This is a genomic window from Glutamicibacter nicotianae, from assembly GCF_016907615.1.
Classification (GTDB): domain Bacteria; phylum Actinomycetota; class Actinomycetes; order Actinomycetales; family Micrococcaceae; genus Glutamicibacter; species Glutamicibacter nicotianae.
Window position 1 is genome coordinate 1,651,014 of record NZ_JAFBCH010000001.1, and the last position, 57,671, is coordinate 1,708,684.

51 protein-coding genes and 4 tRNA genes (2 of these 55 cut by a window edge) are annotated in these 57,671 nt (G+C 61.6%); 33 read left to right on the forward strand and 22 right to left on the reverse strand.

Translation table 11 applies throughout. The features are described from left to right. Together JOE62_RS07985 and JOE62_RS07990 are read right to left on the reverse strand one after the other, a co-directional pair. On the reverse strand, positions 1-661 hold the 5' portion of the coding sequence (locus JOE62_RS07985; protein WP_204721695.1) for an efflux RND transporter periplasmic adaptor subunit. The gene continues 419 nt to the left of window position 1, outside the view; only the first 661 of its 1,080 coding nucleotides appear in the window; its start codon is at positions 659-661; its stop codon lies beyond the left edge, outside the window. Positions 662-1,437: 776 nt separating this feature from the next. After that, positions 1,438-1,893, reverse strand: a complete 456-nt coding sequence (locus JOE62_RS07990; RefSeq protein WP_204721697.1) for a hypothetical protein — start codon at positions 1,891-1,893, stop codon at positions 1,438-1,440. Between JOE62_RS07990 and JOE62_RS07995 the strand changes: the two genes are divergently transcribed. Further along, a complete protein-coding gene (locus tag JOE62_RS07995; protein ID WP_204721699.1) occupies positions 1,883-9,421 on the forward strand; it encodes a prealbumin-like fold domain-containing protein in 7,539 nt (2,512 codons plus the stop codon). The genes JOE62_RS07990 and JOE62_RS07995 overlap by 11 nt on opposite strands. A 141-nt stretch (positions 9,422-9,562) precedes the next feature. On the opposite strand, the gene ilvD is transcribed toward JOE62_RS07995, so the two are convergent. After that, entirely contained in the window at positions 9,563-11,482 is a 1,920-nt protein-coding gene (gene ilvD, locus JOE62_RS08000; RefSeq protein WP_038991343.1) for a dihydroxy-acid dehydratase, read from the reverse strand. A gap of 85 nt (positions 11,483-11,567) precedes the next feature. On the opposite strand from ilvD, the gene JOE62_RS08005 reads away from it, so the two are divergent. Beyond that, the gene (locus JOE62_RS08005; RefSeq protein WP_204721700.1) at positions 11,568-12,347 is read left to right on the forward strand and encodes an MmyB family transcriptional regulator; all 780 of its coding nucleotides are present in this window, start codon (positions 11,568-11,570) and stop codon (positions 12,345-12,347) included. 101 nt (positions 12,348-12,448) lie between these two features. Here JOE62_RS08005 and JOE62_RS08010 read toward each other — a convergent pair whose 3' ends face one another. Then, positions 12,449-13,198, reverse strand: coding sequence for an alpha/beta fold hydrolase (locus JOE62_RS08010; protein ID WP_239543275.1), 750 nt, complete (start codon positions 13,196-13,198; stop codon positions 12,449-12,451). Between the two features lie 115 nt (positions 13,199-13,313). On the opposite strand from JOE62_RS08010, the gene JOE62_RS08015 reads away from it, so the two are divergent. The 5 genes from JOE62_RS08015 to JOE62_RS08035 are packed head-to-tail and all read left to right on the forward strand — an operon-like array spanning position 13,314 to position 19,017. Continuing rightward, positions 13,314-14,039, forward strand: coding sequence for an NUDIX hydrolase (locus JOE62_RS08015; protein ID WP_204721704.1), 726 nt, complete (start codon positions 13,314-13,316; stop codon positions 14,037-14,039). 52 nt (positions 14,040-14,091) lie between these two features. Continuing rightward, positions 14,092-15,375: a quinolinate synthase NadA gene (gene nadA, locus JOE62_RS08020; RefSeq protein ID WP_204721706.1), complete on the forward strand. Its 1,284-nt coding sequence runs from the start codon at positions 14,092-14,094 to the stop codon at positions 15,373-15,375. Next, a complete protein-coding gene (gene nadB, locus JOE62_RS08025; RefSeq protein WP_204721708.1) occupies positions 15,372-17,015 on the forward strand; it encodes an L-aspartate oxidase in 1,644 nt (547 codons plus the stop codon). Before nadA ends, nadB begins: the two co-directional genes overlap by 4 nt. Next, positions 17,012-17,878, forward strand: a complete 867-nt coding sequence (gene nadC, locus JOE62_RS08030) for a carboxylating nicotinate-nucleotide diphosphorylase (protein ID WP_204721710.1) — start codon at positions 17,012-17,014, stop codon at positions 17,876-17,878. Before nadB ends, nadC begins: the two co-directional genes overlap by 4 nt. Continuing rightward, complete coding sequence (locus tag JOE62_RS08035; protein ID WP_204721712.1) at positions 17,875-19,017, forward strand: cysteine desulfurase family protein; 1,143 nt, start codon at positions 17,875-17,877, stop codon at positions 19,015-19,017. The genes nadC and JOE62_RS08035 overlap by 4 nt, the downstream gene beginning before the upstream one ends. Positions 19,018-19,188: 171 nt before the next feature. Here the strand turns inward: JOE62_RS08035 and JOE62_RS08040 are convergent, their stop codons facing one another. Then, entirely contained in the window at positions 19,189-20,364 is a 1,176-nt protein-coding gene (locus JOE62_RS08040; protein WP_204721714.1) for a hypothetical protein, read from the reverse strand. A gap of 300 nt (positions 20,365-20,664) precedes the next feature. After that, positions 20,665-22,092: a D-alanyl-D-alanine carboxypeptidase family protein gene (locus JOE62_RS08045; RefSeq protein WP_204721716.1), complete on the reverse strand. Its 1,428-nt coding sequence runs from the start codon at positions 22,090-22,092 to the stop codon at positions 20,665-20,667. Positions 22,093-22,543: 451 nt separating this feature from the next. Between JOE62_RS08045 and JOE62_RS08050 the strand changes: the two genes are divergently transcribed. Both JOE62_RS08050 and JOE62_RS08055 read left to right on the forward strand, forming a co-directional pair. After that, entirely contained in the window at positions 22,544-23,053 is a 510-nt protein-coding gene (locus JOE62_RS08050; RefSeq protein ID WP_204721718.1) for a GNAT family N-acetyltransferase, read from the forward strand. 69 nt (positions 23,054-23,122) lie between these two features. Beyond that, positions 23,123-23,599 (forward strand): SRPBCC domain-containing protein, encoded by a 477-nt coding sequence (locus JOE62_RS08055; protein ID WP_204721720.1) that lies wholly within the window; start codon positions 23,123-23,125, stop codon positions 23,597-23,599. 12 nt (positions 23,600-23,611) lie between these two features. Here the strand turns inward: JOE62_RS08055 and JOE62_RS08060 are convergent, their stop codons facing one another. The 4 genes from JOE62_RS08060 to JOE62_RS08075 form a co-directional block, all read right to left on the reverse strand. Then, a complete protein-coding gene (locus JOE62_RS08060; RefSeq protein WP_204721722.1) occupies positions 23,612-24,205 on the reverse strand; it encodes a dihydrofolate reductase family protein in 594 nt (197 codons plus the stop codon). A gap of 109 nt (positions 24,206-24,314) precedes the next feature. After that, on the reverse strand, positions 24,315-24,998 hold the full coding sequence (locus JOE62_RS08065) for a hypothetical protein (RefSeq protein WP_204721724.1): 684 nt from the start codon (positions 24,996-24,998) through the stop codon (positions 24,315-24,317). 124 nt (positions 24,999-25,122) lie between these two features. Continuing rightward, positions 25,123-25,581: a MarR family transcriptional regulator gene (locus JOE62_RS08070; protein ID WP_204721726.1), complete on the reverse strand. Its 459-nt coding sequence runs from the start codon at positions 25,579-25,581 to the stop codon at positions 25,123-25,125. Further along, entirely contained in the window at positions 25,565-26,698 is a 1,134-nt protein-coding gene (locus JOE62_RS08075) for an LLM class flavin-dependent oxidoreductase (protein ID WP_204721728.1), read from the reverse strand. The genes JOE62_RS08070 and JOE62_RS08075 overlap by 17 nt, the downstream gene beginning before the upstream one ends. A 545-nt stretch (positions 26,699-27,243) precedes the next feature. Here JOE62_RS08075 and JOE62_RS08080 point away from each other — a divergent pair. Both JOE62_RS08080 and JOE62_RS08085 read left to right on the forward strand, forming a co-directional pair. Continuing rightward, positions 27,244-27,450 carry a MerR family transcriptional regulator gene (locus tag JOE62_RS08080; protein ID WP_204721730.1) on the forward strand — a complete coding sequence of 69 codons (207 nt, stop codon included), beginning with the start codon at positions 27,244-27,246 and terminating at the stop codon, positions 27,448-27,450. A gap of 13 nt (positions 27,451-27,463) precedes the next feature. After that, a complete protein-coding gene (locus JOE62_RS08085) occupies positions 27,464-27,616 on the forward strand; it encodes a hypothetical protein (protein WP_204721732.1) in 153 nt (50 codons plus the stop codon). Positions 27,617-27,723: 107 nt separating this feature from the next. Here JOE62_RS08085 and JOE62_RS08090 read toward each other — a convergent pair whose 3' ends face one another. From JOE62_RS08090 to JOE62_RS08100, 3 genes are read right to left on the reverse strand one after another with little or no spacing between them, the layout of a single operon-like run. Continuing rightward, the gene (locus JOE62_RS08090; RefSeq protein WP_204721734.1) at positions 27,724-28,161 is read right to left on the reverse strand and encodes a DoxX family protein; all 438 of its coding nucleotides are present in this window, start codon (positions 28,159-28,161) and stop codon (positions 27,724-27,726) included. Further along, positions 28,154-28,576: an organic hydroperoxide resistance protein gene (locus tag JOE62_RS08095; RefSeq protein ID WP_204721736.1), complete on the reverse strand. Its 423-nt coding sequence runs from the start codon at positions 28,574-28,576 to the stop codon at positions 28,154-28,156. The genes JOE62_RS08090 and JOE62_RS08095 overlap by 8 nt, the downstream gene beginning before the upstream one ends. 34 nt (positions 28,577-28,610) lie before the next feature. Continuing rightward, positions 28,611-29,063, reverse strand: coding sequence for a MarR family winged helix-turn-helix transcriptional regulator (locus JOE62_RS08100; RefSeq protein WP_239543277.1), 453 nt, complete (start codon positions 29,061-29,063; stop codon positions 28,611-28,613). A 144-nt stretch (positions 29,064-29,207) separates the two neighbouring features. Between JOE62_RS08100 and JOE62_RS08105 the strand changes: the two genes are divergently transcribed. The 3 genes from JOE62_RS08105 (at position 29,208) to JOE62_RS08115 (ending at position 31,007) form a co-directional block, all read left to right on the forward strand. Beyond that, entirely contained in the window at positions 29,208-29,642 is a 435-nt protein-coding gene (locus tag JOE62_RS08105; RefSeq protein WP_204721738.1) for a hypothetical protein, read from the forward strand. 93 nt (positions 29,643-29,735) lie between these two features. Continuing rightward, positions 29,736-30,338, forward strand: a complete 603-nt coding sequence (locus JOE62_RS08110) for a DUF305 domain-containing protein (protein WP_204721740.1) — start codon at positions 29,736-29,738, stop codon at positions 30,336-30,338. Between the two features lie 33 nt (positions 30,339-30,371). Continuing rightward, positions 30,372-31,007 (forward strand): CueP family metal-binding protein, encoded by a 636-nt coding sequence (locus JOE62_RS08115; protein ID WP_204721742.1) that lies wholly within the window; start codon positions 30,372-30,374, stop codon positions 31,005-31,007. 87 nt (positions 31,008-31,094) lie between these two features. Here the strand turns inward: JOE62_RS08115 and JOE62_RS08120 are convergent, their stop codons facing one another. Next, entirely contained in the window at positions 31,095-34,481 is a 3,387-nt protein-coding gene (locus JOE62_RS08120; protein WP_204721744.1) for an efflux RND transporter permease subunit, read from the reverse strand. A gap of 407 nt (positions 34,482-34,888) precedes the next feature. Here JOE62_RS08120 and JOE62_RS08125 point away from each other — a divergent pair, with 407 nt between their 5' ends. Next, on the forward strand, positions 34,889-35,494 hold the full coding sequence (locus JOE62_RS08125; protein WP_204721746.1) for an OsmC family protein: 606 nt from the start codon (positions 34,889-34,891) through the stop codon (positions 35,492-35,494). Here the strand turns inward: JOE62_RS08125 and JOE62_RS08130 are convergent. From JOE62_RS08130 to JOE62_RS08140, 3 genes are all read right to left on the reverse strand, one after another. Beyond that, the gene (locus tag JOE62_RS08130) at positions 35,449-36,936 is read right to left on the reverse strand and encodes a malate:quinone oxidoreductase (RefSeq protein WP_204721748.1); all 1,488 of its coding nucleotides are present in this window, start codon (positions 36,934-36,936) and stop codon (positions 35,449-35,451) included. The two genes, JOE62_RS08125 and JOE62_RS08130, sit on opposite strands and share 46 nt — an antisense overlap. A 78-nt stretch (positions 36,937-37,014) precedes the next feature. Then, positions 37,015-38,859: an ABC transporter substrate-binding protein gene (locus JOE62_RS08135; protein WP_204721750.1), complete on the reverse strand. Its 1,845-nt coding sequence runs from the start codon at positions 38,857-38,859 to the stop codon at positions 37,015-37,017. A gap of 150 nt (positions 38,860-39,009) precedes the next feature. Beyond that, the gene (locus JOE62_RS08140; RefSeq protein WP_204721752.1) at positions 39,010-39,942 is read right to left on the reverse strand and encodes a 2-hydroxyacid dehydrogenase; all 933 of its coding nucleotides are present in this window, start codon (positions 39,940-39,942) and stop codon (positions 39,010-39,012) included. 173 nt (positions 39,943-40,115) lie between these two features. Here JOE62_RS08140 and JOE62_RS08145 point away from each other — a divergent pair. The 6 genes from JOE62_RS08145 (at position 40,116) to JOE62_RS08170 (ending at position 42,225) form a co-directional block, all read left to right on the forward strand. After that, a tRNA-Lys gene (locus JOE62_RS08145) sits at positions 40,116-40,188 on the forward strand. A gap of 49 nt (positions 40,189-40,237) precedes the next feature. Then, a tRNA-Lys gene (locus JOE62_RS08150) sits at positions 40,238-40,310 on the forward strand. A 434-nt stretch (positions 40,311-40,744) separates the two neighbouring features. Next, positions 40,745-40,817: transfer RNA gene (locus JOE62_RS08155), tRNA-Lys, on the forward strand. A 66-nt stretch (positions 40,818-40,883) separates the two neighbouring features. Further along, positions 40,884-41,375 (forward strand): thioredoxin-dependent thiol peroxidase, encoded by a 492-nt coding sequence (gene bcp, locus JOE62_RS08160; RefSeq protein ID WP_038991372.1) that lies wholly within the window; start codon positions 40,884-40,886, stop codon positions 41,373-41,375. Between the two features lie 92 nt (positions 41,376-41,467). Then, positions 41,468-41,552: transfer RNA gene (locus JOE62_RS08165), tRNA-Leu, on the forward strand. A 112-nt stretch (positions 41,553-41,664) separates the two neighbouring features. Continuing rightward, positions 41,665-42,225 (forward strand): MarR family winged helix-turn-helix transcriptional regulator, encoded by a 561-nt coding sequence (locus JOE62_RS08170; protein WP_204721754.1) that lies wholly within the window; start codon positions 41,665-41,667, stop codon positions 42,223-42,225. A 21-nt stretch (positions 42,226-42,246) separates the two neighbouring features. Here JOE62_RS08170 and JOE62_RS08175 read toward each other — a convergent pair whose 3' ends face one another. Beyond that, positions 42,247-43,710: an SDR family oxidoreductase gene (locus JOE62_RS08175; RefSeq protein ID WP_204721756.1), complete on the reverse strand. Its 1,464-nt coding sequence runs from the start codon at positions 43,708-43,710 to the stop codon at positions 42,247-42,249. Beyond that, a complete protein-coding gene (locus JOE62_RS08180) occupies positions 43,707-44,537 on the reverse strand; it encodes a TspO-related membrane protein (protein ID WP_204721758.1) in 831 nt (276 codons plus the stop codon). Before JOE62_RS08180 ends, JOE62_RS08175 begins: the two co-directional genes overlap by 4 nt. Positions 44,538-44,605: 68 nt before the next feature. On the opposite strand from JOE62_RS08180, the gene JOE62_RS08185 reads away from it, so the two are divergent. The 9 genes from JOE62_RS08185 (at position 44,606) to JOE62_RS08225 (ending at position 51,467) form a co-directional block, all read left to right on the forward strand. After that, entirely contained in the window at positions 44,606-45,151 is a 546-nt protein-coding gene (locus JOE62_RS08185; RefSeq protein WP_204721760.1) for a MarR family transcriptional regulator, read from the forward strand. Further along, positions 45,148-46,281, forward strand: a complete 1,134-nt coding sequence (locus JOE62_RS08190) for a polyprenyl synthetase family protein (protein WP_204721762.1) — start codon at positions 45,148-45,150, stop codon at positions 46,279-46,281. Before JOE62_RS08185 ends, JOE62_RS08190 begins: the two co-directional genes overlap by 4 nt. Positions 46,282-46,286: 5 nt before the next feature. Next, complete coding sequence (locus JOE62_RS08195; RefSeq protein WP_204721765.1) at positions 46,287-47,231, forward strand: phytoene/squalene synthase family protein; 945 nt, start codon at positions 46,287-46,289, stop codon at positions 47,229-47,231. Further along, positions 47,228-48,820: a phytoene desaturase family protein gene (gene crtI / locus JOE62_RS08200; protein ID WP_204721767.1), complete on the forward strand. Its 1,593-nt coding sequence runs from the start codon at positions 47,228-47,230 to the stop codon at positions 48,818-48,820. Before JOE62_RS08195 ends, crtI begins: the two co-directional genes overlap by 4 nt. Beyond that, positions 48,817-49,146, forward strand: a complete 330-nt coding sequence (locus tag JOE62_RS08205; RefSeq protein WP_121866643.1) for a lycopene cyclase domain-containing protein — start codon at positions 48,817-48,819, stop codon at positions 49,144-49,146. The genes crtI and JOE62_RS08205 overlap by 4 nt, the downstream gene beginning before the upstream one ends. Beyond that, the gene (locus JOE62_RS08210; protein ID WP_204721769.1) at positions 49,136-49,450 is read left to right on the forward strand and encodes a lycopene cyclase domain-containing protein; all 315 of its coding nucleotides are present in this window, start codon (positions 49,136-49,138) and stop codon (positions 49,448-49,450) included. The genes JOE62_RS08205 and JOE62_RS08210 overlap by 11 nt, the downstream gene beginning before the upstream one ends. Further along, positions 49,447-50,307: a prenyltransferase gene (locus tag JOE62_RS08215; RefSeq protein WP_204721771.1), complete on the forward strand. Its 861-nt coding sequence runs from the start codon at positions 49,447-49,449 to the stop codon at positions 50,305-50,307. The genes JOE62_RS08210 and JOE62_RS08215 overlap by 4 nt, the downstream gene beginning before the upstream one ends. A 30-nt stretch (positions 50,308-50,337) precedes the next feature. After that, positions 50,338-50,862, forward strand: coding sequence for an isopentenyl-diphosphate Delta-isomerase (idi, locus tag JOE62_RS08220; protein ID WP_204721773.1), 525 nt, complete (start codon positions 50,338-50,340; stop codon positions 50,860-50,862). Between the two features lie 80 nt (positions 50,863-50,942). Further along, on the forward strand, positions 50,943-51,467 hold the full coding sequence (locus tag JOE62_RS08225; protein ID WP_204721775.1) for a hypothetical protein: 525 nt from the start codon (positions 50,943-50,945) through the stop codon (positions 51,465-51,467). Between the two features lie 80 nt (positions 51,468-51,547). Here the strand turns inward: JOE62_RS08225 and JOE62_RS08230 are convergent, their stop codons facing one another. After that, positions 51,548-52,009 carry a hypothetical protein gene (locus tag JOE62_RS08230; protein WP_204721777.1) on the reverse strand — a complete coding sequence of 154 codons (462 nt, stop codon included), beginning with the start codon at positions 52,007-52,009 and terminating at the stop codon, positions 51,548-51,550. Positions 52,010-52,626: 617 nt separating this feature from the next. On the opposite strand from JOE62_RS08230, the gene JOE62_RS08235 reads away from it, so the two are divergent. The 3 genes from JOE62_RS08235 to ilvC all read left to right on the forward strand — a co-directional run bounded on the left by JOE62_RS08235 (position 52,627) and on the right by ilvC (position 56,184). Continuing rightward, complete coding sequence (locus JOE62_RS08235) at positions 52,627-54,510, forward strand: acetolactate synthase large subunit (protein WP_204721779.1); 1,884 nt, start codon at positions 52,627-52,629, stop codon at positions 54,508-54,510. A 3-nt stretch (positions 54,511-54,513) separates the two neighbouring features. After that, positions 54,514-55,032: an acetolactate synthase small subunit gene (gene ilvN, locus JOE62_RS08240; protein WP_038991387.1), complete on the forward strand. Its 519-nt coding sequence runs from the start codon at positions 54,514-54,516 to the stop codon at positions 55,030-55,032. A gap of 120 nt (positions 55,033-55,152) precedes the next feature. Continuing rightward, on the forward strand, positions 55,153-56,184 hold the full coding sequence (ilvC, locus tag JOE62_RS08245; RefSeq protein WP_038991389.1) for a ketol-acid reductoisomerase: 1,032 nt from the start codon (positions 55,153-55,155) through the stop codon (positions 56,182-56,184). 138 nt (positions 56,185-56,322) lie between these two features. Here the strand turns inward: ilvC and JOE62_RS08250 are convergent, their stop codons facing one another. Continuing rightward, positions 56,323-57,165: a class C sortase gene (locus JOE62_RS08250; RefSeq protein WP_338085763.1), complete on the reverse strand. Its 843-nt coding sequence runs from the start codon at positions 57,163-57,165 to the stop codon at positions 56,323-56,325. 193 nt (positions 57,166-57,358) lie between these two features. After that, positions 57,359-57,671, reverse strand: the final stretch of a protein-coding gene (locus JOE62_RS08255) for a SpaH/EbpB family LPXTG-anchored major pilin (protein WP_204721781.1). 1,079 nt of this gene lie beyond the right edge of the window; the window shows 313 of its 1,392 coding nt (coding positions 1,080-1,392); its start codon lies beyond the right edge, outside the window; the stop codon is at positions 57,359-57,361.

The window sequence follows — 57,671 nt, forward strand, 5'->3', positions numbered from 1 at the left end:
ACGCGCTGTCCCCGACAGACAGATCCTTGCACGTGAAGGGCTCCGGCCCGCCGTCAATAGTGATCATTGCTTCGAGGGTTTCGTCCATCAGGCGGTAGCGATCCAGCGGATCGATCGAACCGGCCGCCAGGAATTCCTGCGGCTGGATGGAGCCGAGGCCCGTGCCCTTGGTGACGTCATCGCCAATCTCGATCTGGAAAGCGCCTACCTTGCCGGTGGCCGATGCGTAGACATCGTGGTACTTCACGACGGGAGCAGCTTCCACCGTCAATTGTTCGCCTTCGGAACCTTCGGTGTCCGAGTCGCTGGCTTCAGCGACTTCAGGCTGGGACTCTGTGCGGACCTGGAAGATGCGATCGCCAAGGGAGACATTGTCACCGGGTTTGACGAAGGCCCAGTTGACGACGCCGTCCACGGGAGCGTTCAGCTCTTTGGATTCGGTGAGCTTGATGGTTCCGGGGATGGTCAGCTTGTTCTCGACCGTTGCTTTTTCGGCAAAAACGGTCTCGGCCGGGATTTCTCCGGTGGGGAACAGGTCGTCGTCGGCGGCGGAAGTACCGCCGGCAAACGCGAGCTTCACGAGGCTGACGGCGATCAAAGCGCCGATGACCAGCCAGGCAGCGGGAAGGAAAACGCGGCGGAACGCGCGGCGTTGGCTCATAGAGTTGCTCTTTTCACCATACAAAAATTACCCGAGCCAACTGCAACCTCCAAGCCTAATCAAGAGAAACGCGTAACCTTTATCAGATTGAGATGTATTTTTACTTTGCTAGTCAGACCCGCTAGTCAAGTTACTGATCGAAGGGTGCATTTGAGTTCGTTGCGCGCGAGGCGCCCTGTGCGGAGCGCCGTGGCGTCGATTGCCATGGGGCCTCCAAAGGCGATTGGCACGCTGAACTCCCAGCCTTCCTCCGGGTGCAGCAGGGTTCACGGAACAGGTGACGCTGGGAGCCCTGCGCGCAGCGGAACCGGACGTGGCCCCGCGGTATGGCGTGCACAGTTAAATGGGGTCGATCTGGATGTCCCGACCGCGCGATTCCGGTGTTCGGACAGTGCCAGGATCGAGAATAGCGGGGATGACAAGACGGTTTAATCCACAGAGGAAGAAGTGCATCATTTGCTTCATTCTGTGCCAAAATTATTTCCCTCTAACTGCTGGTAAAAATCTGGATCCCGGCGTAGGATGTCGGCATATCGTTGTCTTGAATTGGGGGATTTAAAGACGAATTGAAACACTCGCATTCATTTCGCATCTTTAGATGCATTGGGGAACTTATCCTGAGCAGTTGAGCCACATGGGGTGGCTGCATCTTAGGCCAGGCTTTTATTATCTGAGGTCAGAGCCTTACTACCGCTCGCTCTTTTTCGGGTGGATCGCACTTACACGCCGCGCGATCCACTCTGGACATTCTTGTATGGGGGAGAAATGTCTAGGCATCAAAGGCGTGGCACTTTTGTGCCAAATTCGCGTCGCAAAACTATTTTAAAAGGATCTTTAAAGCCATTTTTGGCGATAATTTCGTCAATTTCCTTGTGTTTTGTCATGACCATTCCGGGCATGGCAGTTGCCGCCGAAACTTCTGTTGGGGAAGAAACCGCGGCCACACAGCCGGCAACTGAATCGGAGGACTCCGCAGCCGCCGTGGACACGAAGTCCACAGAGGAAACAGCGGTCGAAGCTGAGGAATCTTCAGAGGCAACCACGGCGGAGGAATCGCCAGCTGCTGAAGCAGAAAATCGTACCAAGGCATCGGCTCCTGACAAAGATGCAGTAGCCGAACCCGAGCCGGACCCGGCACCTGCACCAGAATCTGAAAAGCCAGACCAGCCAAAATCAGCGGAAACCACGAAACCAGCACCTAAATCCGAACGTGTGGAATCGGTGGCACCCAAGCAGGAAAAGAAGCTGAAGGACACGGCTTCGCCGAAACTTGCGCAGCCGAAGGCCGAAGTTTCGGAATCGGAAGAGTCTGCCGAGTCTTCGGCAGCGGCCCGCGAGCCGCTTGCTGCCGCGGCCCTAGAGCCAGGTGAACCGGTAACCTGCGAGTACAACGCAGGCGAGGGTTCGGTCGACACCTTCATGCAGAAGTCAGACGAGATGCCGGACTATGCCAACGGCAACGTGCACGACGGCCTCTATGAAGGCGGCGTCGTGCACCAGCGCGTCGAGATGACGTTGCCAGCAGGCGAGAATGAGCTGGTCATCAAGTACCAGGTCAAGCAGGCCGGCAAGTGGGCCTACGACTATCTGCTCAACCAATCCGCTACGGGGGCCGAGATCACGGGCTGGACCGTTGTCGAGGGGAGCGGGGATGACCGCGTCGACACCGTCTATATCACGCTGTGGGTCGACGGAGCCGAAGGCGAAGAATCAGACGTCACTCTGCTCTTCGATGCGCATATCGCCTCCGAACTGGATCACGGGCCGGGCACCGGCGCTTCGTCGATCAACGGGTCACCGTATCACGTCGTGATTTCATCGCTGAATTGCAAGTCCGTTGGCCAACGGGACAACCAGATTCAGGCAGGTGCGGTCCAAGCGGGCTTCGTGACCATTATCAAGGACGCAGTACCTGCCGACGGCACGGACTTCGCGTTCACGCTCGCTGAGGACCGCTTCGGCGACTCGACGTCATTCAACCTCGATGACAGCGCGGATTCAGATACAGGTGCGGACCTGCCAAGCAGCGTCACCTACACCGTGGCTCCGTCCACGTTAACCGTTACAGAGAACAGCCTGCCAGCGGGATGGAATCTATCTGATATCACCTGCACCGGTGCCGCCGCAATTCGCAGCGGGACTTCCATCACCTTCGAGTTGGTCGACAATGATGAAGTCACTTGTACTTTCACCAATACGAAGACCACCTATGAGGAGCTCACTCTCCAAAAGGATGTCCAGGCATCCTATGACCGCGACTACGACTGGGATCTGGTCAAGTCCTTGGCCGAAGGCCAGGAAGCCACGGTAGAGGCGATGGCCACCGGAGTGGAGGTCGACTACAACGTGGTCGCCACCGCCAGCGAGGCCCAGGACAGCAACTTCGAGTTGTCCGGCACCATCACCGTGAACAACCCGAATGATACGGCGATGACAGGGGTTTCCCTGGTCGACCAGCTCGACGGCGCCAACTGCGTCATTTCCGCTGGCGGATCGCCGATCACCAACCCGCTGACTATACAGCCAGGCGAGACGTCCTTCACTTATGAATGCGACCTGCCCGAGGGAACCAGCGCCGGCAGCGCCGGCACCAACACGGTCACGGCAACCTGGGACGCGGAGGACTACTACGGCACCGATGGCCAGGCCAGCGCCTCGGCCGGCTACGACTTCGCGGACGTTTCGCCAACGGTGACGGATGACGAAGTAACTGTCACCGATAGCGAATTCGACCTGTCGGGCATCGAGGGCGGCAACACGGTCACGGTAGCTGACAGTCCGAAGACCTTCGCCTACACCATCGAATGGGATGGCGTGCTCGGCCAATGCACCGACTACAAGAACATCGCCAGCCTCGCCACGGATGACGGGGAAACACTGACCGATGATGCCACGGTGGAAATCTGCATCGGCCAGGACCTGAGCATCGAGAAGCTGGTCGTCTCCAGCTTCAACCGCAGCTACGACTGGAGCATCGTCAAGAATGCCCTGGGCGAGCAGCCGTTCACCGCGGATCCTGAAACCGGCGAATTCACCGCCGAGTACTCGGTCACCGTCACTCCCGAAAGCTACACGGACAGCGACTGGGCCATGAGCGGAACCATCACCGTAACCAACCCCAACGACTGGCAATCGGTTGACGTGACCGTCACCGACCAGGTCGATGTGGGCGGCGACGCCACCTGCCAGGTGGTCGGCATTGCCGGCGACCCGGACACGATGGATGCCGATCCGGCCGCTCCGGGCTTCCAAGCGACTCTGGATGCCTCCGAAACGCTGACCTTCACCTACAGCTGCACCTTTGAATCGCAGCCGAACTATGAAGGCAGCAATACCGCCGAGGTCACCTGGTCAGCCAGCGAAGCGTCCACCGCATCATCCAGCGCCACCAAGGTGGTTGACGTCGATGCGGACGACTGGACGCAGACACCGCTGAACGAGACCGTGACCGTCACCGATCCGCTGCATGAGTTCGATCCGGCCTGGACCATCAGCTACTCCGATGGCCCGCAGACCAGGACCTATTCATACACCTGGACCGTGGACGAAGCAGGCACGTGCCAGAGCTTCATGAACACCGCCACGATCACCGGCAGCAACCAGCTGGTCAAGAGCGATGACGCCGAGGTCGAGGCATGCCGCCAGGCAGGCCTGACCGTTACCAAGGACGCGACGGCCAGTTATGACCGCACCTACCTGTGGAGCATCGACAAGCAGCTGGCCGAAGGCCAGCGGCCAGATGTCGTGGTCGAGGAAGACGGAACAGCTACCGTCGATTACACGGTGCTGGTGGACAACACCGGGTATGAGGATTCAGGGCAGCAGCTTTCCGGATCCATTACCGTGAATAATCCCAACGACTTCGAAGATCTCGAAGTGACGATCAGCGACGAGAACACCCTCTCGGCCGCCTGCACCATCGTGGCCGAGGACTCGAATCCGGGCATGGCGGGCATGCAGCAAGTGGTGCCGCGCGGCGACTCGATCACCGTGGACTACAGCTGCGATGCATCGGCCGTTGCCGAGGCCGACTACACCGGCCACACCAATACGGCGATTGTCACCTGGGGCGATGGGCTGCAGGCTGAAAGCCAGCCGGTGCCCATCGAATTCATCCTCGATGAGACCACCGATGCAACCGTTGACGTCTGGGATGACCAGGCTGAGCCATCCGGCGACCCGGTACTGCTGGGCACGGTGAACTACGCCGACGCTCCAAAGAGCTTCAGCTACCAGATCACCTATGAAGTGCCACGCGATGAATGCCTGGTCTTCACGAACACCGCCTGGGTGGATCTGACCGGCGAGGACATCGAGGACTCGCAGGACGTGTCCATCTGCGACCAGAAGAACCTGGTCATCACGAAGGACGTGGACGCCAGCTACGAACGCGACTACGACTGGTCGCTGAACAAGCAGGTTGACCAGAGCGAGTTCACCGTCGCCGGCGACGGCACGGTCACCGCGCACTACACGGTCGTGGCCACCGCCGGCTCGGCGCAGGACAGCGCGAAGCAGGTGTCAGGAACCATCACCATCAGCAACCCGAATACGCAAGTCGGGGAACTGACGGCAACGGTCGCCGACGTGCTCTCCATCCCGTCAGCCACCTGCACCATCGGCGGGACCGACGCGGATGAGAATGCGGACGGTTTCCAGGTCGTGCTGGCGGACGGGGAGAGTATCACGCTCGACTACGACTGCCAGGTGCCCACGGACACCGACATCACCGCGCAGTACACGAATACCGCAACGGTGAGCTGGGGCCAGGAACGCCAGGCCGAAACGGAAGTCGGCTTCGGCTTCGAGCAATCGAAGCTGACCGACGGCGAAGTCACCATCACCGATGACCAGACCGTCGAGGGCCAGGAAGTGGTGCTCGGCACCGCCACCGCCGAGGAATCGCCGAAGGCCTTCGAATACGACCTGGAACTGCAGGGCGTTGCCGGAACCTGCACCGAGTACACCAACACCGCGGTGCTCGATGAGGCCACCGGCGAGGGCGAAGAGAACACGGCTTCGGCCAGCACCACGGTGTGCGCCGGCGCGGATCTTGATATCGCGAAGAACGTCGTGACCTCCTTCGACCGCTCCTACCTGTGGTCGCTAGACAAGGAACTGCTCTCCGGCCAACCGCTGGCAGCCAACCCGAATACCGGCGAGGTCACCGCGAACTACCGGATCACCGTGACCCCCGAGGGCCACGAGGACGGCAACTGGGCGATGAGCGGAGAAATCACGCTCAGCAACCCGAACGACTGGCAGGACGCGCCGGTTACGGTGCAGGACTTCGCCGATGTCGGCGTGGACGTGGCCTGCACGATCACCGGGGTGCGCGGTGAAGCGGTGGCGGACATGTCCGCCGAGCAAGCCGGCTTCCAGACGGTGATCCCGGCAGGGGCCGAATGGGTGATGACCTATTCGTGCACCTTCGAATCCCAGCCTGACTACGACGGCAGCAATACCGCCACCGTGGATTGGGATGCCCAGGCGCTGAGCACGGTCAACAGCCAGGACTCGGATACCGTGGAGATCTCGGAAGCCGACTGGACCCAGACGCCGCTGAATGACACGGTAACCATCACCGACAGCGCCCACGAGTTCGATCCGCCATGGATCGTGGACGTCTCCGATGGGCCGCAAAGCCGGGACTACTCGGTGACGTGGACCGTGGACGAGGCAGGCACCTGCCAGGTCTTCGAGAACGTCGCCACGCTCACCGGAGATGACGGCTTCACCGCGACGGACAATGCGCTCGCCGAGGCCTGCCGCGAGGCGGCCCTGGAAATCAGCAAGACCGTTGACGCCCAGTACGACCGCACCTACCAGTGGCAGATCGAGAAGTCGCTGGCCGAAGGCCAGGACGAGAAGATCACGACGGACGGTGCGGCCAGCGAGCCGGTGGACTACGTGGTCAAGGTGGAGAACACCGGGCACGAGGATTCGGGATGGGTGCTGGAAGGGAAGATCACCATCACCAACCCGAACCACTACACCGGCATCGATGCCACCATCCAGGACGTGGTCGATCTGGAGGGCATCACCTGCACCACCTCGGAATCGCTGGTGAGCATCCCGGCCAACGGTACGATTACCGTCGGCTACAGCTGCGATGTCTCGGCAGGAGTCGATCCCGGCTCCTACAGCGGCGGCACCAACACCGCGACGGCCAGCTGGGGCGATGACCGGGCATCGAGCACGCAGGTGCCGATCGAGTTCGCCCTTGACATGGAAATCGACCGCGAGGTCGAGATCTGGGATGACCAGACGAATCCCGAGGAGCCGGTGCTGCTTGGCACCGTGGACATCGACGATTCGCCGGTGCTCATCGAATACCAGCTGGAGCATGATGCTCCCGCCGGCGAATGCATGAGCTACACGAACACCGCCTGGGTTGATATCGATGCGGGTGAGGATCCGCGCGATGACGCGACCGTGCAGCTGTGCGGCCTGCTCGACCTGATGCTCACCAAGGACGCCGAAGCCAGCTTCGACCGGACCTACTTCTGGGATCTTGAGAAGAAGGCCGACCGCACCGAGGTCACCGTGGCCGAAGACGGCACCGCCGACTTCTCCTACACGGTATCGGCCATTCCGGATGGTTCGGAGGATTCCGGGCATGAAGTGCACGGCATGATCGTGCTGGTGAATCCGAACCGCTTCGCATCGGCCTCGACGGTGGCCACCATCACCGACGAGATCAGCATCGAAGGGGTGACGTGCACCATCGATGCCGAGGATGCCGATCCGCAAACCGAGGGCCTGCAAGTCGCGGTCCCGGTGGGCGGCGACGGAGTCGGCGCCACGGTGCAGCTGCCCTACAGCTGCTCGGGCACCCCGGATGAGCTCAGCGGCAGCAACACCGTCACGGCAACCTGGGGCGAGGACTCGATGGCCACGGCCACCGCGCCGGTGGACTACCTGCTGGATGCCGAAACCGACAAGCAGGTCACCGTCATCGATGACAAGACCAACCCCGAGTCGCCGGTAGTGCTGGGCGAAGCGATCTGGAATGCCGAAGGCACCCCGATCGACTTCGACTACACCCTGCGCCACCAGGCCGAAGCCGGCACCTGCACCCAGTTCACCAATACCGCGGTGATCAAGCAGACCGGGGCCGAGGACTCGACCACCGTGACCCTCTGCGGCCAGAAGGCCCTGGGCCTGCAGAAGACCGCACAGGGGCTGGTGGATCTGGATTACGAATGGGAGGTAGAGAAGCGGATCGACCAGAGCAAGCTCACGCAGAATGAGGATGGCACGTTCACCGCGCACTACTGGGTGGAAGCTCGCAACACCGCAGTCGCCGAGCAGAATTTGCGGCTGTCCGGTGAAGTGATGGTGCAGAACCCGAATGAGTTCGGTTCCATCACCGCCACCTTGGAAGACCGGATCGATACAGCTGGCACCAGCTGCCGGATCGATGCGGAGGATGCCGATGAAGCGGCAGCTGGATTGCAGGTCGTGCTCGATGCCGGGGAGAACTTGGGGGCCCGGTATGAATGCGAACTGGCCAGCTGGCTCACCACCGATGCCTTCGAGGGAGCGGTCAACACCGTGATTGCCACCTTCGATGACCGCGAGGTGCGTGCCGAAGCACCGATCGACTTCACGATCGATGCAGTCACGGACGAATCGGTGACGGTCACCGATGACATGATGGATCCTGAGGCCGAACCGAAGGTGCTCGGGGTAGTCCATGTCCCGCAAGCGCCAATGCAGTTCGAATACGAACAGGTATTGGAGCCCGAAGCGGGTACCTGCACGGTATACATCAATACCGCGGCAGTGCACGAGGAAACGGACGGCAACGGCAAGGACGAATCCTCGGTGGACCTGCAACTGTGCATCGAGCAGGGACTGATGATCGCCAAGAGCGCCGACGCCCAGTACGCCAGGGACTACGACTGGTCGATCCGCAAGGACGCGAAGGAGACGAAGTTCGAGGTTGAACCGGATGGGCAAGCCACGGCCGAGTACACGGTCGAGGCAAGCCTGGAGGGCTACGAAGACCAGGACTTCACCGTCACCGGTGAGATCACCGTGGCCAACCCGAATGACTTCAAGGACACGCAAGTGCTCCTCGAAGACAAGCTGTCCATCGAAGGGGCCACCTGCTCCATCGAAGGATTGGCGGATGGGAAGCTGATGCTCCTGGCCGGGGAGACCCGGACCGTGAAGTACAGCTGCTCCTTCGAATCCCCGGTTGCCGAGGCCGATTACACCGGCCACGATAACACGGTGAACGCCAGCTGGACCGACGTGGAAGGAACCACGCAGACGGTCAGTGCCAAGGCTCCGCTGGAGTTCGAAGCGGCATCGTCCACCGATGAGATGGTGACGGTCTTCGATGACTACACGAATCCCGAGAATCCACGGGAACTGGGCAAGGTCAAGGCCGAAGAGCAGAGCAAGAAGTTCACGTACGAACTGGTCTTGGACGGCATTGCCGGCAAGTGCCGGACGATGACGAATACCGCGATAATCCCGGAGGCATCCGGCGAGGACTCGAACAATTCGGATTCGGCGGACGTGGAAGTTTGCTCCGAGGCTCCGCAGGCAGCGCCACCGGCACCGCCAGCTCCTCCGGCACCGCCAGCGCCGGCAGCACCACCTGCCCCGCCAGCACCACCTGCCCCGCCAGCACCGCTCGCAGCAACCGGCCTTGACCAGGGCACGTTGTGGCTGGCAGGGGCTGCAGGGATGGTGATTATCGCCGGAGCATTGATCCTGCTTCGGTACCGTCGCCGGAACCCATAGTCCGTGCGCCAGCTGGATGCCGGTCCTGCCTTTCGGGGCAGGGCCGGCATTCGGCGTGCCGGGCAAATGCAGAATCAACAGAGCAGGCCCGGACCTCTTTCACAAGAGATCCGGGCCTGCTGCCGCGGTCAAGCCTACAGGCTAGATCTGAGATGCGCTCTGGGCTGCAGCTTCACGCTCGTGGGCTTCGCGCATGGCGCGCTCCACGCTGTCGACGTCGCGGACCGCACCCTTGTCTGCGGACAACGCCATGGCGGCGTAGGCGCGCAGCGCAGGGGAGACCACGCGCTCGCGGTTCTTCGGATGATAGCCGGTGGTGGCGATCAAGCGCTCGCGGCGCTGGGCCAGAACCTCGTCGGAGACATTCAAGGTCAGCTCGCGGGTCGGGATGTCGATGGAGATGGTATCGCCATCTTCAACCAGCGCGATCAAGCCGCCGGAGGCCGCCTCGGGGGAGACGTGGCCGATGGACAGGCCCGAGGTGCCGCCGGAGAAGCGGCCATCGGTGATCAGCGCGCAGGACTTGCCCAGGCCACGGCCCTTGAGGAACGAGGTCGGGTAGAGCATTTCCTGCATGCCGGGACCGCCCCTCGGTCCTTCGTAGCGAATGACCACTACGTCGCCTTCCTTCACCTGCTTGTTCAGGATTTTCTCCACTGCCTCGTCCTGGGATTCGCAGACCACCGCAGGGCCGGAGAAGGTCCAGATCGACGGGTCGACTCCAGCGGTCTTGACCACTGCGCCGTCCACGGCGATGTTGCCGCGCAGCACGGCCAGGCCGCCGTCCTTGGAGTAGGCGTTCTCTACCGAGTGGATGCAGCCTTCGGCGTCATCGGTGTCCAGGGCCGCCCACTTCTCGGACTGCGAGAATGCGGTGGAGGAGCGCTTGCCGCCCGGGGCCGCGTGCCACAGGTCGAAGGATTCCTGCGTCGCCTTGCCGCCGCGGATGTCCCAGTTATCGAGCCATTCGCCCAGGGTTGCCGAGTGGACGGTGTGCACGGTTTCATCCAGCAGGCCGCCACGGCGCAATTCGCCGAGGATGGCAGGGATGCCGCCGGCGCGGTGGACATCTTCCATGTAGTAGATGGTGCCGTTGCCGGCAGCGTTCGGTGCCACCTTGGCCAGGCATGGCACGCGGCGGGAGACTTCGTCAATCTCATCCAGGCCGAAGTCCACGCCGGCCTCGCGGGCGGCGGCCAGCAAGTGCAGGATGGTGTTGGTGGAACCGCCCATGGCGATATCAAGTGCCATGGCGTTGCCGAAGGCCTTCTTGGTGGCGATGCTGCGTGGCAGCACGGTCTCGTCGTCTTCGCCGTAGTAGCGGTTGGCGATATCGACCACCAGCTTGCCGGCGTTCTGGTACAGGTCCTTGCGCGCGGTGTGGGTGGCCAGGGTGGAGCCGTTGCCTGGCAGCGAGAGGCCCATGGCTTCGGTCAGGCAGTTCATGGAGTTGGCGGTGAACATGCCCGAGCAGGAACCACAGGTAGGGCAAGCGGACTCTTCGATGCGCAGCAGGTCGGCATCGGAGACGTTCTCGTTCACTGCCTCGGAGATGGCGTCCACCAGGTCCAGGGTGCGCACGGTGCCGTCAACCAGGGTGGCGCGGCCCGATTCCATGGGTCCGCCGGAGACGAAGACGGTCGGGATGTTCAGGCGCAGTGCGGCCATGAGCATGCCGGGGGTGATCTTGTCGCAGTTGGAGATGCAGATCAGCGCGTCAGCACAGTGCGCATTGACCATGTACTCCACCGAGTCCGCAATCAGATCGCGGGACGGCAGGGAGTAGAGCATGCCGCCGTGGCCCATGGCGATGCCGTCATCCACCGCGATGGTGTTGAATTCGCGGGGAATGCCGCCGGCTGCCTCGATGGCCTCGGACACGATGCGGCCAACCGGCTGCAGGTGGGTGTGTCCGGGAACGAACTCGGTGAAGCTGTTGGAGACCGCGATGATCGGCTTGCGTCCGAGGTCGGCGCCGTTCACGCCGGCTGCGCGGAACAGTGCGCGAGCGCCGGCCATATTGCGGCCATGGGTGACAGTGTGTGAACGAAGTGTGGTCATACCTAAAATATCACCATATATTTGCCGTCAAACCCAGACGGTGACGATACTAGTAGTACTACTACCATGCAGAGGGGTGGGCCCAGTGAATCCAAGCCAGAGACGCAGAGAAGAGCTCGCGGCCTTCCTCAAGGACCGCAGAGCCCGGGCTGACAGGGCATCGCACGGACTGCCGGAGATCGGGCGCAGCCGGGTGCGCGGTTTGCGCCGCGAGGAAGTCGCCACCTTGGCCGGTGTTTCTGTTACCTGGTACACCTGGCTGGAGCAGGCCCGCGACATCAATCCCTCCCGCCAGGTCTTGCAGTCCTTGGCGCGCTTGTACCGGTTGACCCCGGTGGAATCCTCGTACTTGTTTTCGCTGGCGGGGCATGGTGAGCTGGAGCCAATTGGCAATGGCGGCATGACCCCAGCCTTGCAGCGCTTGCTGGATGCGTTGCAGTTCCCGGCCTTCCTGCTTTCAGCCGACTGGACCATCCTGGGATGGAATCATGCCTATGCGGAGCTGTATCCACGGGTCGAGTCGCTGGAGAGCCAGGACCGGAACCTCTTGTGGCTGGTGTTCACCGACGCGCAGCTGCGCGAAATGCTGCCGGACTGGGAAGTGCAAAGCCGTGGCTTTGTGGGCAGCTTCCGTGCCGAAACGCGTGGATGGCTCAGCCCGTCGGGGGAGAGCGGCATTGTTGCCCGGGTCTCGGCGGCTTCTCCGGAATTCGCCGCCATCTGGAACGAACGGGACGTTGCAGGGTTCCGCACCGGCGAACGCGTGTTCCGGCACCCTGAATTGGGGCTGACCCGCTACGAGCAGCACAACCTGACTCCTACCGAAGCCACGGACTTGACCCTGTTGATGTACACGCCGCTGTAGTAATCGGACTACGGTGCTGGTCCGATCTGATACGGGTGTACTTAAAACTGAACTGCCCTACGGAAATTCCGAAGGGCAGTCAACCGGTTGTGGGATTGCGCCTAGGTTTTCAAGAACTCCAGAGCCTTTTCCTTGAACTCGCGGCTCGTTACTGCGTTGGCGTGATTGCGTCCTGCCAGCCACAGCACTTCATTGCGTGTTCCCGCGTCCTTCAGAAGGCGACGCAAATGCGGCATGGTCGTGGCGAGATCATCCTGGTCTCCAGCTACCAGCAGGGTTGGAACTGACGGCACCTTTGCGGCAGGGTCATACGGCTCGGACTTGATGGCTTCAATAAGCTCAAAGAGCGCCGAGAGATCATTGGACGGCTCAGCCTTGGCAATCTGCATGATGGTGGCAGTGTAGTCATCATGGATCTTTTCGCCCGTCTCGACATGGGCGCGGGCCTGATCCAATTCGAAGGCGGCCAGCGGATCGCCGGCCCCTGGACCGCCGATGACCAGGTGATTCACCAAATCAGGATTGAAAGCGGCGAACTCCCAGGCAAGGCGTGAACCCAACGAGTAGCCGATGACATCTACCGGACCTTCGTCCAGATCCATCACAATGGCCGCCAGCGCCTGGCGAATCTGGCTTGGTGCCCAGCTGCCGTCGTTGCGTCGAGGGTCTTCTCCATGGCCGGGCAAGTCAATCAGAAGGACATCGCGTCCCGCATCGGTGAAATATTTCAGCCAACGCGAGCGGTCCCAATTCGATTCGCCGGATGAGGCGAAGCCGTGGATGAAAAGCACGGATGGGCTTTTCACCTCAGTGTTTGCGCGAACCACTCGAAGATTCAGATCCAAAGTCATGCCATCGATCATAGGCTATCCACCGGCGAAATGAGATCCGGGCTAGCGTGCCACGAGTGTTAATGTCAGAATGACTCTAACGAAATCGAATGCTTTGAAAACGAGGCACGAATAAATGTCATCCGTACCTGGCTGGGCGAACGTCGAAGAACGCCGCAACCTGGCACCCGCTCTTGCGGTTTCCACGGTGATCCTGGGAATCCGTGAAGGCAAGGACGGTGGACCTGACAAACTCTGCTTGCCCGTGGTCCGTCGAGTTAGGCAACCCCACGCCGGAATGTGGGCGCTGCCGGGCGGTCCAGTTGATCCGCGCGAATCCCTCGGCCAAGCGGCCGGGCGCAACTTGGCCGAGACCACAGGTCTACGCCCCTCCTACCTGGAGCAGCTCTACACTTTCGGCGATATCGACCGCTCGCCGACCCACCGGCTGGTCACCATCGCCTACTTTGCGCTGCTGAACGCTGACCAAGTCGGAGCTACGGTCCAAGACGACAATGTGGCCTGGTTCGATATCGATGATCCGCAGATCGCCCAGATGGCTTTCGATCACCGGAAGATCCTGGACTACGCCATGTGGCGGCTGCGCAACAAGACCGAATACGGGCAGATAGCGCATCGATTGCTGGGGGAGCGCTTCACCTTGGCGGCTCTGCGCGGAGTCTACGAGGCCATCCTCGGACGGCGCCTGGATCCCGCGAACTTCCGCCGCACGCTCAAGAGCACGGCCTCCATCGAGGAAACCGATGAGTATCTGGCCGGCGGACAGCACCGGCCGCCGCGGCTCTACCGCTACGTGGGGCACGGGCCTGACCCTTTGGAAGTCGACCCGCTGCACGACTAGCAAGCAACATCCATACTTATTCACCGTCATCCTGTAAGAAACGGACGAACCTATGAGCACCCAATTCACTGACAACGCCAATGCCTCGGTAGCCCAGAACATCGCTCGGCTTAATCTGCTGGCGCCGGATTCCACCTGCTCCACCGACCTGGCTTCCAACCCGTGGGACACGCCTGCCGGATACGGGCCCGGCGCCTCGCAGGAAGATTCGGTTCCAGCTGGCTACCCGGTGCAGGGTTCCATCCCGGAAGAATACCTCAAGGCCAGCGATACCGAGCTTGATGCCCGCATCATTGCTGCCAAGGAAACCCTGGGGGACAAGGCAGTGATCCTCGGGCACTTCTACCAGCGCGACGAAGTGGTGAAGTACGCGGACTTCGTAGGCGACTCCTTCCAGCTGGCCAACGCTGCCTTGACCCGCGACAAGGCAGAAGCCATCGTGTTCTGCGGCGTGCACTTCATGGCCGAAACCGCGGATATCCTCAGCCGCGAGGACCAGTCGGTAATCCTGCCGAATCTTGCGGCAGGCTGCTCGATGGCAGATATGGCCGACGGCCCGAGCGTGCAACAGTGCTGGGAAGAGCTCACCGCGCTCTACGCGGATGAAGCCGATGACGGGCGGATGCCGGTCATTCCCGTGACCTACATGAACTGCTCCGCCGAGCTCAAGGCATTTGTCGGTCGCAACGGAGGACTGGTATGCACCTCCTCCAACGCGGCAACCGTTTTGGAGTGGGCTTTCGAGCGCGGACGCCGTGTCCTGTTCTTCCCGGACCAGCACCTCGGACGCAACACCGCCAAGGCCATGGGCATTCCATTGGAGCAAATGCCAATGTGGACTCCGCGCAAGGAACTGGGTGGCAACGAAGCTGCCACACTGCTCGATGCCAAGGTCATCTTGTGGCACGGCTTCTGCTCCGTGCACAAGCGCTTCAACCCTGCGCAGATCGCCGAGGCGCGCCAGGACTTCCCGGGCGTGCGCGTTATCGTGCACCCGGAATGCCCGATGGAAGTCGTCGACGCCGCAGATGAAGCCGGCTCCACCGACTACATCCAAAAGGCCATTGCAGCCGCAACCGAACCAACGGATTTCGCCATCGGAACCGAAATCAACATGGTCAACCGCTTGGCTGCCCAGTATCCGCAGCACAACATCTTCTGCCTTGATCCAGTGATCTGCCCATGCTCCACCATGTACCGGATCCACCCGGGCTACCTTGCCTGGGTACTCGAAGAGCTGGTTGCCGGACGCGTGGTCAACCAGATCTCGGTGCCGGAGGAACAGCAGGCAGACGCAAAGATCGCACTGGAGCGCATGCTGGCTGCCAAGCCATGAGCCAGGAGCAACGAACACCAGAGAAGCTGGTGATCATCGGCTCGGGCGTGGCAGGCCTATGCGCTGCCCTGCAAGCCGTGAAGCTGGGCATCCGGCCGGTACTGCTGACCAAAGGCAAACTCGGCGACTCGAACTCCGAGCACGCGCAGGGTGGCCTGTCGGCTGTCACCGAAGCATCCCTAGCCCACGGCGACTCGGTAGCCAAGCACGTTGCCGATACCCTGAAAGCCGGCGCGGGACACTGCGGTCTGGAACCAGTGGAACACCTGTGCTCCTCGGGCGAAGAGCTGGTGCAGGCCTTGGAAACCTACGCGGTGGAGTTTGACCGAAATTCAGACGGCTCCTACCAGCTCGGCCTTGAGGCCGCACACAGCGCACACCGAATTCTGCATATCAACGGCGATGCCACGGGCGCTTCGTTGGTGAAAACGCTGGTTCGCGCCGTGCGCCAACTGGAGACTGCAAACGAGCTCAGCATCATCGAGGATGCCCTTGCCAGCGACCTGCTGCTGCAGGATGGCAGAGTCTCCGGGGTGCACTATCTGCGCCACGACGCGGAGCAGCTGCTTGAAGCCGACTCGGTGCTGCTGGCTACCGGCGGTATAGGGCAGTTGTACTCGGCGACGACCAATCCCGAAGGTGCAACCGCGGACGGCCTTGGCTTGGCCGCCCGGGCCGGTGCTGTCATTGCTGACGCCGAATTCATTCAATTCCATCCAACACTTGTTGACCCTGCCAAATATCCGCAGGCCGGCATGGTGTCCGAAGCGGTGCGTGGCGAAGGGGCCATCCTGGTCAACGAGGCCGGGCATCGTTTCATGCCCGGACTCCACCCGGATGCAGAACTGGCGCCCCGTGATGTGGTGGCGCGAGGCATCCATGGGCAGATCCAGTCCGGGCACCAGGTTTTCCTTGATGCGCGGGCAGTGGAAGCAGCCCGTGGCGCAGGATTCCTCGCAACCCGTTTCCCTTCCATCACGGCCAAGCTTGCCTCGTGCACCGAGGACGGTTCCGGATTGGACATGGCTCATGATCTGATTCCGGTGGTGGCTGCCCAGCATTACTTCATGGGCGGGATCTACACTGACACCTCAGGACGAACCACTGTCCCCGGACTCTATGCGGCCGGTGAATGCGCCAATACGACAGTTCATGGTGCCAACCGTTTGGCCAGCAACTCCTTGCTGGAAGCCATGGTCTTCGCCCGGGATGCCATCGTGGCAGTGAGCACCGACCCGGCGGATGCCCGCTGCACCACCGAGGAGCTGGCCATCCGGCAGATCTCAGAGTCCATCCCGGAAGCGCCGCTGGATCTTGAGCACCTGCAAGCCGCTGCCAGCAACTCCCTTGGCGTCTACCGAACCGGTGGGCAGCTGGAGGAAATATCCCACATGCTCGCGACGAGTGCACCGGTAGCCGCCTCGGCGCGAGAACAAGCGGAACTGCGCAATCTGTGGATCGCCGCACGGATCATTGCCGCAGGTTCCATGGCACGCACAGAGAGCCTAGGTGCGCATCATCGCCTTGATTCAACCGAAAGCACCACCAACGGGCCAGGCCAGTGCGTGCGCTATGGCTGGACATTGCACCCAAGCGAGCTGAATAACAAGAACTTCTTGAGCAAGGAACTGAACGCGTGAACACTCTGATCCATCCGGTACCCACCGCAGCAATGGACCGCATCATTGAAATGGCGCTCGCCGAGGACAATCCGCGTGGCGACCTCACCGCACTGACCATTGTGCCCGAGGGGGCGAGAGCCACTGCTGTGGTGCAGGCCCGCCAGCCTGGGGTGCTCTCCGGTGGGGCAGTATTTACCCGGACGATGCAGCTGGTCGATGCGCAGCTGGAGGTCGAGCAGCTGGTTGCCGAGGGAAAGGCCTTTGCTGCCGGAGATAGTTTGCTCAGGGTCAGCGGGCCTGCGGCGAGCTTGCTGACCGCTGAACGCGTGGGACTCAACCTCTTGCAGCGCATGAGTGCCATCGCCACCGCAACCGCCGAACTGGTAGGACTGGTTGCGCACACCAAGGCCCGAATTGCCGATACCCGGAAGACAACGCCAGGACTTCGCGTCCTCGAACGTTATGCTGTCCGTTGCGGTGGGGGAGTCAATCACCGCGACAACCTGTCCGATGCTTTCATGGCCAAGGACAACCATCTGGCCTTGCTGGATAACGGGGAGCAGCTGACCGCAGCCCTGAAATCCGTGCGCTCCCGGCTGGGGCACACTACCTCGATGGAAGTTGAAGTGGATTCCATTGAGCAGATTCCGCCGGTGCTCGCCGCTGGAGTGGACATCATCATGCTGGATAACTTTGATCCGGTTGACATTCCTGCAGCAATTGAACTGATTAACGGGCAAGCAGTGGTCGAAGCCAGCGGGAACATCAACGCGGCCACCGTTGCGGCAGTCGCCGAGGCCGGTGTCGATGTCATTTCTTCGGGTGCCATCACCCACTCGGTGAAAGCAATCGACCTTGGTCTGGATATGGTTATTGCATGATCTACATGGATGCCGCATCCACTGCGCCACCTCGCCAAGACGTTCTCGACATGCTCAACCCATTGCTGACCAAGGATTTCGGCAATCCGGCATCCTTGCATGAAGCCGGCCAGCAAGCCAAGCGGGCCAATGACTGGGCAAGAACGCAGGTAGCCGGCCAGCTGGGTGTGGCGGCAGAAGAAGTGTATTTCACTTCCGGCGGCACCGAGGGAGCCAACGCTGCCGTCATCGGCGCGGCCTTGGCCAAACCCCGTGGACGTGTAGTGGTCTCCAGCGCCATTGAGCATCCAGCAGTGCTGGAAGCCTGCAAGTATCTGGTTGAATTCCACGGATTCGAACACCGCATCATCCCTGTCTCGGCCACGGGGCTCGTGGATCTGGAAGTGGCCGGCCAGCTGATCGATGCGGATGTTGCCGTGGTTTCGGTTATGGCGGTGAACAATGAAGTCGGCACCACTCAGCCGGTCGAGCAGTTGGCCCAACTGGCACACGCTGCCGGGGCGATCATGCATACGGATGCCGTGCAGGCCGCCGGCTGGATCGATCTCAAGCCATTGTGCGTTGCCGTGGACGCATTGAGCATCTCCGGGCATAAGATCGGCAGCCTCAAGGGCAGCGGAGCAATGTACCTGTCAGCCAAGCACCGCTTTGTGCCGCTGATGCACGGTGGCGGGCAGCAGGGCGGACTGCGTTCGGGCACCGAGAACCCGGCTGCCGCCGTTGGCATAGCCGTGGCGTTGCAAGCGGCGACTACGCAGCGCGAAGCCGGACTTGGCGAAAACTTCGGCCCGTACCTGATTGAGCGGATCCTCAAGGAGCTCAATGCCAAGCACCCGGGAAGTGTCCAGCTCACCGGGGATCCGGAGCATCGCGTTGGTGGCATCGCCTCTTTCGTCTTCCCCAAGACCGCTGGGGAAACGGTGTTGATTGAGTTGGCCCGCAGGGGAGTCCTCTGCTCTTCGGGTTCTGCCTGCGCTGCAGGCTCGACCGATCCTTCCGCGGTGCTTACCGCAATGGGCTATGAAGAAGAATTGGCCCATACGGCTGTCAGGCTGTCGTTCACACGTACGGTGAAAGAGAACGAGATCAGCCAGGTAGCGTCGGCTGTCGTTTCTTGCGTTTCCGGGCTTCTGAAATAGCCAAGGCTATAGCCTGGATTGTCCAATGTTGTGTTTTCAGTTCGGTGACAGTGGCTCCGACGGACTTCTTAACACATGGCAGCATCCTGCAATGTCCTAGTACGAATATTTCCCCAAAAGCTGTGATCGGCTGCTCCAGCTTTTGGGGAATCGTTCGAGATCGCTTGGCTATCAGTCGTCGGTTTCCTGTTGCTCATCGGTCGGAGCAGCGGGGAGTGCCTGTTGGCGTTCGGCTCGCTTCTTTCCGCCAAGTCGCCCGCTAGCTGCGCCGGCCAGCGATGACCCAAGATTTTTCGCCTTGGATACGCCAGCAGAAGCTCCAGACAGGCCACCTTTTACCAAGTTGCTGTCGCGCACGGAATCCGAAACCTTGTGTGCCTTGTCGCGGACAGAAGCTCCTGCTGAACTCAGCGTCGCCGACAGGCCATTCTCGGTTTCGGCCTTGTCCAGATCCTGAAGGGAAGCCAAATACTCCGCTGCGTCAACTAGAGGTGGCGGAAGCTCGCGCAAGTGCTGCTTCAGCCTATTGGACTGCACCTTGAGCGTAACGAAGGTCAGTCCTCCCGAGACCACACCGCCAACGACAGGAACAATCTTGCTGACGCTCTTCGCAAAGCTTTGCTTGGTGACATTGACGCCAATCAACTTCAGCGTTTGTTTCATCGGACCATACCAGGCGGTTTTTGTCAGAGCCTGCTTGGCTATATTTTTCTGAATAGCCGGTCCGGCTACCTGGGCAGCGAACCGGCCTACCGTGGTCGATGCCCCGCTGACTCCCATCATCACGCCGAGAAAACCAGCAAGCTTACCCAAGGTTTCATCATCGATATGATCCACGTCGTCGAGGAAAGATTGCCAACCGTAGGTGTAAGCAATTTTTTGCATGACCCTGAACGCATGGATATAGAACTGCGTGATATCCGCCGGAATGGTTCCGAACATGAACAAACCGCCAGGTAATCCACTGGCAAATGACAAAGCAGTGGATTTGCGGGTTTCAAAGTCAATGGATTCGGAAGCGATTTCATCCAACATCTTGGGCCCGATGCCTGCCGCGGCTGGGTTGGTAGAGACTGCCCTATCTATCTGATCGCGGCTGCATCCCTTTTTGTGCAGCTCTGCCGTGAGGAAATGATCACGATCGATTTTCACGCCTCTGAGCCGAATTACTTTCTTGAGGAAAGCAGTAGCGAATTGCTCGGCATCGACATTCTGATCCTTGAGCATATCGGAGAGGGTCTCGTCCGCTCCGTGATCCGGATTCGTGGCGTTCGGATCCACCGCACCTAGTTCTTCTTCCTCCTGCTGGCTGGCGAGATCAGACTTCTGGTTCGTGCTTTCCTGCAATGTATTTCCCCCAAAGTTTTGTGCTGGAAACCAGCTGCGCGAAGTGTAGGCAAGTTGCTCTTAGCCTATCCAATAAGTGCTAGGAAACGGGATCCGTTTGGAACCATGAAGCGGCCAATCCTGTGTCTGCCAGTTAGCGACTTGCGAACTTGCCGTTGAGCGTCGAAGTAAATAATTGACCATTGAAGTGGCAACTTCGCTGTACCTTGGGGAAGTGCAACAGCAAAAAGATAGGCGATTCATTTGAGAATGAATCGCCTATCTTCCACAATGCGGACACTGGTGCGCTAGTTCAAAGAATTAGCGCAGGTACTTGCCAGAGACCCAGCCGTTCTTGCCTGCATACTTCACTGGGTACCAGCCGGACTTCTTCGCACCGCGGACCGTCACCGTCTTGCCCTTGGGAATGGTGAGGATGACTCGCTTGCTCGTCCCAACACCGGTGCGCATGTTCAAATTCGCGATGGTCTTCTTTGACGAAGATTTCGAGGTCTTGGGCTTCGTCGTTTTCGGAGCTGCACCGGTCGAGGAGAAACTGCTCAGGTAGGTACCCGAGACCCAGCCGTTCTTGCCTGCGTACTTCACCGGGTACCAGCCGGACTTCTTGGCACCGCGAATGGCTACCTTCTTGCCCTGCGGGATGGTCAGCACGATGCGATTACTAGTGCCTGCCCCGGTACGCATGTTCAAGTTGGCCGTGGTCTTGGCCGACTTGGCGTTGCTGGTGTTCTTCTGCGGCGTGCTCTTCTTCGTATCCTTCTTCGGCGCAGACGGCATCGAGACGTTCTTCAGGTACTTGCCTGAAACCCAGCCGGTCTTCGAGCTGTAGCGAACCTGGTACCAGCCGGACTTCTTGGAACCGGTCAGCTGGACGGTCTTGCCCTTCGGGATGGTCAGCAGCACGCGATTGCCAGTGCCCGCCCCGGTGCGCATATTCAGATTAGCGGTGGTCTGTGCAGTGCCCTTGGATTTCTTCGGAGCGCTGTCAGACTTCTTGCCGGAAACCCCGTAGTAGGCTTCGAGGCTCTTGGCACCTGAATTCTTGACGCTCTTGGCCAGCGAGGTGCCCAAGTAGCGGAAGTGCCATGGCTCGTAGGCGTAGCCGGTAACGGATTCCTGGCCCTTCTGATATCGCATGATGAAGCCGTACTTGTGCGCATTCTTGCCAACCCACTTGCCCACAGGAGTGTTGGCGAAGCAGGCCTGCAATCCGCAGGCGCCATTGGCGTTTCCAACGTCAATTGCCAGACCGGTTTGGTGCTCGCTGGTGCCTGGTACAGCAGAAATGCGCGAAGCGTAGCTCTTGCCGTAGATGCGCGAGTAGTAGTTGAACAGCTCCGCCTGGCGGTTGTATGAACGGTATCCGCTGACGGCGCGAATCTTTACGCCATCCTTGGCCGCCGCCTTCACCATCTTGGTGTAGGCCTTGGCGGCCGAGGACCTCAGCCTGACGTTGGTGCCTTTGACGGCGACCGTCTTCGGAGCGAACTTCACGGGACTCAGCGGGTACTTCTTGTTGACGAAGACGTCATCCTTGCTTGGATTGCGCTGGATCTTCTTGGCAGCAATCTGCAGTCCGTTGTCAACTGTGAGCACCTGTGCTTGGGGCACTGACATGGCGGAGGCAGGAGCTGTGGCTAGTGCCGGATTTGCCGGCAGCACTGTTGCGAACAGCGCAGCCGATAGCGCGGCAGCCATGGAAATCTTGAACGCCCGAGGCTGTTTCATGGAATTCTCCGATAGAGGTGACAAGCGATGCGACCATCATTCCATCACTTATCCATGAGTCATTCAAGGTTTTACTGCAAACGTTGGAGATGAAACGAGCCTATTGCGACCGAGCTTTTGCGGAAGCAAGCGGATTGTTTTATCCCTTGGAAGTAGGCACGTGCCATCATCTGCGGTGCGTTGCCTGCACCAGGAGAAGGCTCTTCCCACGTGGGGAATCGGAAAATTTCCAGGTGCCGTGGCCCCTGCCCCGCAGTAATCGGGAATTCCATTCAGCCTCGTAGTTCTACAAGACCGGTTGCGCGGGAAATCACGGCCCCAGACTTGCTCGCAAGATGCTGCAATCTTTTCTCCAGCAGGTGCGGAGATGCCCTGGGCAGGCGTTCTGGCGAACAGAAGAATGCGACGAGTCAATTTTTCTAGTTGGGCGAGATTTGGTAGGTTTGCGTGCATGCGTATCCGTCCAGAAGTCTTCGATGACCGAGCTGCGGTGTACGCAATTACGCACGCTGCGTTCGCCGGAATCGATCCGATGGTTGAGCCTGAGGAAGTCGGACTACTGCAGCAGCTCTTCGAGTGCGACCAATATGACAACCGCTTCTCAATCGTTGCCCTGGACGACACAACGGTTATCGGCCACGTCATCGCGACATGGGGCGCAGTCAATGGGGAACCCTTACTGGGACTAGGTCCGCTGGCTGTCGCTCCGGAATACCAGCACCGGGGTGTCGGATCGATCCTGATGCAAGAAATTCATGACAGGGCCGAGCAAGAAAGCATCAGCGGCATTGTCCTGCTCGGTGCCCCAGGCTATTACAGCCGCTTCGGCTACGAAGCTGCCCAGCTGCGAGGCATCCACCCTTCGGTTCCGTCGTGGGGCGAGCACTTCATGGTGCGCGTCTTTGATGACAGCTGCCTTCCGAGCGGCGACTACCGTTATGCCAAGCCGTTTGGCGTTTAGCCGCTAATTTTCGCTGGGAATTTTCCCGTTTCTATTGTCACCTGTGCACCTCGGGCGTAAACCTGACATATGGAAACACATGAAGAGCTTCGCGAACTGTCCTTCTCCGTCTCAGGCATCATTTCCAAGTCGATCAGGCAAGTATTCGAAGCTGTGGCCGATCCGGAACAGCTTTCCCATTATTTCACTACCGGGGGAGCCGAGGGATACCTGGAAAACGGTGCCACCGTTACCTGGGACTTCCATGATTTTCCCGGAGCATTCCCGGTCAAGGTTGTGGAAGTGGAAGAACCGAAGCGCATCGTCATCCAGTGGGGCGGCCAGCAATCCACGGCTGAAGATGGCATGAATACCGTGAGATTCGACTTCGAATCCCTGGAGGACAGCACCCGAACCAAGGTGACCATCAGCGAAGCGAGCTGGATTGCCACCGATGAAGGGGCCAAGGCCGCCTTCGGCAATTGCGAAGGATGGACCGGAATGCTGGCCGCCATGAAAGCGTGGCTGGAATACGGGATCAACCTGCGCGAAGGCTTCTACAAATAGTTGGTGCCTGAGCTAGCGGCGCCGATGGTAGTACACGTGCGTCACGAGTGAAGTTTCACGGCGGGAAACGCGATCCATATGCGTTTCTATATCTTCAATCGTGATCGGCTCGCCGCGTCCCAGGCGGATCGGTGCGATATGCAGGCGCAACGCGTCAATGAGGCCGGCTCGCAGGAATTGCACGATGGTACTTGCACCGCCGGCAATGGCCACAGGATTTTCGCCAGCGGCTTCCCGTGCCTCGGCAAGGGCTTCCTCGATCCCCTCCGAGATGAATTGGAAGCTGTTCCCGCCCTGCAGGCAGATCATCGGCTTCGGATGATGGCTCAGCACGAAGACCGGGGCATGATACGGAGGATTCTCGCCCCACCACCCGATCCAGCCCGCGTCGTCTTCTCCGGCTGGAGGGCCGAACATCTTGCTGCCCATGATGAAAGCCGACGCCTGGGTAATGGCAGAAATTTCGGCCTGGTTTTCCTCAAGATTCTCGAACTGCCAACGGTGCAGCGCTTCGGCTCCTACGCCCAACGGCTGCTCCATGCTCTGATTGGGACCAGCACAGAATCCGTCCAAGGAGACGGTGACATCGCAAACTACCGGGCCCATGGCAAATGCCTCGATTCAACCTGTGTGCTGGCGGGAGGGTGGCTACTCCAACAATGAACCTGCACGCAAGCAGAATCAACCCAAAGCCCGGGAAAATCCAGCAGGAGACTCAGTTCCCGGCATCCTTCGGCGCACCGGCAACATTCCACAGCGTAGCGTGGTATTTCCGGATCAACGCGGCTTCCAGCAGCAGGGCCGCCTTGCGGTGGATGCAGGTCACCCACCGGCCTTCGAGATGCAAGCGGTCAATGGCCAAGCGCGCCACTTGCTGGACGGTCCGGGACTCTCCGCGATCGGCCTCGGCTGCCAGTTCCCGAAGCCACTGCGGGTCAGCCAACGCTTCGTCGAAGGCGTACTTGCCCAGGCCGGAGGTCGCACCCTTGCCGCTGGAATAGATCTTCAGCCGTCCGCGCAGGCCCTTGCCGCTGCGCTCGCCGGCCTGCCCCACGTAGATGGGCTTGTGGTCCCCGGCGCCGGCCCGGCGGAACATGTAGACCCCCGGAGCCACAGGTGCCGAGTCGGCGGTGGCTTCGAAGGGTTCCCACGGCGACCATTCCAGCGAATCAATGACCTGGTCATCGACGGGCTTGAGGACAATGTTCATTCCCGGTGCGCCGGCGAACTGCAGCTGGGCCAGCAAGGTGGCGGACACATGCCACGTGCCGCCTGGCTGAGGCGGCTTCTGGATTGCGCCCTTGGGACGATGCTGGCGCAGATAGCTGCGCAGCTGCTTGGTGTCTACCCCAAGGGTGCCGGCGGCTTCTTCCAAGCTGAATAGCTTCTCGTCCTTCAAAAGTGATCTGCCTTCTGCATGCCGTGAATGAACAGGTGATGATGAATCAATTTAATCCCATGCAATGCCAAAGAGCCCGGAAGGAGCTGCCTCATGGCATGTCCTTCCGGGCCTGGCGGATGCGCTACTGCACCGCATCTCGCAGCTTGGTGCTCAGGCGTCGCAGTTCATGGAATTCGTCTTCGCTCAGCGCGCTGCCCAGCAGGTTGTGCAGGTGCTTGACGTGCTCGCGCCCGATTTCCTGCTGCAGCTTGCGTCCCTTCTCGGTCAGCGAGAGCTGCATGGCGCGATGGTCATCCGGGTCGGGTTCGCGAACTACCAGCCCCTGATCTTCCAATCGGGTGACCATGCGGCTCAGGCTGGGTTGCGAGATCAGCAGCTGCTTATTCAGGTCAACCAGCCGGCTCTTGCCTCCGGGGCAGGTGCGCAAGTTGAACAGCACGTCGTACTCGCGCATGGAGAGCTTGCCGAATTCGGGCATTGCGGTGATCTGGCGCATGACCGCCACCTGTGCCCGGAAAAGCGCTTCCCAGGCATCGCTGGTGACCTTCAACGAGGCTGCTGGATTACTGGTCCCGGTCACTTGCGCCTGGCTCCTTGGTGGTTGCTTGCTCAGCGACCAGTTTAGCGTTGCGAGCGGCCACCAGGCCTTCATGCGTTGGTGCCGGGGTGAGGTCCTTCGGTGCGCGGGACTCCATTTCCTTGCGCAGTTCAGGCAGCACGTACTCGCCGAACATGTCCAGCTGGTTCAGCACGGTCTTCAGCGGAAGGCCCGCGTGGTCGATCAGGAACAGCTGGCGCTGGTAGCTGCCGAAGTATTCCTGGAAGGACAGGGTCTTCTCCAGCACCTGCTGCGGCGAGCCGACGGTCAACGGGGTCTGCGCGGTGAAGTCTTCCAGCGATGGGCCGTGCCCGTAGACCGGGGCGTTGTCGAAGTATGGGCGGAATTCCTTGACCGCCTGCTGGGAATCCTTGGCCATGTAGAACTGGCCGCCCAGTCCCACCACTGCCTGGTCTGCGCGTCCGTGGCCGTAGTGCTCGTAGCGCTCGCGGTACAGGCCGATCAGCTGCTGGTAGTGCTCCTTCGGCCAGAAGATGTTGTTGGCGAAGAAGCCGTCGCCGTAGTAGGCGGCGATTTCAGCGACCTGCGGGGTACGGATCGATCCGTGCCAGACGAACGGTGCCACGTCATCGAGCGGGCGTGGGGTCGAGGTGAAGTTCTGCAGCGGGGTGCGGAACTTGCCTTCCCAGTTCACCACATCCTCATCCCACAGGCGGCGCAGCAGGTGGTAGTTCTCCACGGTCAGGTTGACCGAGTCCTGCATGTTCTTGCCGAACCATGGGTAGACCGGGCCGGTGTTGCCGCGGCCCAGGACCAGGTCCACGCGGCCGTCGGCCAGATGCTGGAGCATCGCGAAGTCCTCGGCGATCTTCACCGGGTCATTGGTGGTGATCAGCGTAGTCGCTGTGGACAGGATGATGCGCTCGGTCTGCGCGGCAATGTAGGCCAGCGTGGTGGTGGGGGAGGAAGAGAAGAAGGGGCGGTTGTGGTGCTCGCCGATGGCGTAGACATCCATGCCGATCTCTTCGACCTTCTTGGCGATTGCCACCGATGCGTCGATGCGCTCTTTCTCGGTGGGGATGCGGCCGGTGGTCGGGTCGCGAGTGATGTCGCTGACTGAGAATACTCCGAATTGCATGTCCACTCCTGTTACGACGGTGCAAGCGTTTTGTCCTGCCATCAATTTATATGCGTATGCATGTAATAACAAATTGATGCGTCAAATATTCCCGTTCCCTGAATGGTGCACTTGCTAGCACTTGCTTCTGTTCGTTCGCGGCAGTCCTCCGGCCGCACACCGTGGCTCAGGGATGCGTGGGGATGAAGCCGCCGCCCCAGAAGAGGGAATTGTGCTCATGGGGCAATTCCATTGATGTTCCCTGTGGCGTGCACTGGCAATGGCGCCGGTGCTTGCGCAGCTACCGCAGATAACGCCGCAGCTGGCGCGCGTTCAACGGAGTAGCGTTCCCGGCATCAAGTTGCAGTTCCGGCTTCAGTGAGAACGGGGTGTTGCGTGGGTGGATCTGGGTGATGCTCAAGTCGTGGCCTTTCGTCGTTATTCATACGACAGCCAACAGGCTCTAGCTAACTTGAGGTCAAGCGGGTTGACCTGAATAATTCCTTTCATGACCCCCAGCGAATCCGCAGTGCCAACCAGGAAAAACCAATTGGGCATCGGGGATCTTGCACGCCGGGCCGGGGTATTCAGTCGCCACCATCAGGTTCTATGAATCGCGGAACCTGATTTTCTCCACCCGTACCAGCGGGAACATGCGCCTTTTTCCCAAGCACACGCTGCGCAGGTTGGCCATTATTGCCGCCGGCCAGCGTGTGGGGCTGACCTTGGCCGAAATTGCCGACGAGTTGAGTGAGCTGCCCGAGGCCTATTGAGCGGATCCAAGAAGTGAGCCGGTATTTGCCAACCAACGCAGCGACGTTCATGGCGACCGGAGCCAGCGAACCGTACGGGCTTTTGGTGGCCTTGATGGTCTTGATTGCGTGGAGCGTTGCTTTGCTCGGCGCAGCATGCATCAGCTTGAAACGCCGGGATGCCTAGCCATGGGCGGGCGCCAGGCCGCCGGCCAGCGAAATTGCGCAGGCAGTGCACGGCGGGGCATCCGGCGTGATGCCCGAAACTCCCGCCGTGCGCAAGCCGTTGCTTTTCTAGGCCTTGGATCGCAGCTGGGCCCGGTCGCGCCATGCTGCGGTGCTCCACAGTGCGAGCGCTACCAGCGCTGGCTGGAAGAAGAGCCGGGCCAGTCGTTTCGCGTCGGTGTCCAGGCCGAACGCGTCGCGTCCCTCCTGCCACTGGGCTAGATTGCCGGGGAATACCGCGACGAAGAAGAGGGCGGCGATCCAACCCACGGCTACCCGCTTCTTGAGCAGCGCGAGCAAGGAAAGTCCCAGACCGATTTCCACGACGCCGGAAAGGATGACCGTCAGGTCCGGATCCAGCGGGACGAAGTCCGGGACCTGGGCGCGGAATTCCTCGCGGGCAAAGGTCAGGTGGCTGACCCCGGCGAAGCCTAGGAACGCCCCGAGCGCGCTCCGTGCGCCGTGCCGCGCGAAACCCAGTGGCTTCCCCTCCCGGGACCTAGTCATCGCTGACGCTGACAAGGACATCGATGTTGCCGCGGGTGGCATTGGAGTAGGGGCAGACTTGGTGAGCCGCATCGGCCAGTTCCTGGGCCAGTGCGGGTTCCAGGCCGGGAATGATGACTTCCAGCTCTACCGACAACTTGAATCCGTTCTCCCCGTCGCGGTTCAGGTGGACACGGCCGCCGACGCTGGAGTCGTCAATTTTTACCTTGCGGCCGCGCGCGACCAGATTTAATGCCGAGTGGAAGCAAGCGGCGTAGCCAGCGGCGAACAGCTGTTCCGGGTTGGTACCGGCTCCCGAGCCGCCTAGTTCTGCCGGGGAGGTCAATACCAGGTCGAGCTTGCCGTCGGGGGTCTGGACGCGCCCTTCGCGGCCTTGGCCGGTGGACAGGGACTCTGCGGTGTATAGGGTTTCCATGGAATTGCCTTTCGTTGATGGTGAAAGCTTGTAGCTATTTTCGGGAGGGTTGCTCCGGAGCAGGGATTTCCTGCATGGAAGTGGTGATGCGGTGCAGGGTTGCCAGCAGCGCTTTGGCGCTTTGCATATCCGGCAATCCGGTACCGCAAGCAATCTGCGCCGGTATGTGCGCCAAGTCCTTGCGCAAGGATGTTCCAGCGGGAGTCAAGCTGACGTTGACGACGCGGCTGTCCTGGCCATCGCGGCGGCGTTCAATGAAGCCCTTCTGCTCCAGTCGGCGAAGTAGCGGAGACAGGGTCCCGGAGTCCAGCTGGAGCATTTCGCCGATCTCGCGCACCGGCTTATCGCCTTCGGTCCACAGCGAAACAAGCACCAAGTACTGGGTGTAGGTCAGCTGCCACGGGGCGAGCAGTTCGGTATATGCGCGAGTGGTTGCCCGGCTTGCCGAGTAGAGGGAGAAGCACACCATATCGTCAACTATTGCCATGGAATAATGATTGCACGCAATTCAATTGTGCGCAACTTAAATATTAATGGTTTATCCAAGCTTGGAGCTGCAATCAATGCAGAACAGGGATTTGGACGTGGCCGCGCTTCGCGTCCGTGAGCTGCCGTCGCTAAGCTGGGATCCATGAGCATCGGAAAACACCCGGCGAAGACCGGCGGGCGCAACTGCCCCCGCCTGGCGGTCGTCCGCTCGCTGTTCCTGATCAGCGCGGTGCTTCTCGGCTTGTTTTCGATGCACGTGATGAACCATGGAGCCCATGCGCAGTCCTTGGAACCGGTGGCCCAGACACATCCGGCAGACGCCGACCCCGCGCCACATGCTCCGCCAGCCGACGCGGGTGGCTCGGAGCAGGGCTGCGCCGACTGTCCGATGGACCATGGCATGACCGCCGCGGGTTGCGTGTTGGCGCTGCTGGCCATGCTGCTGTTCTTGCGGCCGCCGCATACCGTAGCCGTGCTCCCGACGGCGTTCCCGCAAACGTTGTGCGCGGCATCGACCCTGCCGGGTATCGGGCCTGAAAAACCTGATCTGGTTGCCTTGGGGATCTGCCGAACGTGAGGGCTTGGCCGGTCCACGCACCGGCCTCCGGCTGGTTCCGGCGCCGCCGCAGGCGGGCGCCGTTCACGTTCGATATCCACCAGGAGAATTACCATGAACAAGCAGATCCTCATTTGCAGCGCCCTCGTGCTGGGCGCAACGCTCGCCCTCGCCGGATGCGCGGGGGAATCATCAAGTACCCCGGCGCCGAGCGCCTCAGCGTCCGATTCGCATGCCGGCCATTCCATGGACCGGTCAGCGTCAGCCAACGATGCCGACATGGCTTTCGCTTCGGGCATGAAGGTGCACCATGAACAGGCGATCGAGATGTCCGAGATGATCTTGGGCAAGAAAGACATCCCGCAGGAGGTCACAGCCTTGGCCGAGCGCATCAAGGCAGCCCAGGCGCCGGAGATCGAGCGAATGGATGGATGGCTGGACGAGTGGGACATGCCAGAAGGCATGGACCACGGCAGCATGGAGCACGATGGCATGGTTCCGGAAGACGGGATCAAGGCACTGCAGGAAGCTTCCGGAAAGGAAGCGGCGCAGCTGTTCCTCGAGCAGATGATCATGCATCACGAAGGTGCGGTGGACATGGCCGAGTCGGAGCTGGAGGACGGCCAGAATGCCGAGGCCAAGGAATTGGCTGGGCAGATCATCGACTCTCAGACAGCTGAAATCGATGAAATGAAACAGCTGCTGGCTGGACTGTAAACGGTGCTGCGAACCAGGAAGATGGGATATCACTTGACTCAACGAATTTCGCCCCCTCGCACTGCACGCTGGAAGGCGGCAGCAACCGGCGCTGGAACCGTCCTGGCACTGGCCCTCCTCGCAGGATGCAGTGCCGGGCAACCAGCAAGCCAGTCTGCCACGACAGCCATCGGTGCCGAGCACGCAGGGCAGTTCCTTGCCGAGCTGGGACTGGAGGGGTTGGACGCCAAGCAGGTCATCGACCAGCTCGACCGCATGCCACTGGATCAACGGCCTGAGAACTTCACCGCCCAGGTGAAACCAACGCAGCTGGTGCTGGCCGATGAATCGGGACGCACCGCGAACCTGCCGCTACCCGAAGACCAGTACTACCTCTCGGCCGCACCCTATGTGGACCAGACGCACAGCTGCCATTTCCATAGCCTCACCACCTGCGTAGGGCAGCTGCAAGGCGTGGAAATGAAGGTCAAGGCAGTCAACTCGGATACCGGTGAAGTATTGGTGGACCAGGACATGGAATCCTTCGACAACGGATTTATCGGCCTGTGGGTTCCGCGGGGAATTTCGGTGGACCTGGAGTTCACGTACCAGGGAAAGACCGCGCAAACCACGGTGACCACCGCCGGGGATGAGAACGCGACCTGCCTGACGGAGCTGCAGCTGGTGTAGCACCAGCTGTCGTTGGCTTCGCGATAACGGCATCGGGCCTGCAACCACCGTTGTGGTTGCAGGCCCGATTTCTATCGACGCTGAAAGCTAGTCGTCAGTCTTTGGCGGCGTCTGCTTCATCATCTCTTCGAACGCGCGGCGTTCCTTGCGCGAGACCGGAATCTGTCCGGTCAACGGGTTGACGACCTGATCGGCCGGTGCCGCCGGATTCTCATTCTTGCCAGCCTTGCCGGTCCCGGCTGGTTTCGGCTGTTCCTTGCCCTTGTCTGTGACTCCGGCTCTGTCTTCGGACTTGGACTTGGCATCGGCTGCCGGTGCAGCCTCCGGCGCGATCTTGGCGCTGGCGCTGTCCATGGCACGGGTCAGGTCCTGGGCCGCGGTGTGCTGCTGCGCCGAATGCCTGCGCGCGGAGCGGGCCTTGGCGTTCTTCTCCTTGCGGGACTCGACCAAGCGGTAGAGCACCGGCACCAGGATCAGCGTGAGCAAGGTGGAGGAGACCAGGCCGCCGATGACCACCACAGCCAAAGGCTGGGAGATGAAACCCGACTGGCCGGTCAGGCCCAGGCCCATCGGCACCAGCGCGAAGATGGTCGCCAGCGCGGTCATCAAAATCGGGCGCAGGCGCTGGCGGGCGCCGTGCATGATGGCATCTTCCAGTGCCATGGCATGGCGCTCGGCCGTGTCCTCGCGATACTGGTTGATCAGGTCGATCAGCACAATCGCGTTGGTCACCACGATGCCCACCAGCATCAGCATGCCGATCAGCGACGGCAGGCCCAGCGGGATGCCGGAGATCAGCAGCAGGCCGATCGCGCCGGTAGCCGCGAACGGAATCGAGACCAGCAGGATCAGCGGCTGGATCAGCGACTTGAACGTCGCCACCATGATCACGTAGACAATGGCGATGGCCGCCAGCAGCGCCAGGTACAGCTGGTTGAAGGACTCGGCCTGCTCGGTGGCTGCGCCGCCGATTTCGGCAGTGGCGCCCTCAGGCAGCTGCACCGACTCCAGTCGCTCGGTGACGTCCTTGGACACATCCCCGAGCATGTTCTCCGCAGGAGTCAGGGTGACGGTGGCGATCCGCTCGCCGTTGGAGGTGGTGACCTGCTGGACCACCTTGGCGCGTTCCACGGTGGCCAGGTCCTGCAGTTCCTTGACGCCGGCGGCGGTCGGGATCTCCAGCTCGCGCAGCTTGTCAAGGCTGTCCAGGTCCATGCCCTCGCCGATCTGCACCGTCATGTCGGTGTAGTCCAGGCGCAGCGTGCCGGCAGGAACGGGGGAGACCTGGGAGGCAACCATGCCAGCCAGCTGGGTTTCGGTCAGCCCGGACTCGGCGGCCTTGGTGGCATCGATATCGATGGAGACCTGCTCGCGTTCGGCAGAGAGGTTATCGGAGATTTCGGTGACGTGCGCGGTGCCTTCCAGCGCTTCGCGCGTCGCGGTGGTCGCCTCACGCAGGATTCCCTCATCCGGGGCCTTGACCTCGACGGTGACATCGCTGGACATCATGGCCGAGGAGTTCGAGCCGAACCCCAGGTCCAGGTCCTTGGGCAGGTCCAGTGCCTCGACCTGCTCGCGCACCGTGTTTTTCAGCGCTTCCTGGTCCGCATCGGGATCGGTGATCACGGTGAAGCTGGCGGTGTCCGAGCCGGAGGAGAACATGGCCGCCATGCCGCTGGCGGTGCCCACGGTCAGCTGGACATCTTCGATGCCGTCGATGTCCGCGAGCTTTGATTCGATCTTCGCCGCTTCCTTCTCGGTGGTTTCCATGGCCGTGCCCGACGGCATTTCGGCGGTGATGGAAATCGAGTTCTCACCGGTGGAGCCCAGCAGGTTGGTGTTCAGCAGCGGGGTCATCGCCACGGTGCCGGCAAGCACCAGCACGGAGGCGAGCAGCGTGATGACCGGGTGCTTCTGGGTCTTCTTCAGCACCGGGATATAGGCGCGCTGCAGCCAGGACTTGTCTTCGGCTACGTGCACGGTGTGGGTTTCGCCGCTGCCCGGGCGGTGCGGCAGGAACCAGTACGCCAGCACCGGGACGATGGTCAGCGATACCAGCAGCGAGGCCAGCAGCGCGATGGTCATGGTCAGCGCGAACGGGCTGAACAGCTCGCCGGCCATGCCGCCCACTAAGGCGATCGGCAGGAATACCGCCACGGTGGTCAGGGTCGCCGCGGTAACGGCGCCGGCAACTTCCTTGACCGCCAGCAGGATGGCCTGCGCCTTGGATTCGCCGTGGGCCAGATGGCGCTTGATGTTCTCGATGACCACAATCGAGTCATCCACCACGCGGCCAATGGAAATGGTCAGTGCGCCCAGGGTCAGCATGTTCAGCGTGTACCCGAAGACATTCATCCCGATGAACGTCGCCATCAGTGACAGCGGGATGGAGATTGCGGTGACCAGGGTGGAGCGTACCGAGAAGAGGAACACCAGGATGATGATCACGGCGAAGCCCAGGCCCAGCGCGCCTTCCAGTGCCAGGTGCTTGATCGAGTCCTCGATGAACGGCGCCTGGTCGAAGATCGTGGTCATGGTGGCCTTGTGGCCCAGCTCCGCTTCCAGCTCGGCGAGCATCGCGGTGATGGCATGCGAGATGGCTACGGTGTCGCCATCCGGGGTCTTGGTGACCTGGATGGACAGGGTCTCCTCGCCGTTGGTGCGGGTGATGCTGGTGGCCTCGTCGGCCTGCACCGAGACCTCGGCGACGTCCTTGAGCAGCACCGGGCCGTTGTCGGTGACCAGCGGGATGTCCTTGATGGCGTCCAGGGTATCCGGGGTGGAACCGGCGATCACCGGAAGCTCCAGTCCGTCGACGTCCATGTTGCCGATGGGCATGGGGGAGCCGGCGTTCTCGATGCCGTCCTTCAGGTCCGCGACGGACAGCCCGGCCTCGCGCATCTGGCTGTCCTTCGGGATCACCGCAATGTGCTGGGAGGAGCCGCCGGAGACCGAGGCCTCGCGCACGCCGTCGATCTTCTGCAGCTTGGGCAGGGTGATGCGCTCCACGTCGTCGTTGAGCGCTTCCAGCGACTGGTCCGAGGAGACCGCCAGGACCAGTACCGGGAAATCGGCGATGGAACCGGCGAAGGCGGTCGGCTCCACATCCTCGGGCAGCTGGGACTTGGAGTTGGCAATGGCCCGTTCCACCTGGGTGCGGGCGCGGTCCATGTCCGTGCCGTATTCGAAGGTCAAGCCGATGCGGGTGAAGCCGGTCTGCGAGGTGGCGGTGGAGGATTCCAGGCCCTCGACAGCCTGCAGCGCGGTTTCCAGCGGTTCGGCGACCTGTTCGTCGATCACCTCGGGGCTGGAACCCATTTGGGTTGCCATGACCGAGATCTGCGGGAATTCCAGTTCCGGGATCAGCTCCTGCTTGAGCGATCCCATGGAAATCACGCCGAAAACGGCGGCGAAAACCGTGATGAGCGCAATGAGCGCCCGGTTCTTCAATGACAAGATGGCCAAGCGCTGCATGCGGGTGAGGTCCTCGTTGTGTCGCAGTGGGAAGGGCTTATATCCAACTTTAGTTGGTTGCCGTTGCACAACGGTCACCGAGAGATGTTAAGCACGCAAAAATCATCCGAATGGACTACCCGGCAGCCGCACGAGGCTGGAATTGGATGCTGCTTTTTGATTTTTCGGGCTTGCGCCATTCTGCCGGCCTGACACATGCGTCATCGGATGCCGCGGGTGCTTCCTTGGCCGGGGAACATTGGAAAACGACCCCGGCGTTGTGAATTGCCGTTGCCGTCGATCACGCGAAGATTCTGCCGATCGCCCGGCTCTTTGTGCGGAATGGCGCGCATACTCGATCTACGGGATAGTCCCGCGGAACTTCGCGGAAGGGCAGGGCAGCCATGGATCGGGATACTCTACGCAGCGTGAAGAAGCCATTGAAGCAGCTGTACCGCGAGCAGCCGGATGCTGGAAGCATCGTGCTGGAGGCCAGCGGAACGCTCGGAGAAGAAGGGCTGTCCTGCTCGGTGCACGCCGGCCAAGCCCTGGTGGACGCCGGCCTGCACCCGTCCACCGGCGGGGACGGGACGCCGGCCTGCTCGGGGGACATGCTCCTGCAGGCGCTGGTGGCCTGTGCCGGTGTCACCTTGGCCGCGGTGGCGATCAACCGCTTGCTGAGCGTGAGCGGCAGCGTCCACGCGAGGGGCGTGCTGGATGTGCGCGGCACCTTGGGCTCGGACCCGGACGCCGCGGTGGGGTTCAGCTCGATTAAGCTGTCCTTCGAGCTGCAGACCGAGGCCAGCGAGCAGGAAGTCGCGCAGCTGATCGAGGCCACCGAAAAGTATTGCGTGGTGCTCCAGACCTTGAAATCCCCGCTGGACATCGAGGTCGCCGCGTCGGTGCAAAAACCTGCGGTACTGCTTAGCCCGGATATGCGAAGAACCGCCCACCAATGCTGGTGGACGGTTCTCGTAGTGCCAGGTGGCTACAGTCCCAGGGACTTGTCGGTCGCCGCCTTGACCTCAGCGTAGAGTGCCGGGTTCTCGTTCAGCTTCTGGCCGTAGGAAGGAATCATGTCCTTCAGCTTCGACTCCCAGCCGGCGAACTGCTTAGGGAAGCAGCGCGAGAGCAGGCCGATCATGATCGGGGTAGCGGTCGACGCGCCTGGCGAAGCGCCGAGCAGGCCGGAGATCGAGCCGTCCGAGGAAGTGATGACCTCGGTGCCGAACTGCAGCACGCCGCCCTTCTTGGCATCCTTCTTGATGACCTGGACGCGCTGGCCGGCGGTGATCAGTTCCCACTTGGAACCATCAGCCTGAGGGAAGTACTCTGCCAGCGACTCGTCCTTCTTGGCGCGCGACTTGAGAACTTCCTTGATCAGGTAGGTGGTCAGATCCAGGTTGTCCTTGCCCACGGCCAGCATCGGGATGATGTTGTGCGGACGCAGGGACAGTGGAAGATCCAGCTGGCCGGTGGACTTCAGGAAGTTCATCGAGAAGCCGGCGTACGGGCCGAACATCAGCGAGCGCTTGCCGTCGACAAAGCGGGTGTCCAGGTGCGGCACCGACATTGGAGGTGCGCCCACGGAAGCCTGGCCGTAAACCTTGGCATGGTGCTGGTTGATGACGGTTTCGTCGGTGCAGCGCAGGAACTGCCCGGAGACCGGGAATCCGCCGAAGCCCTTGATCTCGTCGATGCCTGCCTTCTGCAGCAGCGGCAGTGCGCCGCCGCCCGCGCCGACGAACACGAACTTGGCCTTGACGTTCTTCACTGCGCCCGAAGCATTGTCCTTGACGGTCAGCTCCCAGCCGGCGCCCGAACGCTTGAGGCCCTTGACCTTGTGGCCGTAGTTCACCGAGGCGCCGGCGGCGCTCAGCGAGTCGGTCAACTCGCGGGTCAACCGGCCGAAATCGACGTCGGTGCCGGAGACCACGCGGGACGCGGCGACCTTCTGCGAGGCGTCGCGGCCCTTGGCAACCAGCGGGGTCCACTCGTTGATGGTGCCCAGGTCGTTGGTGATTTCCAGTTCGTCGAACAGGGCGTTCGGCTTCAGCGCCTCGTAGCGCGTCTGCAGGTACTTGGAGTGGTCCTCGCCGATGACGAAGGACATGTGCGGCAGGGCGTTGATGAAGCTGTTGTCAGCTACGCGCTTGTTCTCCACGGCCCACGAGTAGAACTGGCGGGACACCTGGAACTGCTCGTTGATGCCGATGGCCTTGGCCGGATCGACCGAGCCGTCAGCCTTGGCAGCGGTGTAGTTCAGCTCGCACAGTGCCGAGTGGCCGGTGCCTGCGTTGTTCCAAGGCGAGGAGGATTCCTGCCCGGCCTTGTCCAGGTTCTCGAAAAGACCAATGGACCAGGTTGGCTCCAGCTGGTTGATCATGGTGCCAAGGGTGGCACTCATGATGCCGGCACCGATTAGTACTACGTCAAAAGATTCGGTTGACGTTTCAGAAGGCACGAGGATCTCCATCGACAGTGATACTTTGCTCTCTCCCAGAGTAGACCCATATCCCCGGGGGCCAGAAATCGTTAACTGGGTTAACGGTCGCTAACTTGAGATGGACGGTGAATTCGTCATCTGCACATCCGCGTAGCACTCGTTGAGCATTGGCGATGGCGGATAGAAGGTGACGTTTCCGTTAAACGCCAGCGCAGAGATCGGAAAGACCAAGGGGAGCGCGGGCAGATCGGTGTTCAGGGTCTTGAGGATATCGGCATAGGCGGCGGTCCGCTCCTCGCCAAATGGGACGGAACGGGCCAGCATGACCTGTGAGTCAAGTAACGCCGAGGTGTAGCCGAACTCATTCTCCTTGGAAGCCAGAATGCCCGAAAGGAAGTCGTCGGCGGAACGGTAGCCGCCGGAGAAGCCCAGCAGGTGCAGCCCATTGAAGTCCTTGGACTGCACGGTCTGCACATAGCCGTCGGTCCAGGCGATCGGCTTGGGCTTGATGCGGATCCCCACCGCGGCCAGGTCGTCGGCGATCTGCGCGAAGGTGCGCTCGGGCAACGGCAGGTAGTTGCGCGAAACCCGCAGCGGATAGGCGAATTCGATTTCTTCACCGTCGTAGCCCAGCTCGTCCAGCAACGCCTTGGCCTTCGTGGCGTCGTGGTTGGGGGTTTCTTCCGGAGCCGGAATGCTCAGCGCGGGAGGCAACAGGGTGGAAGCATGCTTGGATCCTTGCAGGAACAGCTTCTCGGCCAGCGAGCTGCGGTTGATCGCATGGGCAATGGCCATGCGGAAATCCGGCTTGGCCAGCCACTTGTTGCGCTGGTCCATGCCGAGGTAGAGCACCGAGAAGGGGTCGCGCTGGACGACCACCTTGGCATTGCGCACCAGGGTGCGCATGATGTCCACCGACACCATGTCGAAGCCGTCGATTTCATCGGCCAGCAGCGCGCCTTCGCGGTTGTAGGGCGAAGGAACTGCGGAGATCAGCGCGACTTCAGGATGCCCGGTGTTATTGTCCAGGCGCGCCTGGTTCCAGTAGTCCTTGAAGATCTCCAGGCGCACAACGCCGTTGCCATTGGAGACGAAGGTGTACGGTCCGGTACCTACCGGGTGGGTGGACAGCGACTGGGCAGGATTCTGCTTTGGTCCGCCGGTCAACGCGCTCGGTGCGGCGATGGCCATGCCCGGCAAGGTCAGCGCGTCGACCAGCCCTGGCAGCCTGCGGCGCAAGTTCAAGGTGACCACGTACTCGCCGGTGGCCTCGACGGACGCGAAATAGCTTGCCGAACCCGCGGAGGATTTGCCTTCAAAGAGCTTCGTCTCGAACTGCTTGGACAACTCTTCGAGCTGCTCGGTGCGCGACTGCTGGGTGGCCAGCTCTTCTTCGGTAGCCTCGCCAGTGCTCTTGAAGGTCTTCTCAAGTTCCTTGGCGGTGGGCAGCTTGGGGATGTCGCTATCGATGTGGAAGATGTTCGCGAAACCCTGGCTGGAGGTGGTGCGCAGCTGCGGCGACAAGTTCTCCCAGCGGTTGAAGTTGGCGACCACTGCCTTAGCGGTCAATTCGGTGCCGTCATGGAAGAGCACGCCCTGGCGCAGGGTAAAGGTGTAGCGCAGGCCGTCGGGGCTTTCGGTCCAGGATTCGGCCAGGCCGGCTACGGTGCTGCCGGTATCCGGATCGATGTCGACCAGCGTTTCGTAAACCTGGCGGGTGATCCGGAAGGATTCGTTATCGCCGACGATGGCTGGATCGAGTTTGACCGGGGGAGCGGCTGCCGCCAAGCGCAGGGTCCGCGGAACAGGCGTCGCGCTGGCGGTGGCCGAGGGCGAAGCGGAGGCAGCGGGCCCGGAATTGCCGGTGCAGGCGGTCAGCGCCAGTGCGGTTGTCGCCAATGTACCGGTCAGCAATGCGCGTCGTGATACGGGTTTCGGTGGCAATTCGGGCACGGGGATGGCTCATCTTCCTTCGGCAGGCGGTACTGCTTTGCGCAGGGAACAAGCAGGGAGCAATGCGCAAAGGTATTTATCAAAGATAGCGCACCACGTCCACGGCTCCGGGAGCCAAAACTCCCGGAGCCGTCAACTGTCACTAAATTGTTAGCTGCGGTGCACGAGGTTCTCGCCGTCGTTGCCCGCTGCCCAGGCCTGCACCTGCTTCATGAGCAGCTTCACCATGCGCGGGAAGAACGCCTTGGTGTTCCCGCCATTGTGCGGAATGACCAACGCATTGGGGTGCTGCCACAATGGGTGGCCGGCAGGCAGCGGTTCCGGGTCGAAGACATCTGATGCCATGTTCAAGCGGCCCGAGGCGACTTCCGCCACGATGGCATCGGTGTCCACCACCGGACCTCGGGCCACGTTGATGACCGTCGCGCCGTCAGGAAGCTTGGCCAGCAATTTCGCATCCACCAGGTGGCGGGTGGAATCATTGAGTGGCACGATCAGGATCAGCACCTCGATTTCCGGCGCAAGAGCCGCCAGCTCGGAGGTTGCGAAGACCTCGCCATGCTCATCGGTGCGGGCGGTCGATCCGAAGCGCAAGAGATTGATTTCAAAAGGCTCCAGGCGCTTGCGGATCTCCTCGCCGATGCCGCCCACGCCAACCAAGCCCACGGTACGGTCAGCTAACCCGGGCCATTGCTGGGGATTCCATCGGCCCTGCTGCTGATCGCGCACCGATTGCGGAAAGCCTCGCAAGGAGGCGATGGCCAGTCCCAGTGCCATCTCCGCGGTAGCCGCCGCGTGGACGCCGGCCGCTGTATTGATATCGGCGCGGTCGCCGATCAGGTCGATCATTCCATCAAAGCCGGTCGTCTGCGTCTGGACCACCTTGACATTGGGCGCCTTGCGGACGTTCTTCAGCGTCTGGGGATTCGCCATGTAGGGAAGGACGGCAATGTCGATGTCTTCCAGCGGGGTCTCGGGGTCGTTCTCCAAGTCCCAGAGCACTGCCTTGAGATTTTCCGGGATCGGTCCGACCGCATCAAGCAGTTCTTGGGTGGGGAATGAAATCGTTCGTTGGGTGCTCATGGAATCACTGTACAAACCCCTTCCGCTCTTTGGCAGTAATCCCTAGTCATCTCCTGTAATGAAGGTCACCGCGGAATGCTGGCAATCGAATTTGCGCTGAGGGAAATTGCTGGTAAAGTTTTATCTCGTTGCGAAAGCGCGAAGCCCGAAAAGCTTCTAGAACATCGCAGCGGGCGCCTCTAGCTCAATTGGCAGAGCAAATGACTCTTAATCATTAGGTTCCGGGTTCAAGTCCCGGGGGGCGCACGAACAATTTGTTCGGTTCACCAGGCAACTTGTTTATATAAATTAATACGCGCCTTTAGCTCAATTGGTAGAGCAAATGACTCTTAATCATTAGGTTCCGGGTTCGAGTCCCGGAGGGCGCACAAAACAAAGGTCAGGCTTCGGTCTGGCCTTTTTTGTTGACCATGCGCGATTCTGCGCTTCCGGTCATGGCGCCAGGCCGAAAATTACCGGCCGCGGGGCTTATCCGCTGGCAATGCCGGGGCGGATCAGCGTTTCGACTCGTGCCCGCTTGCGGCTCGCGGCGCAGCGACCGCGATGTCGAACTTCTAGCGGGTGGTTGTCATTATGGAATATGCAACTACGGTGCGCGATGGCAATGGGCATTGCCGAAGTGAAAACTTGCGTGTGTTTTAGATTACTTCGCCATCGGCGTAGTCGTGATAACATGAACCTGACTTGGATTTTTATGTTTGCGGACTGGATGCTGGGCGATTTTTGCTTTTGCGCCATTTCTGCCTATGATTGTCTACGTCGCAATGACGGGTTCTGAAAAAGAACTAGTCAGAGCGAGGAAGCGCCTTTAGCTCAATTGGTAGAGCAAATGACTCTTAATCATTAGGTTCCGGGTTCGAGTCCCGGAGGGCGCACAGTAGATCCGATCTGATTCATCAGGTCGGATTTTTTGTATACCGCAAAGAAAAGAGGATCAGCTCATGAGTACTCCCGCAACGGCTAACCGCCTGTCCGTCGGCGACCAGGCCCCTGATTTCACCTTGCAGGACGCTGCCGGCAATTCCGTCTCCTTGTCCGATTACCGTGGCAAGAAGACCATTGTGTACTTCTATCCAGCGGCATCCACCCCTGGCTGCACCAAGCAGGCGTGCGACTTCCGCGATTCGCTCGAATCATTGAAGGGCCTGGGCTATGCAGTTCTGGGCATCTCCCCGGACAAGACCGCAAAGCTTGAAAAATTCGTTGCCAACGAAGAGCTGAATTTCCCGCTGCTTTCCGATGAAGATCACGCGGTGGCTGAAGCCTATGGTGCTTGGGGAGAAAAGAAGAATTACGGCAAGGTCTACGAAGGCCTGATTCGCTCCACGATCGTGGTCGATGAAGAGGGCAAGGTTGCGCTCGCGCAGTACAACGTGCGTGCCACCGGACATGTGGCAAAGCTGCGCCGTGACTTGGGGATTGATCCGAAGTAACCGCTGCCCTTGACTGATTTCATATCAGGCCCAAGTTCCGCTACACTAAATGAGGTCGCCTTCAGGGAAACGGTGTTTCCGGTGTAGCGCTAGCGAGTATGGCGGAATTGGTAGACGCGCTGGATTTAGGTTCCAGTGTCTTCGGACGTGAGAGTTCAAGTCTCTCTACTCGCACCAACAAAACCCTGCGGTCTGATTCCATCGGCCGCAGGGTTTTCTGCATGCATCCATCACGCACGGCGTAAGATCCAATTAGGCACGCGTCCGAGATCCGATCAGGAGAAGCACCATGTCCGCCAAAGACTTGCCCACCATGTACGGGCTAGCTGAATCCGATCCTGGCCAGAAGCTGATCAAGCGGGCTGGCGTCGTGGATGCGGATCTGGAGCAAATCGACCGGATCATGGCTGAAATGGGCCGGATGCGCCAGATCGAGCGCAAGATCATGAGCAGCTCGCAGCAGTACATGAAACTGAACGAAACCGACATGCGCGCCATCCGCAAGATGATCTCCGCCAAGCATGCCGGGCAATCGGTCACCCCTGGCGCCCTGAGCCAGTATTTGGGAATTTCCAGTGCGTCGGTCACCAAGATGATCGACCGGTTGGAGGCCCATGGCCATGTTCGGCGCACCAAGCATCCAACCGACCGTCGCTCGCTGTGCGTGGAAGTGACCGACCAAACCCATCTGGCCGCCCGCGAGCAGGTCGGCCGGCACCATGCCAAGCGATTCGAAGTCGCCAAATCGCTGAGCCCCGAAGAACGGGAAGTGGTGATCCGGTTCCTTGCCAGCACCTCTGATGCAATGGAAAGCAGCCTTGGCGAACCGGGCACCGGCGAAACCGAATAGCCCTGGAGCAGCAGGAGTGGCTTAGCCCTCCTCTTGCTTTTCCGCATCGCGCACGATGTTCTTGATGGTGGCCGGGAAAATGGCGCCATGGAAGGGGAATACCGCCCACCAATAGCAGCGTCCTGCCAGGCCGCGCGGGAAGAACACCGCACGCTGGATCAGTTCCGTTCGCCCCTCGCTGTCCTTCCCGATGCGGTAATCCAGCCAGGCCCGCCCCGGGGTGCGCATCTCCGCGCGCAGGCGCAGCAGGCTGTTCTCCTCCAGGGCTTCCACGCGCCACCAATCCAGCACATCTCCCAGCGCCAAGGTGCTGTGCGAGCGCCTGCCGCGCCGTGAGCCTACGCCTCCCGCCAGCTTGTCCATCAGGCCGCGCAGCTTCCACAGGGCGGGGAAGGCGAAATAGTGCGAATCCCCGCCAAGCCGCTGCAGCACGCTGAACAGCTGCGCCGCGGTGGCGGTGGTGCTGATCCGGCGGATGTCCGTGTAGGCCTTGCGCCCTGCCCAGTCCGGGTCTGAAGGCAGCGGTTCGGCCGGGGCAGCGATCGGCTGGGCGGTAGCCCAGCTGGTTTGCACCGCATCAGCATCCATCTTCTCCAGCGCCAGCTGCACCGCCCGCGGATAGTCGCACAGCCCTTCGGCTGGCGGGGCAATCAGCGCATCGATCTCCCGCGAGCCCATCACGCAATCATGCTGCAGCGACTGCACCAGCGCGGATGCCAATGTGTGCGGCAACGGCGTCACCAGATTCACCCAGTGCGAGGCCAGCCGCGGGGTCAGCAGCGGCAGCGGCCAGATGCTCGGCTCGCGCAGGCCGGCCACCCGGGCATAGATCTTCATCAGCTGGGCGTAGCTGTAGGTGCTTGGCCCGCCGATGTCATAGGTGCCCTGCGCGGGTTCCGCCAGCTCGGCGCAGGCCGCAAGGTAGTGCAGGGTGTCGCGGATGGCGATGGGCTGCACCTGGTTCAGCACCCATCGTGGTGCCGGCATTACCGGCAGCACATCGCTCAGGTGCCTGACCATTTCGAAACTGGCTGAGCCCGAGCCGATCACCAGGCCTGCCTGGAGCACCAGGGTGCTGGCGGCCTCCGACAGGATTTCTCCCACGGCCACCCGTGATGCCAGATGCTCGCTGAGTTCGCCGGCGGGATGCAGGCCCGAGAGATAGACCAGCTGGCCGACCGATTGCTCCCGCGCGGCCTGCGCCACAACCTGTGCGCAGGCTTTCTCCTGGGCCGCGAAATCTCGGGTTCCCGACATCGAGTGCACCAGGTAGTAGAGCAGGTCCACGTCCTTGCAGAGCCGGGCCACGGCGTCCCGATCCTGCAGGTCACCCTCGACGACTTCCACCTGGCTGCGCCAGGGTATATCGCGCAGGCGCTGAGCATCACGGGTGAACACCCTGACCTGGTGCCCATTGCTCAACAGCAGCGGCACCAGCCGTCCGCCAATATATCCGCTGGCTCCGGTTACCGCGATCAAGCTCATGGCGCCGTCACCCCGCGCTGGCGCCAGGCGATGGCCAGCGAGCCGAGAAGCAGCAATGCCGCGCAGCCCAAGCCGGCGTAGCCCACCAGCTCGGACTGGTTGCTGCCGGCCAGCCGGCTCGCGCCGATCCAGGCCAGGCCCCAGGCGATGGCCACCGCGGTGAAAATCCTGCCCGAGTAGGCGGTGATTCCTAGACCGATGCCCGCAGCCGCTACCAGCAGCACCACAGCCAACCCTGGCGCCCAGGAAGCGCCTTCGCCAACGCCCAGCGAGAGCAGCCACGCTGCCATGTTGGCGATGCTGGCCACGCAGACCCAGCCCAGGTAGATGCCGAAAGTCAGCCACATGATCCAGTGCTCGGTGCGCGAGCCAGGGGTGCCGGCCATCATGATGGTCAGCATCCAAGCCAGGCAGGCAACCAGGGCGAAGATCACCGCGACGCTTACTGCCAGCCAGCCAAGCTGCACGACGGCAATCCAGGCGGCATTAAGCAATGCCGAAAGCAGCGCAGGCATCCGCAGCCGGGCCGCCCAGGCCGAGCGGCGCCCGGCGGACGTGAGCTGGAAAATTCCGTAGACGGCCAGTCCGGCATAGATTACGCTCCAGATGGAGAACGCCGGGCCGGCCGGTGCCAGCAAAGTAGAATCGGCACTGAGATAGCCGCCGGCTACCTGCTGGATCGGTGTCCCGCCGAGGGCCCCGCTGCCGATGAACGAGACGGCGATGGCCAGAACCAGTGCCAGCGCCGTGATCACCGGCAACGTCCACGATGCCGAGGCCGTTCGGGCCGGCAGGGGGAAATCGGGGGAATTGGTTGAACTGCTCATCGTGCGCTCCTGAAAGGTCGATGGAAAGTTTTTCCCGTATCGGGTCGACAAAACGAGATAGTTAAACCATGATGTATCTAGATAAGCTGAATATCAATAAGCCGAGAGAAGTGATCATGGAACGTCCAGCAGTGCTGACGACCTCGGAACTCTTCCGGGAGCTGTTGCGGCTGACGCGCTCCTACGCCCTGTGCGAGGCACGCTTGCGGCATCGGCTTGACCTGAACGATACAGACCTGCGCGCGGTGAACCTGCTGCGCTCCCTGCAAACACCCAGCTCCGGGCAACTGGCCCGCGAACTCGGGGTCTCATCGGCAGGAATCACCTCGGTCCTGGATCGGCTGGAGGCCCGCGGATTGGTGGAAAGACGGCATCACGCCTCGGACCGCCGGCGCACCTTGGTGGTCCCGGGACCCAATTTCCCTGTGTCCACCGGACCGGGACAGGTACTGCTTCGGCATCTGCACACCTTCAGTGCGCGACTCGACGAGCCGGATCGCCTCCGGCTGCGCGCCGAGCTGGAAGCTTCCCGGCGTGAACTGGACCAGCGGGAGACCGGGAGCAGTGAAGAACACCAAGCAACCACACCACAACCTGGGAGCAGGGAATCATGAGAACGCACACCACCACGCACCAGTCCCTGCCGGCCCCAACAGCGCCAGCGCGCACTGCGCTATCGCAAACCGCACCGGCCGCGCGCGGGCTCATCGATGACGCCACCCGGCAGGCCATCAGCGACCGGCTGGAGCTTCTGGCCATCCAGGCCCAGCGGCGCAGCGCCGCCTACTCGGAGCAGACCGCGCTGCTCTGGTCGCGAATCGGCGCACGCCTGGGAACCGGCAAGCTCATGCGGCCAGGGATGGTGATGCTCGGATACCGGGCGTTCGGCGGACGCAACGAAGCCCGCGCCATCGACCTGGGCTGCGCCTTCGAGCTGCTGCACGCGGCCCTCTTGATCCACGATGACGTGGTGGACCGCGACTTCGTCCGCCGCGGAGAGCCGACCATCTCCGCGCTCTACCGCGACCACGCGCTGGCCAACGGGCGGAATCCTGCCGATGCCGAGCATGCGGGCAATTCGGTGGGCATCATCGCCGGGGACCTGCTGATCAGCGAGGCGATCAAGCTCGCCGCCCGCGCCGCGGCCGGCAGCGATGCCGAAGCCGACGTGGAGCAAGCCTTCTTCCAAGCCATCGAGCAGGCAGGCGCCGGGGAACTCGAAGACCTGCTCTACTCGCTGGGCCCTGCACCTGCCACCACCAGCCAGGTGCTGCGCATGGAGCAGATGAAAACCGCCGCCTACTCCTTCCAGCTGCCGCTGCAGGCAGGAGCTCTGCTGGCCGGAGCGCACCCCGTGCAGGCCGAAGCCCTCGGCACGGTGGGATGCCAGCTCGGCGTGGCCTACCAGATCATCGACGACGTGCTGGGCACCTTCGGTGATCCGACGCGCACCGGCAAGCCGGTGGAATCTGATCTGCGCGAATTCAAGAGCACCATCCTGCTGGCCCTGGCCAGCGAGCAACCAGAATTCTCCGCACTGTTTAATGGATTCCGCGAGGGAACGGTGGATGCCGGCAGGATCCGCCAGGAGCTGGCGGCGCAGGGAGCAGAGCGCTTCGCCCGCCAGCTGGCTGCGCAGCTGTGCTCGCGGGCCACCGGCTCCGCCGCCTTCCTGGACTTGCCCGAAGAAGCCCGCACGCTGCTGCTCGAATGCACCAGCCTGATCCTGGAGCGAAGCAGCTGAACACCATGAAACGCGATACTTCCCTGAAGCCCGCTGCCGGCACCGCCGCCCTGGAGCACTACTCGCGCGCCGCCCAGCGCAGCGCACGGGTGGTGCTGGGCGAATACTCCACCTCGTTCTCGCTGGCCTGCAGGATGCTGGATGCCGGCAGTGCCCGGCACATTGCCAATATCTACGCGCTGGTGCGCCTGGCTGATGAGATCGTGGACGGGGTGGCCTGCCAGGCCGGCCTGGATGACCAGGCCATCGGAGGCTGCCTCGACGAGCTGGAAGCCGAGACCCTGCGCGCGATGGACCGCGGCTACAGCACCAACATGGTGGTCCATGCCTTCGCAATCTCCGCCCGGGCCACCGGCATCAACGCCGCGCTCACCGGCCCGTTCTTCGCATCCATGCGCGCGGACCTCTCCACCGGGCAGCACGACGCGCGCAGCCTAGAGGATTACATCTACGGCTCGGCCGAAGTCATCGGGCTGATGTGCCTGCGGGTCTTCCAGACGATGCCCGGCGCACCTGAACTGGACCGGGCCGAGGAGCAGCAGGCCCGCCAGGCTGCCCGCAGCCTAGGCGCGGCCTTCCAGAAGGTCAACTTCCTGCGCGATCTGGCCGAAGACAGCCAGGACTTGGGACGCAGCTACTTTCCCGGGATCAACCCGGCCCGCTTCGACGAGCAGGCCAAGGCGCTGCTGGTGGAGCAGATCGAGCAGGACCTGGCCCAAGCCCGCTCCGGGATGCCGTATCTGGCCCCGTCAGCGGCCCGGGCGGTGCGCCTGGCCCATGACCTGTTCCGCGAACTGAATTCCCAGCTGGACAAGGCCGACGCCGCCGACCTGCTGCGCACCCGCATCTCGGTCTCCACCCCGCGCAAGGCGCTGATCGCCGCCCGCGTGCTGCTGGGAACCAGCCGCAGCGCGCACCGCAAGCAACTCATGGAAAGAGCACGCAGATGAAGAACGAAAACCCGGATGTCGTCGTCATCGGGGCAGGCTTCTCCGGCCTGGCCAGCGCCGGGCTGCTGGCCGCCCGGGGCTGCAAGGTCACCGTCATCGAGCAGCAGCCGCATCCTGGCGGACGCTCAGGACGCTTGGAACGCGAAGGATTCCGCTTCGACACCGGGCCCTCCTGGTACCTGATGCCCGAGGTCTTCGAGCATTGGTTCCGGCTCATGGGCACCAGCGCCAGCGAACAGCTTCAGCTGCGCGAGCTGGATCCCGGCTACCGCGTCTTCTTCCAGCACCGCGACGCACCCGTGGACGTGGGCACCGGCGCCGCGGCCAGCGCCCTGTTCGAAGCCCTGGAACCGGGCAGCGCTCCAGCACTGGCGCGCTACCTGCGCACCGCGAAGGAAGGCTACGAACTGGCCCTGGAGCATTTCCTCTACGATGATTTCAGCTCGCTGACCGGGCTGCTGCACCCGAAGATCCTGCGCCGTGCCCCGCAGCTGGCCAAGCTGCTGGCCACCAGCCTGGCAGGCCATGCCGCCCGGCGTTTTGCCAGCACCGAGATCCGCCAGCTGCTCGGCTACCCGGCGGTGTTCCTGGGCTCCAGCCCGAAGCGCACCCCAGCGCTCTACCAGCTGATGAGCCACCTGGATCTGGCCGACGGGGTCAAATACCCGATGGGAGGCTTCGCCGCCGTGGCCGATGCGATGGCCGCACTGGCACAGAAGCACGGCGCATCCATCCACCTCTCATCCACCGCAACGGCCATTGAAACCAGCCCGGGAAAGCACCCGCGGGTCACCGCGGTGCGCTGGATCGATGAGCACGGCAAGGCGCAGCGCACCGAAGCCACGCATGTCATCGGAGCCGCGGACGTGCGCCACCTGGACGGCGAGCTGCTACCCGAAGAACTGCAGACCCATACCGCCAAGAGCTTCCAGCGCAAGGATCCCGGCCCCAGCGCGGTGCTGCTCTGCCTGGGGGTCAAAGGCAAGCTGCCCCAGCTGGAACACCACAACCTGATGTTCACCACCGACTGGGACGAGAACTTCTCGCGCATCCGCAATGGGCAGGCGCTGCAGGAAGAAACCAGCATCTATGTCTGCAAGCCCAGCGCCACCGACCCGGACGTGGCACCGGAGGGCTGCGAGAACCTGTTCATCCTGGTCCCAGCCCCGGCCGTGCCCGGATGGGGGATGGGCGCCGCCGATGGCGCAGGAGCCGCCATGGTCGAGGCGGTGGCCGACGCTGCCATCGACCAGCTGGCCTCCTGGGCCGGCATCGAGGATTTGCGGTCGCGGATCGTGGTGCGCCAGAGCATCGGCCCGGGGGACTTCGCCGCCCAGTATGGCGCCTTCAAGGGCGGTGCGCTGGGCTTGGCCCATACCCTGGGGCAAAGCGCCATGCTGCGTCCGGGCAACCGCAGCGCCACCGTGCGCGGATTGTACTATGCCGGCAGCACGGTGCGCCCCGGAATCGGGGTGCCGATGTGCCTGATCAGCGGGGAGCTGGCGGCCAAGGCGGTGCTCGGTGTCCCCGGTGCCGGGCCGATGGCCGAAAGCGGTGCTGCAACGCTGGCGCAGGAGGCCGGAGCGTGATCTATTTGGGCATCCTGTTGTTTCTGCTTGCCTGCATGGTGCTGCTGGATGCCAAGGGGAAGCTGTTTCTCTTCCGCCACCCCGTGCGCGGGATCCTGGCCCTTGCGCTGGGCACTGGATTCTTCGTGCTCTGGGATGTGCTGGCCATCAGGCAGGGCATCTTCCTGCACAAGGAATCGCAGCTCATGACCGGGATCATGGTGGGCGAGCAGTTCCCGCTGGAAGAAGTCTTCTTCCTCATCTTCCTGTGCTACTGCGCGATGATCGCCTTCGCCGGCCTGCCGATGCTGGTCCGCGGGCTGCGAGGTGAGCGGCATGTTCCTTGAATTGAGCTTCTGCTTCCTTGCCGCGGCCATGGCCATCTTCGCCGCCGGGCTGGCCGCCAGCAAGCAGCACCTGCGCACGGTGATCAAGCCGCTGGGCGCCGCATTGGCCGTGATGCTGGTGCTCACCGCGATTTTCGACAACCTGATGATTTACGCCGGGCTGTTCGGCTACGGCAGCGGCACGCTGTCCGGGGTGCATATTGGTTTGGCCCCGCTCGAGGACTTTTTCTATGCCGCCTGTGCGGTCTTCCTTATCCCCGGACTGTGGTGGCTGCTCGGCGCAGGCAGAAAGGATGCTTCATGATCCGCGGAATCGTTGCCAGCTCGCGGCCCATTTCCTGGGTGAATACCGCCTACCCGTTTGCCGCCGCCTTTCTGCTGGCCGGCGGGGGAGTTGATTGGCGCTTGGCCGTGGGCACGGTGTTCTTCCTGTTTCCCTACAATCTGCTGATGTACGGCATCAACGACGTCTTCGACTACGAATCGGATCTGCGCAATCCACGCAAGGGCGGAATCGAGGGCGCGCTGCTGTCCCGGCAGAGCCACAAGGCGCTGCTCGTCGCCTGCGTTGCGTGCGCCGTTCCGTTCCTCGCGGTGCTCGCAGCGGCGGGAAGCCTGGTGGCCAACCTCGTGCTGGCCGTGTCCATCTTCGCCGTGCTGGCCTATTCGGCACCGCGGCTGCGCTTCAAGGAACGGCCCGGGCTGGACTCGCTGACCAGCGCGGTGCATTTCGTTTCGCCGGCGGTCTACGGCTGGGTGCTCGCTGGTGCCAGCGTGCAGCCCGGGCAGTGGCTGGTCTTTGGCGCGTTCCTGCTGTGGGGGATGGCCAGCCATGCCCTCGGCGCAATCCAGGACATCATTCCAGATCGCCAGGGCGGCCTGTCTTCGATTGCCACCGCCTTGTCCGCCCGCACCACCATCTGGCTGGTCCTTGCCGGCTATGTGCTGGCCGGAGTGCTGGTGGCCGCCGGGGTGCAGGGGATCGGCCGCTGGGCGTCGTTGCTGGCCCTGCCCTATGTGCTCAACGTCCTACCGCATCTTGGGGTCAGCGACGTGAGCTCGGGTACGGTTAATCGAGGATGGAAGAGATTCTTGTGGATCAACTACCTGTGCGGTTTCCTGCTGACCATGCTCCTGATCTTTTCGGCACTTTTCACCTAACTAGACCCGGATGGGGAATCAAGGATTTCAATGGATGTCATTTTGCTTTCGGAGGATGGCCAGCCAATCGGCGTGCGACCGAAAGAACTGGTCCACACCACGGATACCGTGCTGCACCAGGCATTCTCGTGCCATGTGCGCAATGCCGCCGGCCAGGTGCTGGTGACCCGCCGCGCACTGTCCAAGGTGACCTGGCCAGGGGTATGGACCAATTCCTTCTGCGGGCATCCGCAGCCCGGTGAAAGCTTCGAGGAAGCCATTGCCCGCCATGCGGCCCATGAGCTCGGCTTCAGGGTCAGTGGCATCGAGTCGGCGCTGCCGGATTTCCGCTATCGCGCCGTGGATGCCTCGGGCATTGTGGAGAATGAAATCTGCCCGGTCTTCACCGCCGTGATTGACAGCGAGATCACCGCGAACCCGGATGAAGTCATGGACTACTGCTGGGTGGATCCGGCGCAGCTGGGCGCAGCCCTGCGAGCAACTCCGTGGGCCTTCAGCCCGTGGCTGGTGATGCAGGCCGAGGAGCTCTCCCTGTACCAGGCCGCGCAAGGCTGATCCCGCGCGCGGCGCCGGCATGAACGCCGGTTCGGTAATGGCCTGTGGAGATGTCCTGGCCATGGGCTAGGCTCAATTGCATGGTGCTTCAAGTAATTGCTGCCGGTATCAAGCGGCGCTCAAAGGCCAGACATGCCATGGGCAAAACCGGCGTCGTAGCTGCCGGACTGGTGCTGGCAACGTGCCTGTCCGGCTGCACGCCGCTGCAGTTCGAAGCATCCGACCGCATCCCGGGCGCAAAGGCGACGATCGCGGCGCTGCCGAAGTATGCCGATAACCTGGAGGAAGTCGAGGGCCGGCAGGAATGGGCTGATCAGAAAATCTTCCAGTACCTCAACGGCCAGGGCGCTGCGGGATTCCATTCATTCGCCAAGGATTCCATCCAATACGCCACCGTCGGCTGGCTTTCTCCGGTCCAGGGCGTGCTCGCCATAGTTGTGGAGGGCAGCGGCTGGATTGCCGATGGCAGTGCCGTCCGCTATGCCGAACTGGTCATCACATCCGTCGGCTACGAATCAAGCGAGTTGGACCGGGTCGAGATTATCACCGTAGAAGGCGAGTTGCTCGCTTCCGACTACCGCGGGAATCACCCCGGGGCGCTGTGAATGAAAGGCCACCTCGCCGCAGGGCTCGCGATGGAGCTGGCAGGCGAGATGGCCTTCTCGTTTTGGGATGCTGTTGCTGCTTATACGAAGTTCTCGGTGCCTTCGATGGTGTTCATGAAGTGATCCATGAAATCGGCGAAGTCTTCAGCATCCGATTTCTGGTCGAGCGTGGCACCAATGCTGATCGCGTCATCCACATGCAAGTCGATGCTCGGTGCTTCAGGAACACTGAAGCGGAACACCCGGCCGGTAGAGATCGCAATCTCGTAGCCGCCATCGCTCAGCTCGGCCAGCTGGTTCACGTTCGTGTTGTTGATGTTGATGGCATCTTCGGAGGCTTCCAAGCTGCTTGCATTGACTGGCGCAATAATCAGCTCCGCCGGCTGGCGTCGATATCCGATGACCTTGAGCCCCCCGGAGCCGGCGATGCCGGTGGCCGCCACGAGATTGTAGCTGGCGAAATTGGGGATCTGCGAGTCAAAAGCCTCGTGGAGGCGGTCCTTGACCTGCTGGGTCGGATTTTCGTCTGGGCGCTTGTCCATACCCCTTACTCTACCGATAAGTTTGGACAATTTGATCAGTCGCCACATTTATCGAAATATGTCATCGACACGTCATGGGTTATCTGATTGGTCATATTGACTTCTAGAATGGGATTAATGAGCCAAGATGCTAATTGAGTCAAGACGCCATGCGCACGTGTGGCCACTGGCCCAATTCATGCCATTCTTGGCTTAAAGCTGCAAGCGAAACCATCTGCAAGGCAGGCGGTTTCCTTGGGGCAAGGGCTGCGAGCTGGATTAATCGCATCCCTGGCAGTTGGTGCTTGTCTCCAGCTAACCCCGCTTCGACAGGCGCTTTCAGTGCCCGGGAAGCGAAATGGCCAAAGTCTGAACGTGGGGACGCGTCCAATCTTTGGACATTCATCTCATATAATGAGATAAACAGGGTGTCTAGTTGCTCTTTGCCGTGAGGTGGAGAAAACTAGAGGCATGCAAATAAACACCGATGTACTACTAGTTATCAGGCGCGGAGCCTGAGGCGCTGTCCAACACCACGGACGGTACACCGGTAACGCGCAAGCCCCCTTTCGTCATCAGTGACGGCCGCGGGGCGTTTTTTATGCGTAAACGAAGAGATAGAAATGGAAAGGATCCCGATGAGCAACTCAACACCCGCCAATCCGGCGTCGGTTGCGAAGTCAATCAATCGAACCAAGGATGCCGCCGCCGCTGTCTCTTCCGTCGTGGAAGCTTCGAACCCGGTACAGGGTCCGAATAATATCGTTGCTCCCACACAGATGACGGGCTCACAAGCCATCGTCCGCTCGCTGGAAGAAATGGGCGTCAAAGACGTCTTCGGATTACCAGGTGGGGCCATCCTTCCCACTTACGATCCACTGATGGATTCGACCAAGATTAACCACGTCTTGGTCCGCCACGAACAGGGTGCAGGCCATGCCGCACAGGGTTACGCCATGGTGAGCGGGGAAGTGGGCGTCTGCATCGCCACTTCCGGTCCAGGCGCAACCAACCTCGTCACCGCACTGGCCGATGCCAATATGGACTCGGTCCCAATGGTGGCCATCACCGGTCAGGTCAATAGCGCTTTCATTGGCTCTGACGCATTCCAGGAAGCAGACATTGTCGGCATCACGATGCCGATCACCAAGCACGCTTTCCTGGTCACCAACGCAGAGGACATTCCTCGCACGCTGGCCAGCGCGTTCTACTTGGCGCAGACCGGCCGTCCCGGTCCGGTGCTGGTGGATATCACCAAGGATGCGCAGACATCCGAGATGACCTTCTCCTGGCCGCCCAAGGTGGACCTGCCCGGCTACCGCGTGGTCACCCGTGGCCACAACAAGCAGCTGCGCGAAGCCGCCAAGCTCATCGCTTCGGCAACCCGCCCGGTGCTGTACGTCGGTGGCGGCGTGATCAAGGCCAACGCGCACGAGCAGCTGAAGGAGTTTGCGGAATTCATCAACGCACCGGTGGTCACCACCCTGACCGCCCGCGGCGCATTCCCGGACTCGCATGAACAGCATGTGGGCATGCCGGGCATGCACGGCGCCGTGTCCGCAGTGACCGCGCTGCAGCAGGCAGACCTGCTGATCACCCTCGGTGCCCGCTTCGATGACCGCGTCACCGGCGTGCTCTCCACCTTCGCGCCGAACGCCAAGGTGATCCACGCCGATATCGATCCAGCGGAAATCTCCAAGAACCGCGTGGCCGATGTGCCGATCGTGGGTTCGCTGGATGAAATCATCCCGCAGCTGCACGAAGCCTGCGCCGCACGCTTCGAGAACGAAGCCCAGCAGGATCTGACCGGCTGGTGGGGACTGCTCAACCGCCTGCGCGAAACCTACCCGATCGGCTACACCGAAACCCACGATGGCCTCTCGGCTCCGCAGAATGTTATCCAGCGAATCGGCGAGCTGACCGGTCCGGAAGGCGTATACGTGGCTGGCGTGGGCCAGCACCAGATGTGGGCCGCGCAGTTCGTGAAGTACGAGCGTCCGCGCTCGTGGCTGAACTCCGCAGGCCTGGGCACCATGGGCTACTCGGTGCCGGCTGCGATGGGTGCCAAGGTGGCGCAGCCGGACCGCGTGGTCTGGGCCGTTGACGGCGACGGCTGCTTCCAGATGACCAACCAGGAGCTGGCCACCTGCGTGATCAACCAGATCCCGATCAAGGTTGCGGTGATCAACAACTCGTCGCTGGGAATGGTCCGCCAGTGGCAGACCCTGTTCTACGATGGCCGCTACTCCAACACCGATTTGAACACCGGGCACGGAACCGCCCGGATTCCCGACTTCGTGAAGCTGGCAGACGCCTACGGCTGCGTGGGCCTGCGCTGCGAACGCGACGAGGACATCGATGCGACCATCCAGAAGGCATTGGAAATCAATGACCGCCCGGTAGTCATCGACTTCGTGGTCTCGGCCGATTCCATGGTGTGGCCGATGGTTCCGTCGGGAGTCAGCAACGACCAGATCCAGATTGCCCGCGGCATGACCCCTGAATGGGAAGAGGAGGACTAGAACATGGCAAAGCATACGCTTTCGGTACTGGTTGAAGACGTTCCCGGCGTGCTGACCCGCGTCGCCAGCCTCTTCGCCCGCCGTGCCTTCAACATTCACTCGCTGGCCGTGGGCCCGACGGAAATTGCCGGCATCAGCCGCATGACCGTGGTGGTCGACGCCGAGGGGGATTCCCTGGAACAGGTCACCAAGCAGCTGAACAAGCTGGTCAACGTGATCAAGATCGTGGAACTGCTGCCGGAAACCTCGGTGCAGCGTGACCACATCATGATCAAGGTGCGAGCCGATGCAACGACCCGTCTGCAGGTCACCCAGGCCGCGGAACTGTTCCGTGCTTCGGTGATCGATGTATCCACCGACTCGCTGGTCGTGGAGGCCACCGGCAACGCCGCGAAGATCGATGCGCTGCTGGCAGTGCTTGAGCCTTTCGGCATCCGCGAGATCGTCCAGGCAGGAACGCTGGCTGTGGGCCGCGGATCAAAGTCCATGAGCGACCGCGCCTTGAAGACGATTTCCGCCTAGGCGCAACGACTTCAAGAGACACGAACTACAAAATTAAGATACTTGGCACCTAGCTTGGAAGTAAGCAACAGTGCCTCAGCAAAGACTTCTTCACCAGAAGCACATATAAGGAGAATTACAGTGGCTGATCTGTATTACGAAGACGACGCAGACCTCTCGATCATCCAGGGCAAGAAGGTAGCCATCATCGGCTACGGCTCCCAGGGCCACGCCCACGCACTGAGCCTGCGCGACTCGGGTGTCGAAATCACCGTTGGCCTGGCCGAGGGCTCGAAGTCCCGCGCCAAGGCTGAGGCCGAAGGCCTGAAGGTCGCCACCGTCGCCGAGGCAGCAGCCTGGGCAGACGTCATCATGATCCTGACCCCGGACCAGGTCCAGGCCCAGGTCTACACCGAGTCGATCGCCGAGCACCTCGAAGAGGGCAACGCCCTGTTCTTCGGCCACGGCTTCAACATCCGCTTCGGCTTCATCCAGCCACCAGCCAACGTTGACGTTGCCCTGGTTGCCCCTAAGGCACCAGGCCACACCGTGCGCCGCGAATTCGAAGCCGGCCGCGGCATCCCTGACCTGATCGCCGTGGAGCAGAACTTCACCGGCGGCGCCAAGGAACTGGCTCTGTCCTACGCAGCAGGCATCGGCGGCACCCGCGCCGGCGTCATCGAGACCACCTTCACCGAAGAGACCGAAACCGACCTGTTCGGCGAGCAGGCTGTGCTCTGCGGCGGTACCTCCCAGCTGGTCCAGTACGGCTTCGAGGTCCTGACCGAAGCCGGCTACAAGCCGGAGATCGCCTACTTCGAGGTGCTCCACGAGCTGAAGCTGATCGTCGACCTGATGTGGGAAGGCGGCATCGCCAAGCAGCGCTGGTCGATCTCCGACACCGCTGAGTACGGCGACTACGTCTCCGGCCCACGCGTGATCACCCCAGAGGTGAAGGAAAACATGAAGGCTGTCCTGGCTGATATCCAGTCCGGCGCTTTCGCAAACCGCTTCATGGAAGACCAGAAGGCTGGCGCTCCTGAGTTCAAGGAACTGCGTGCCAAGGGCGAAGCGCATCCGATCGAGACCACCGGCCGCGAACTGCGCTCGCTGTTCTCCTGGATCTCGGATGCATCCTCGGACGACTACGTGGACGGTTCTGTAGCCCGCTAATTTCAGGCGCAGCCTGGCCTGGTCGCCCGGCGACTGGGAACAGAATAGGCAACGGCGGCCGCTTCCTTCGGGAAGGGGCCGCCTTGCCTATTGTTTTGGATTTGCGAGCCATATTGGCCAGGGATGCGAACGCCTCACCTACGAGTTGAGGGGACCAGCTTCCTCGGCTGGCTTCACCCGGCCAGCCATGTAAACCCACAGGGCCGAGAAGACCAGAGCGGCACCGGCAAAGACTGCCCACCAGGGGAAGCCCGGAATGTCCGGGGTCTTGCCGCTGGCCTCGATATCCGCGATGGGGGTCGGCAGGATACGCTCCGCTGTCACCAGCATGCGGTGGGAATTAATTCCCAGCGGAGTGCAGGTCACGAGGGTAGCCAAGTCGTGACCGAATCTCGGGATGAGAGCCTTGGATTCGTCAGGAAGCACCGTCTGGGTTTCGAAAACCTTGTAGGTCAACACCTCGCCGAAAACTTCGATGGTGAAGGTGTCTCCAATTTCCAGGTTGGGCAAATCATTGAACAGGGTCGCTTCGGGCAGTCCCCGGTGCGCGGTCAGCACCGTATGCCGCGAGATGCCGCCCACCGGCAAGGCGGTGCCTTCCAGGTGGCCTACACCGCGTTCGAGCGTCGCCGCATCGGTGCCGTGATAGATCGGCAGGTCAACGTTGATGGCTGGGATACGCAGTCGTCCCATCAGTCCATCACTGCTGACGTTCAGCAGATCGTCGTACCGCAGTCCAGATGCTGTGCGGCCGTCACTGGTTGGCACGTTGCTGCTGGGGGAGAGCAACGCCCCGCCCACGAGCTTCTCGTTGTACTCCTGCGCCCTTGCCACTTCCTTGTGCAGAAGCTCAGGCTCCTCGGCAGAAATGTCGGAGTTGATGACTCCAATGGTCTGGGATTGATTGTATTGCGCGAACCAGCTGGCCGTAGTCGGGTACAGCAGGGTCAGGCTACCAAGGAGAAAGACGAGAGCTATCACCAAAGTTGCCTTCGGAAGCTTCCATCTTTGCGGCTTCCCGGAAGCTAGGGAATGAGCCGAGTGCATGGTGGTCATTTGCCGTCCTGGTTTCTAGACCGTTGAAGTTGGCGAATAGTGCTTCTGAAACGGCTAAGTGGCGGGAGGCATGGTGCCTCCCACCACTTAGTGAGTTGCGGGATCGCCGCTGAGGGAACTAGTTCCCTTGGCGTGCCCGGCGGCGCTGCAGCAGGGCGCCGCCAGCGGCCACGCCCATCAGGCCGACACCGGCAATCGAGAACAGCATGGTTCCCTGTGCACCGGTCATTGGCAGGTTAGGACCCACTGGCTTGTGGTTGGTGACCTCGTTGGTGGTGACCTCGCCACCATTGACGATCAGTTCACCGGACCAAGGGTTGGCTGGCAGCACGTAGCCGGCCGGTGCCTTGGTTTCCAGAACCCAGTAGTTCTCGGTGGCGTCGCCCTCGATGCCAAGGTGCAGCTGCCAGATGATCTCGCCGTTCTCGTTG

Excerpts from the sequence above, each read along its gene's own strand:
- JOE62_RS08175 (WP_204721756.1), bottom strand. The coding sequence starts at position 43,710 with ATGAGCTTGATCGCGGTAACCGGAGCCAGCGGATATATTGGCGGACGG.
- JOE62_RS08015 (WP_204721704.1), top strand. The coding sequence starts at position 13,314 with ATGTCATCCGTACCTGGCTGGGCGAACGTCGAAGAACGCCGCAACCTG.
- JOE62_RS08050 (WP_204721718.1), top strand. The coding sequence starts at position 22,544 with ATGCGTATCCGTCCAGAAGTCTTCGATGACCGAGCTGCGGTGTACGCA.
- JOE62_RS08190 (WP_204721762.1), top strand. The coding sequence starts at position 45,148 with ATGAGAACGCACACCACCACGCACCAGTCCCTGCCGGCCCCAACAGCG.
- JOE62_RS08170 (WP_204721754.1), top strand. The coding sequence starts at position 41,665 with ATGTCCGCCAAAGACTTGCCCACCATGTACGGGCTAGCTGAATCCGAT.
- ilvN (WP_038991387.1), top strand. The coding sequence starts at position 54,514 with ATGGCAAAGCATACGCTTTCGGTACTGGTTGAAGACGTTCCCGGCGTG.
- JOE62_RS08090 (WP_204721734.1), bottom strand. The coding sequence starts at position 28,161 with ATGACTAGGTCCCGGGAGGGGAAGCCACTGGGTTTCGCGCGGCACGGC.
- JOE62_RS08215 (WP_204721771.1), top strand. The coding sequence starts at position 49,447 with ATGATCCGCGGAATCGTTGCCAGCTCGCGGCCCATTTCCTGGGTGAAT.
- bcp (WP_038991372.1), top strand. The coding sequence starts at position 40,884 with ATGAGTACTCCCGCAACGGCTAACCGCCTGTCCGTCGGCGACCAGGCC.
- JOE62_RS08060 (WP_204721722.1), bottom strand. The coding sequence starts at position 24,205 with ATGGGCCCGGTAGTTTGCGATGTCACCGTCTCCTTGGACGGATTCTGT.
- JOE62_RS08180 (WP_204721758.1), bottom strand. The coding sequence starts at position 44,537 with ATGAGCAGTTCAACCAATTCCCCCGATTTCCCCCTGCCGGCCCGAACG.
- JOE62_RS08100 (WP_239543277.1), bottom strand. The coding sequence starts at position 29,063 with ATGGCAATAGTTGACGATATGGTGTGCTTCTCCCTCTACTCGGCAAGC.
- JOE62_RS08010 (WP_239543275.1), bottom strand. The coding sequence starts at position 13,198 with ATGACTTTGGATCTGAATCTTCGAGTGGTTCGCGCAAACACTGAGGTG.
- JOE62_RS08230 (WP_204721777.1), bottom strand. The coding sequence starts at position 52,009 with ATGGACAAGCGCCCAGACGAAAATCCGACCCAGCAGGTCAAGGACCGC.
- ilvD (WP_038991343.1), bottom strand. The coding sequence starts at position 11,482 with ATGACCACACTTCGTTCACACACTGTCACCCATGGCCGCAATATGGCC.
- JOE62_RS08120 (WP_204721744.1), bottom strand. The coding sequence starts at position 34,481 with ATGCAGCGCTTGGCCATCTTGTCATTGAAGAACCGGGCGCTCATTGCG.
- JOE62_RS08185 (WP_204721760.1), top strand. The coding sequence starts at position 44,606 with ATGATGTATCTAGATAAGCTGAATATCAATAAGCCGAGAGAAGTGATC.
- nadB (WP_204721708.1), top strand. The coding sequence starts at position 15,372 with ATGAGCCAGGAGCAACGAACACCAGAGAAGCTGGTGATCATCGGCTCG.
- JOE62_RS08225 (WP_204721775.1), top strand. The coding sequence starts at position 50,943 with ATGGTGCTTCAAGTAATTGCTGCCGGTATCAAGCGGCGCTCAAAGGCC.
- JOE62_RS08195 (WP_204721765.1), top strand. The coding sequence starts at position 46,287 with ATGAAACGCGATACTTCCCTGAAGCCCGCTGCCGGCACCGCCGCCCTG.
- JOE62_RS08235 (WP_204721779.1), top strand. The coding sequence starts at position 52,627 with ATGAGCAACTCAACACCCGCCAATCCGGCGTCGGTTGCGAAGTCAATC.
- idi (WP_204721773.1), top strand. The coding sequence starts at position 50,338 with ATGGATGTCATTTTGCTTTCGGAGGATGGCCAGCCAATCGGCGTGCGA.
- JOE62_RS08095 (WP_204721736.1), bottom strand. The coding sequence starts at position 28,576 with ATGGAAACCCTATACACCGCAGAGTCCCTGTCCACCGGCCAAGGCCGC.
- JOE62_RS08055 (WP_204721720.1), top strand. The coding sequence starts at position 23,123 with ATGGAAACACATGAAGAGCTTCGCGAACTGTCCTTCTCCGTCTCAGGC.
- JOE62_RS08075 (WP_204721728.1), bottom strand. The coding sequence starts at position 26,698 with ATGCAATTCGGAGTATTCTCAGTCAGCGACATCACTCGCGACCCGACC.
- JOE62_RS08110 (WP_204721740.1), top strand. The coding sequence starts at position 29,736 with ATGAACAAGCAGATCCTCATTTGCAGCGCCCTCGTGCTGGGCGCAACG.
- JOE62_RS08045 (WP_204721716.1), bottom strand. The coding sequence starts at position 22,092 with ATGAAACAGCCTCGGGCGTTCAAGATTTCCATGGCTGCCGCGCTATCG.
- JOE62_RS08130 (WP_204721748.1), bottom strand. The coding sequence starts at position 36,936 with ATGGAGATCCTCGTGCCTTCTGAAACGTCAACCGAATCTTTTGACGTA.
- nadA (WP_204721706.1), top strand. The coding sequence starts at position 14,092 with ATGAGCACCCAATTCACTGACAACGCCAATGCCTCGGTAGCCCAGAAC.
- JOE62_RS08140 (WP_204721752.1), bottom strand. The coding sequence starts at position 39,942 with ATGAGCACCCAACGAACGATTTCATTCCCCACCCAAGAACTGCTTGAT.
- JOE62_RS08035 (WP_204721712.1), top strand. The coding sequence starts at position 17,875 with ATGATCTACATGGATGCCGCATCCACTGCGCCACCTCGCCAAGACGTT.
- JOE62_RS08105 (WP_204721738.1), top strand. The coding sequence starts at position 29,208 with ATGAGCATCGGAAAACACCCGGCGAAGACCGGCGGGCGCAACTGCCCC.
- JOE62_RS08210 (WP_204721769.1), top strand. The coding sequence starts at position 49,136 with ATGTTCCTTGAATTGAGCTTCTGCTTCCTTGCCGCGGCCATGGCCATC.
- crtI (WP_204721767.1), top strand. The coding sequence starts at position 47,228 with ATGAAGAACGAAAACCCGGATGTCGTCGTCATCGGGGCAGGCTTCTCC.